General features: G+C 53.9%; 47 protein-coding genes and 1 pseudogene (1 of these 48 running past the window's edge). 25 read left to right on the forward strand and 23 right to left on the reverse strand.

Annotation, left to right across the window (positions count from 1 at the left end; all coding sequences use genetic code 11):
• Window positions 1-177: 177 nt before the first annotated feature.
• On the forward strand, window positions 178-642 hold the full coding sequence (locus H0248_RS19430) for a tRNA (cytidine(34)-2'-O)-methyltransferase (protein WP_010308737.1): 465 nt from the start codon (window positions 178-180) through the stop codon (window positions 640-642).
• Window positions 643-652: 10 nt separating this feature from the next.
• Here the strand turns inward: H0248_RS19430 and H0248_RS19435 are convergent, their stop codons facing one another.
• The 4 genes from H0248_RS19435 to cpxR all read right to left on the reverse strand — a co-directional run bounded on the left by H0248_RS19435 (window position 653) and on the right by cpxR (window position 5,856).
• Window positions 653-1,453: a DUF3142 domain-containing protein gene (locus H0248_RS19435; protein WP_180787149.1), complete on the reverse strand. Its 801-nt coding sequence runs from the start codon at window positions 1,451-1,453 to the stop codon at window positions 653-655.
• Complete coding sequence (locus H0248_RS19440) at window positions 1,423-3,597, reverse strand: hypothetical protein (protein WP_180787150.1); 2,175 nt, start codon at window positions 3,595-3,597, stop codon at window positions 1,423-1,425. Before H0248_RS19440 ends, H0248_RS19435 begins: the two co-directional genes overlap by 31 nt.
• Before the next feature lie 193 nt (window positions 3,598-3,790).
• Complete coding sequence (gene cpxA, locus H0248_RS19445) at window positions 3,791-5,161, reverse strand: envelope stress sensor histidine kinase CpxA (RefSeq protein ID WP_180787151.1); 1,371 nt, start codon at window positions 5,159-5,161, stop codon at window positions 3,791-3,793.
• The gene (gene cpxR, locus H0248_RS19450) at window positions 5,158-5,856 is read right to left on the reverse strand and encodes an envelope stress response regulator transcription factor CpxR (protein ID WP_010281574.1); all 699 of its coding nucleotides are present in this window, start codon (window positions 5,854-5,856) and stop codon (window positions 5,158-5,160) included. Before cpxR ends, cpxA begins: the two co-directional genes overlap by 4 nt.
• A 153-nt stretch (window positions 5,857-6,009) precedes the next feature.
• Between cpxR and cpxP the strand changes: the two genes are divergently transcribed.
• The 12 genes from cpxP (at window position 6,010) to H0248_RS19510 (ending at window position 23,661) form a co-directional block, all read left to right on the forward strand.
• Window positions 6,010-6,534, forward strand: coding sequence for a cell-envelope stress modulator CpxP (gene cpxP, locus H0248_RS19455; protein WP_180787152.1), 525 nt, complete (start codon window positions 6,010-6,012; stop codon window positions 6,532-6,534).
• A gap of 336 nt (window positions 6,535-6,870) precedes the next feature.
• Complete coding sequence (locus H0248_RS19460) at window positions 6,871-7,131, forward strand: type II toxin-antitoxin system RelE family toxin (RefSeq protein WP_180787153.1); 261 nt, start codon at window positions 6,871-6,873, stop codon at window positions 7,129-7,131.
• Between the two features lie 70 nt (window positions 7,132-7,201).
• Window positions 7,202-7,570 carry a helix-turn-helix domain-containing protein gene (locus H0248_RS19465; protein ID WP_180787154.1) on the forward strand — a complete coding sequence of 123 codons (369 nt, stop codon included), beginning with the start codon at window positions 7,202-7,204 and terminating at the stop codon, window positions 7,568-7,570.
• Window positions 7,571-7,837: 267 nt separating this feature from the next.
• A complete protein-coding gene (locus H0248_RS19470; protein ID WP_180787155.1) occupies window positions 7,838-11,581 on the forward strand; it encodes a DUF4132 domain-containing protein in 3,744 nt (1,247 codons plus the stop codon).
• A 69-nt stretch (window positions 11,582-11,650) separates the two neighbouring features.
• Window positions 11,651-12,760 carry an ATP-binding protein gene (locus tag H0248_RS19475; protein WP_180787156.1) on the forward strand — a complete coding sequence of 370 codons (1,110 nt, stop codon included), beginning with the start codon at window positions 11,651-11,653 and terminating at the stop codon, window positions 12,758-12,760.
• Between the two features lie 59 nt (window positions 12,761-12,819).
• Window positions 12,820-15,384, forward strand: coding sequence for a DUF5682 family protein (locus tag H0248_RS19480; RefSeq protein ID WP_180787157.1), 2,565 nt, complete (start codon window positions 12,820-12,822; stop codon window positions 15,382-15,384).
• Window positions 15,381-16,532 carry a VWA domain-containing protein gene (locus tag H0248_RS19485; RefSeq protein WP_180787158.1) on the forward strand — a complete coding sequence of 384 codons (1,152 nt, stop codon included), beginning with the start codon at window positions 15,381-15,383 and terminating at the stop codon, window positions 16,530-16,532. Before H0248_RS19480 ends, H0248_RS19485 begins: the two co-directional genes overlap by 4 nt.
• Window positions 16,529-18,601: an SWIM zinc finger family protein gene (locus H0248_RS19490; protein ID WP_180787159.1), complete on the forward strand. Its 2,073-nt coding sequence runs from the start codon at window positions 16,529-16,531 to the stop codon at window positions 18,599-18,601. The genes H0248_RS19485 and H0248_RS19490 overlap by 4 nt, the downstream gene beginning before the upstream one ends.
• A gap of 293 nt (window positions 18,602-18,894) precedes the next feature.
• Window positions 18,895-20,082: a sugar transporter gene (locus H0248_RS19495; RefSeq protein WP_180787160.1), complete on the forward strand. Its 1,188-nt coding sequence runs from the start codon at window positions 18,895-18,897 to the stop codon at window positions 20,080-20,082.
• A gap of 81 nt (window positions 20,083-20,163) precedes the next feature.
• The gene (fieF, locus tag H0248_RS19500) at window positions 20,164-21,066 is read left to right on the forward strand and encodes a CDF family cation-efflux transporter FieF (protein ID WP_180787193.1); all 903 of its coding nucleotides are present in this window, start codon (window positions 20,164-20,166) and stop codon (window positions 21,064-21,066) included.
• Between the two features lie 207 nt (window positions 21,067-21,273).
• A complete protein-coding gene (gene pfkA / locus H0248_RS19505) occupies window positions 21,274-22,236 on the forward strand; it encodes a 6-phosphofructokinase (RefSeq protein WP_180787161.1) in 963 nt (320 codons plus the stop codon).
• Window positions 22,237-22,731: 495 nt separating this feature from the next.
• Window positions 22,732-23,661, forward strand: coding sequence for a LysR family transcriptional regulator (locus H0248_RS19510; protein ID WP_180787162.1), 930 nt, complete (start codon window positions 22,732-22,734; stop codon window positions 23,659-23,661).
• Here the strand turns inward: H0248_RS19510 and H0248_RS19515 are convergent.
• From H0248_RS19515 to H0248_RS19530, 4 genes are all read right to left on the reverse strand, one after another.
• Window positions 23,648-24,376 carry a DUF6250 domain-containing protein gene (locus H0248_RS19515; RefSeq protein WP_180787163.1) on the reverse strand — a complete coding sequence of 243 codons (729 nt, stop codon included), beginning with the start codon at window positions 24,374-24,376 and terminating at the stop codon, window positions 23,648-23,650. The two genes, H0248_RS19510 and H0248_RS19515, sit on opposite strands and share 14 nt — an antisense overlap.
• Window positions 24,376-27,159 (reverse strand): exo-rhamnogalacturonan lyase family protein, encoded by a 2,784-nt coding sequence (locus tag H0248_RS19520; protein ID WP_180787164.1) that lies wholly within the window; start codon window positions 27,157-27,159, stop codon window positions 24,376-24,378. The genes H0248_RS19515 and H0248_RS19520 overlap by 1 nt, the downstream gene beginning before the upstream one ends.
• 4 nt (window positions 27,160-27,163) lie before the next feature.
• A complete protein-coding gene (locus H0248_RS19525) occupies window positions 27,164-29,383 on the reverse strand; it encodes a TonB-dependent receptor (RefSeq protein WP_240346006.1) in 2,220 nt (739 codons plus the stop codon).
• 130 nt (window positions 29,384-29,513) lie between these two features.
• On the reverse strand, window positions 29,514-30,521 hold the full coding sequence (locus tag H0248_RS19530) for an ABC transporter substrate-binding protein (RefSeq protein ID WP_180787166.1): 1,008 nt from the start codon (window positions 30,519-30,521) through the stop codon (window positions 29,514-29,516).
• A 456-nt stretch (window positions 30,522-30,977) separates the two neighbouring features.
• Here H0248_RS19530 and H0248_RS19535 point away from each other — a divergent pair, with 456 nt between their 5' ends.
• The 7 genes from H0248_RS19535 to aguA all read left to right on the forward strand — a co-directional run bounded on the left by H0248_RS19535 (window position 30,978) and on the right by aguA (window position 37,695).
• On the forward strand, window positions 30,978-31,856 hold the full coding sequence (locus H0248_RS19535; protein WP_180787167.1) for an energy transducer TonB: 879 nt from the start codon (window positions 30,978-30,980) through the stop codon (window positions 31,854-31,856).
• Window positions 31,857-31,866: 10 nt separating this feature from the next.
• Window positions 31,867-32,583 (forward strand): MotA/TolQ/ExbB proton channel family protein, encoded by a 717-nt coding sequence (locus H0248_RS19540; RefSeq protein WP_010281558.1) that lies wholly within the window; start codon window positions 31,867-31,869, stop codon window positions 32,581-32,583.
• A 1-nt stretch (window position 32,584) separates the two neighbouring features.
• Window positions 32,585-32,986: an ExbD/TolR family protein gene (locus H0248_RS19545; protein ID WP_010281556.1), complete on the forward strand. Its 402-nt coding sequence runs from the start codon at window positions 32,585-32,587 to the stop codon at window positions 32,984-32,986.
• Between the two features lie 21 nt (window positions 32,987-33,007).
• On the forward strand, window positions 33,008-34,603 hold the full coding sequence (locus H0248_RS19550) for an ABC transporter permease (protein ID WP_180787168.1): 1,596 nt from the start codon (window positions 33,008-33,010) through the stop codon (window positions 34,601-34,603).
• 17 nt (window positions 34,604-34,620) lie between these two features.
• Window positions 34,621-35,379 carry an ABC transporter ATP-binding protein gene (locus tag H0248_RS19555; protein WP_180787169.1) on the forward strand — a complete coding sequence of 253 codons (759 nt, stop codon included), beginning with the start codon at window positions 34,621-34,623 and terminating at the stop codon, window positions 35,377-35,379.
• Window positions 35,380-35,703: 324 nt separating this feature from the next.
• A complete protein-coding gene (gene aguB / locus H0248_RS19560; RefSeq protein WP_180787170.1) occupies window positions 35,704-36,588 on the forward strand; it encodes an N-carbamoylputrescine amidase in 885 nt (294 codons plus the stop codon).
• A gap of 3 nt (window positions 36,589-36,591) precedes the next feature.
• On the forward strand, window positions 36,592-37,695 hold the full coding sequence (gene aguA / locus H0248_RS19565; RefSeq protein WP_180787194.1) for an agmatine deiminase: 1,104 nt from the start codon (window positions 36,592-36,594) through the stop codon (window positions 37,693-37,695).
• A 209-nt stretch (window positions 37,696-37,904) separates the two neighbouring features.
• Here the strand turns inward: aguA and tpiA are convergent, their stop codons facing one another.
• Together tpiA and H0248_RS19575 are read right to left on the reverse strand one after the other, a co-directional pair.
• The gene (gene tpiA, locus H0248_RS19570) at window positions 37,905-38,672 is read right to left on the reverse strand and encodes a triose-phosphate isomerase (RefSeq protein ID WP_180787171.1); all 768 of its coding nucleotides are present in this window, start codon (window positions 38,670-38,672) and stop codon (window positions 37,905-37,907) included.
• Between the two features lie 165 nt (window positions 38,673-38,837).
• Window positions 38,838-39,437, reverse strand: coding sequence for a YiiQ family protein (locus tag H0248_RS19575; RefSeq protein WP_180787172.1), 600 nt, complete (start codon window positions 39,435-39,437; stop codon window positions 38,838-38,840).
• Between the two features lie 237 nt (window positions 39,438-39,674).
• Between H0248_RS19575 and H0248_RS19580 the strand changes: the two genes are divergently transcribed.
• The gene (locus tag H0248_RS19580; protein ID WP_010281540.1) at window positions 39,675-40,097 is read left to right on the forward strand and encodes a DUF805 domain-containing protein; all 423 of its coding nucleotides are present in this window, start codon (window positions 39,675-39,677) and stop codon (window positions 40,095-40,097) included.
• A gap of 18 nt (window positions 40,098-40,115) precedes the next feature.
• Here the strand turns inward: H0248_RS19580 and fpr are convergent, their stop codons facing one another.
• The 4 genes from fpr to H0248_RS19600 form a co-directional block, all read right to left on the reverse strand.
• Window positions 40,116-40,862: a ferredoxin--NADP(+) reductase gene (gene fpr / locus H0248_RS19585; protein WP_180787173.1), complete on the reverse strand. Its 747-nt coding sequence runs from the start codon at window positions 40,860-40,862 to the stop codon at window positions 40,116-40,118.
• Window positions 40,863-40,979: 117 nt separating this feature from the next.
• Window positions 40,980-41,990, reverse strand: coding sequence for a class II fructose-bisphosphatase (glpX, locus tag H0248_RS19590; protein ID WP_116166161.1), 1,011 nt, complete (start codon window positions 41,988-41,990; stop codon window positions 40,980-40,982).
• A 138-nt stretch (window positions 41,991-42,128) separates the two neighbouring features.
• Window positions 42,129-43,640, reverse strand: a complete 1,512-nt coding sequence (gene glpK / locus H0248_RS19595) for a glycerol kinase GlpK (protein WP_180787174.1) — start codon at window positions 43,638-43,640, stop codon at window positions 42,129-42,131.
• Window positions 43,641-43,693: 53 nt separating this feature from the next.
• Window positions 43,694-44,533: an MIP/aquaporin family protein gene (locus H0248_RS19600; RefSeq protein ID WP_180787175.1), complete on the reverse strand. Its 840-nt coding sequence runs from the start codon at window positions 44,531-44,533 to the stop codon at window positions 43,694-43,696.
• A gap of 590 nt (window positions 44,534-45,123) precedes the next feature.
• Between H0248_RS19600 and zapB the strand changes: the two genes are divergently transcribed.
• Window positions 45,124-45,363 carry a septal ring assembly protein ZapB gene (gene zapB / locus H0248_RS19605; RefSeq protein ID WP_010281529.1) on the forward strand — a complete coding sequence of 80 codons (240 nt, stop codon included), beginning with the start codon at window positions 45,124-45,126 and terminating at the stop codon, window positions 45,361-45,363.
• 183 nt (window positions 45,364-45,546) lie between these two features.
• On the opposite strand, the gene rraA is transcribed toward zapB, so the two are convergent.
• The 7 genes from rraA to priA form a co-directional block, all read right to left on the reverse strand.
• Window positions 45,547-46,032 (reverse strand): ribonuclease E activity regulator RraA, encoded by a 486-nt coding sequence (gene rraA / locus H0248_RS19610; protein WP_010281528.1) that lies wholly within the window; start codon window positions 46,030-46,032, stop codon window positions 45,547-45,549.
• 134 nt (window positions 46,033-46,166) lie between these two features.
• Window positions 46,167-47,084, reverse strand: a complete 918-nt coding sequence (locus H0248_RS19615; protein ID WP_180787176.1) for a 1,4-dihydroxy-2-naphthoate polyprenyltransferase — start codon at window positions 47,082-47,084, stop codon at window positions 46,167-46,169.
• A gap of 145 nt (window positions 47,085-47,229) precedes the next feature.
• Window positions 47,230-48,561, reverse strand: a complete 1,332-nt coding sequence (hslU, locus tag H0248_RS19620) for an HslU--HslV peptidase ATPase subunit (protein ID WP_180787177.1) — start codon at window positions 48,559-48,561, stop codon at window positions 47,230-47,232.
• A gap of 9 nt (window positions 48,562-48,570) precedes the next feature.
• On the reverse strand, window positions 48,571-49,101 hold the full coding sequence (gene hslV, locus H0248_RS19625) for an ATP-dependent protease subunit HslV (RefSeq protein ID WP_005973334.1): 531 nt from the start codon (window positions 49,099-49,101) through the stop codon (window positions 48,571-48,573).
• Window positions 49,102-49,184: 83 nt separating this feature from the next.
• The gene (gene ftsN / locus H0248_RS19630) at window positions 49,185-50,060 is read right to left on the reverse strand and encodes a cell division protein FtsN (RefSeq protein ID WP_180787178.1); all 876 of its coding nucleotides are present in this window, start codon (window positions 50,058-50,060) and stop codon (window positions 49,185-49,187) included.
• 88 nt (window positions 50,061-50,148) lie between these two features.
• Complete coding sequence (gene cytR / locus H0248_RS19635) at window positions 50,149-51,192, reverse strand: DNA-binding transcriptional regulator CytR (protein WP_180787179.1); 1,044 nt, start codon at window positions 51,190-51,192, stop codon at window positions 50,149-50,151.
• 308 nt (window positions 51,193-51,500) lie between these two features.
• Window positions 51,501-53,699 carry a primosomal protein N' gene (gene priA / locus H0248_RS19640; protein WP_180787180.1) on the reverse strand — a complete coding sequence of 733 codons (2,199 nt, stop codon included), beginning with the start codon at window positions 53,697-53,699 and terminating at the stop codon, window positions 51,501-51,503.
• Window positions 53,700-53,969: 270 nt separating this feature from the next.
• Between priA and rpmE the strand changes: the two genes are divergently transcribed.
• Entirely contained in the window at window positions 53,970-54,185 is a 216-nt protein-coding gene (gene rpmE, locus H0248_RS19645; protein ID WP_010281510.1) for a 50S ribosomal protein L31, read from the forward strand.
• Window positions 54,186-54,257: 72 nt separating this feature from the next.
• Here rpmE and H0248_RS22245 read toward each other — a convergent pair.
• Together H0248_RS22245 and metJ are read right to left on the reverse strand one after the other, a co-directional pair.
• A pseudogene (locus H0248_RS22245) lies at window positions 54,258-54,389 on the reverse strand (iron chelate uptake ABC transporter family permease subunit); the annotation flags it as partial.
• A 302-nt stretch (window positions 54,390-54,691) separates the two neighbouring features.
• Window positions 54,692-55,009 (reverse strand): met regulon transcriptional regulator MetJ, encoded by a 318-nt coding sequence (gene metJ, locus H0248_RS19655; RefSeq protein ID WP_005973355.1) that lies wholly within the window; start codon window positions 55,007-55,009, stop codon window positions 54,692-54,694.
• A gap of 187 nt (window positions 55,010-55,196) precedes the next feature.
• On the opposite strand from metJ, the gene metB reads away from it, so the two are divergent.
• Both metB and H0248_RS19665 read left to right on the forward strand, forming a co-directional pair.
• A complete protein-coding gene (metB, locus tag H0248_RS19660; protein ID WP_180787181.1) occupies window positions 55,197-56,357 on the forward strand; it encodes a cystathionine gamma-synthase in 1,161 nt (386 codons plus the stop codon).
• A gap of 2 nt (window positions 56,358-56,359) precedes the next feature.
• On the forward strand, window positions 56,360-57,671 hold the 5' portion of the coding sequence (locus tag H0248_RS19665; RefSeq protein WP_180787182.1) for a bifunctional aspartate kinase/homoserine dehydrogenase II. The gene runs 1,124 nt beyond the window's last position; 1,312 of the gene's 2,436 nt are visible here — the first part of the coding sequence; the start codon lies at window positions 56,360-56,362; its stop codon lies off the right edge, out of view.

The raw sequence follows: 57,671 nt of genomic DNA on the forward strand, positions 1-57,671 counted from the left end.
TTTACGATCTATCCATTATCGCCGCTCGAATGCCTTTATCTGTAAGATCAAGTGTAATCGCTGTGGATGAAAACGTCGTGCAGAGTAATCCGCAATCCTGCGTGCACAGGTTTTGGGTTGCCCTGTGGGAATGCGTTATACTGCGGCGGAATTTTTCTTCGTGGTTGACGCTATCTTATGTTCCATATCGCGCTCTATGAGCCTCAAATTGCACCGAACACCGGCAATATTATCCGACTGGCGGCCAACAACGGCTGTACGCTTCATTTGATTGAACCGCTGGGGTTTGATTTTGAAGAGAAAAAGCTGCGCCGCGCGGGGTTGGATTATCACGATCTGGCGAACGTCAGCCGTCATAAAAATTATCAGGACTTTCTGGCGGCGGTTCCCGGTAAACGCATCTTCGCGTGTACCACCAAAGGCAGCCGCCCCTACGATCAGCCGACCTACCAGCCAGATGATGTGCTGCTGTTTGGATCGGAAACATCCGGCCTGCCAGACGAGATTCGTAACGGCTTTGAGTCAGATTTCCGTATCCGCATCCCCATGCAGTCTAATAACCGCAGCCTGAATCTGTCGAATGCCGTGGCGATCATCAGCTATGAAGCCTGGCGGCAAAATGGTTTCGGCGGTTGCCTGTAGCTATGGCTTGCTACAGTCTGTTGTTGGCAGATTTTTTCAGTGGTGGATTCACCAGAAACACCACTTCCCCACGATAATACGGTGAAGTGGCAAGACGCTGCTGCCACTGCGGTTCCCACTTGCCGTGTTGTACCAGGCCGACCCGGAAAGGCAGGGTTAGTTTCATCAGTGTGGGCAGGTACTCTGCGTAGTTGGTAATGGTGCTGCGCGCCTGATAAGTCTGTACCACTACTTCATCCAACTTGCCCTGTAAGCGATTCAACGCCGGCACATCACCGGTTTTAGACCAGTCGAGCAGCCCCGTAATACTGAGCTGACAGTCTTCGGGTAAACGCGCGCGCAACTGCGTCAGAAACGCGACATAGCCTGCTAACTGATAGCTTTTCGCGTCAAAATCGATCTGAATTCCAACTACTTGATTGCCCTGACGTCGCCACTTTTCCCGTAACTTTAATATCCGGTTCAGGTGGCGATCGGAAAGTTCCAGCGTGGTCATGCGGAAAGCCAGCCAGATACGGTTAACGCGCAATTGGCTGGGTGGAATCCCCTGACGTAGGAACACGACTTTACCCTGACGGCGCGCCACTTCGCCCTGATGCAGGTATAGCGTCTGCGCCTGATGCAGAATCGGCTGGGGCCGCACCGCCGCCCATAGCCAGAAGTCCTGATAGCGTGTTGCGTCGACGATGGTGGAGGCCGTGTTGATGGCTGAAGGTGCAACGTTAACGGAAGCGGCCTGCGTACAGAGCGCGAGCAGGCCAGCCAACATGATTAACGGCGTTACCAGTAATAATCGAGCTTGTCTGCCCACACGCTGCCTTTGTACTTGGTTTTCAGTTGGGTAAACCAGGCTTTGCGGGTTGCCTTGCTGATGTCCTGTGGGCCGCAGTCGTTATAGCCACTCGGTGCATAGCAGTAGACCGCGCGATACAGGGCATAGGTTTTGTCTTCCGGTGGCGCTTTCGGATCGGCAATCACCCGCATATACCCATCCAGACGATTATATTCGGCGCCGACGAACTGCGTTGGCGCGTTGGTGAGTCCGCTCAACATGCTGCCTTCACCCCAATCGAAGCCCACGCTGTTATTGGTGCGCAGGAAAAATTCACCGAGGCAGTTAATCGAACGGGCATCATTAGGGCGTTGGTTCAGCGTCGTGACCACGTCATTCAGCGCCGGGCATTGATAGTCTTCTTCGGTATCGCTGCCATCCCAGTCAAATTCCGTCAAATCTTCCTGATTCCAGCTTTGATTTTCGCTGCTGACCAGCGGTGCGATATCTTTTCTCAACTGAACATCTTTGAGATAGCTGGCGTAATCACCGTGGGTCAGCGACTTGGTTAACAGCGTATGCAGCGCGATAGCCCGTTCTTCATGGGTTTGCTGTGGACCCGTTTGCTGGCGCAGCAGGTCGGCGTTGGCGCTAACTTTCAGCACGGCGGAACGGAAACGCAGGTTTTTCACCGGGCTGTCGGCGGCAAAGATCCGCTCTGGATGACCGGCTTTGACCAGCGTTTCCGCCAGCGCCAGTTGCAGGAACTGATTTTGCGTGTACCCCATATTGCGTGTTAACAGCTGACGCCAGTGCGCTTCTGCCTCATCCCAGCGCTCTAGGCGCACCAACGCCCGACCGCGTAAGACTTGCTGGCTGAAATGCACGGTATCGGTCAGATCGTTCTCCTGTGTCGCGGGAACGCTGTTAACCACGGCGGCGTAATCTTTTTGGCCATAAAACAGCTGCGCGGCCTGAAGGTAGCTAAACGCCTCCTGCATGTTGTCTTTCTCGAACAGCGGCTTCTGCGCGGCCAGTTCGTCAACGGATAAGGCAGGTAATGCCAGCCAGCCTTCATCTGAACGCAAGCGCTTGAGATCTTGCACCATCGTCAACGGTGGGCTGCCCGGTGCGCTGGTGAACTGCCGATTTTCCAGCAGTTTGTTGTCGATCTCGTCGCTCAATTCAAGGAGTGCTTCGACGTCAGTGGTGTTGTTCAACCCGTGTTGGTACGTTGTCGCTAAGGCATTCACATCGTCCATAATCCAGTAAGCGCGGCGGTACAGCCCGTTAGCGGACTCGATGTAGTGCCCGTCTGGATACTGTTTCAGGTAGTCGCCAATCTGCTGAACGGCCAGCTGTGCAGCCGCTTTATCGGCTTTACTGGCATCAAACATATTGTATTCATCCAGCGCGTTTTCCATCGCTTTATTGATCGCTACGCGAATCAACATATAGCGCGAGGTTTCCGCGACCCACGGCTGTGGTGAAGACGTTAACGCCTGAAAGCCGCTTTCCGCCTCATCAAAGTGACCTTGATAGAACGCCAGCGCCGCGAACAGATATTGCATGAGAGCGCCAGCATGTCCTTCGTCCGGCAGGCTTGCAAGACCCTCGTTCAGCGCCTCTTTGGTGTACAGCGGGTTGAGGAGATTTACCCGCTGATGTGCCAGCAGTGTGCGTTGTTCATGGGTGAGCTGTGTGTCTGCTAACAGGACGTCAAAAAACGCTTCCAGCGTGGAAAGCTCATTGGAGATATGGCGTCCTTCGTTATCGTCAGGCGAAAACGTGGAGATCGTACCCTGAACGGCTAAAGGGAGGTTAAGCTGTTTCGCTTTATTCAGCGTTGAAAGGTAGGGCGCATCTGCCGTGACATCCTCTTCTGAGTCAGAAGTCGGAGTCCCTTCTGTGGCGGCAATCCCCATGACCCGGTAGGCGGTAAAAGGGTCGATACGTGAACGTGTTTGATCGGGTAAAGGATGGGGTAACGGAAGCGACATGCTGTGGAGACGGCTTTGCAGCAACATCAGGTTAGCACGTGTGTCGTTGCCTGGCTGCAAATAGGGCAGGGCAGACATGCCACATTCCGAGTCGGAAAAGCCGCACACTCCATCGCTGGAACTGAATACCTGACTGCTCATTAACGCGGTCAGTACGCCAGCCAGCAGCGTTACTCCTTTCATGGTTGGTATCCTTCATTCAACACGGGTCTTGCCTGTTTTCGGCATGAGTAGCGATCACTCTACGCAATCGCCTAAAAAACTCAATGCAGTATAACCGTGAGAAGATAAACAGAAAGTGACAGGTGCCCATGTCGGGCACCTGAGAGCATGTGATAGAATGAAACGTCGGTGATGGGGAAAGTGTCTTCTTGATTTACCGTTGATGCAACGGCAGCCAGATGATCAGACGCAATCCGCCCAATGGACTGTCTTCCGCTTTTACCCAGCCTTTGTGCTGCGTAATAGCCGTTTCCACGATGGCAAGTCCTAAACCGCTGCCGCCGGATTCGCGGTCACGCGCTTCATCCGTACGGTAGAAGGGGCGGAAAATCTGTTCGCGATCTTCCTGGCTCACTCCGGGACCATCGTCATCCACTTTAATGGTGATGCCCTGATTGTCCACCGAGAAGGCCACTTCGATGTGGTTGTGAGAATAACGCAGCGCGTTGCGCACGATATTTTCTAGCGCACTGTCGAGTGAGGCAGGGTTGCCAAAGAGCGTCCATGGCCCCGGAGGATAGGGCACTTCCAGCGTTTTCCCCATTTGCTCGGCTTCAAAGGCGGCATCATCCAGCACATTGCCCCACAGTTCATCGGCACGCAGGAACTCACGGGTCAGTTCATTCTTGTGTTGATTACGTGAGAGCACCAGTAGATCGTTAATCATGCTGTCGAGCCGCTGCGTTTCCATTTCAATGCGGTTCAGCTCATTGCCTTCACCCTGACGCCTACGTAGCAGCGCCGTTGCCAACTGCAAGCGTGTCAGCGGCGTACGCAGTTCATGGGAGATATCCGACAGCAGGCGTTGCTGTGCGGTAACCATTCGTTCCAGCGCGCTGACCATCTGGTTAAAACTGACGCCCGTAGCCAGAAATTCCTGTGGGCCAGACTCTAATTCAGGATGTTGGCGTAAGTTGCCTTTGGCGACTTCGTCAGCCGCATGTTTAAGCTTACGCGCGGGTTTCGCCAGACTCCAGGCGAGCCAAAGCAACAGCGGTGAACTGATCAGCATGGTGAAGATTAGCAGCAGCAAAGGACGGTCAAATAGCAAACTAATGAAATCGGACTGCGGACTGTTTGCAGGGCGAATCAGATAAAGCTGGTAGTTGTCATCACCATCGCGGATCGCAAAAGGACCAAGAAGCTCAATGCGGCCGTAATTTTTCTTTTGCGGGTGATCGGCGTTATCCGACAGCCCGATAAAATTACGCACAATCGGGGTTTCATGCTTCTCTACGCCGAAGATCCGGCCTTCACTGGTGACCAGAAAAAGGCGCTGTCCCGGCGGAGCCCACTTCTCCAGCACCCAGAACAGCCGTAGCCACCAGCGCAGATCGTTGGCTGGCGTGTTGGCGAGGTCTGCTTCAATGTGCTGTTCCAGCATGATGCCCTGCCGCTGTTCGTTTTCCAGCAAGGCGGTAAGCTGGCGCGAGTCCAGCTTGGGCACCATCAGAACCAGCATGAGTACCAGCGCCAGCGTTAACCAAAAAATGGCAAAAATACGGGCGGTCAAACTATTGATCATGCAGCTGATACCATCAAATAGCCTCGTCCACGCAGCGTTTTAAACCAAGGCAGACCATCCTTGCGTTCTGGCAATTTACGTCGCAGGTTCGAGATATGCATATCGATCGCGCGGTCAAACGGCGTCAGCCGTTTCCCCAGCACTTCCTGACTTAAATGTTCGCGTGAAACCACCTGTCCCAGCCGCTGTGCCAGTAGATAGAGCAGCGTAAATTCGGTACCTGTCAGATCCAGCACGATATCGTCAAAGCTGGCTTCCTGCCGTCCGGGATTCAGACGCAAGCCGTCGACTTCCAGCGTCGGGGCGCTGTTATCACCCGCCTGCTGTTGATCGGTCCAGTTGGAACGGCGGAGAATTGCGCGAATTCGCGCCACCAGTTCTCGATCGTTAAAGGGCTTCGGCAGATAATCATCCGCACCCAGTTCCAAGCCAAGAACACGGTCTAATTCACTGCCGCGGGCGGTCAGCATAATGACCGGTGTTTGATGCTGCTGTCGTAGTTCTTTTAATGTATCGATACCGTTTTTCTTCGGCATCATCACATCGAGTAATAACAGGTCAATGGTGTTATCTAATACCTGTAACGCCTGCTCACCGTCGTAGGCGACAACGACGTTAAAACCTTCCATTTCGAGCAATTCTTTAAGTAAAGCGGTCAGCTCTCTATCGTCATCAACCAGCAGAATTTTATTCATGTTTTCTCTACCTCCAAGGGCAAAATACGACATAGATTAGCGCTATTCCATGACTTTACGTAGTTTTACATCCTCTGACGCATGTTTGCAGCAAGATGCGTAGACTCCTGTTCATTGATTCACAAAACGACGTACCGCTCTGGAGAGTTATTGATGCAACAGTTCGCAACCTTATCTCTTGCTTCACTGCTTATGTTAGGCACTTTTACCGCCGTTGCAGCAGAAAGTGGAGACGCCTCGGTGAGCGGCTGGCATATCGATGATTCCGTTACAAAAGGCACATCCGTCCAGCAAGGTATGTTCGATGGCGTGAGGCTGACTGAGCAACAGCGTCAGCAAATGCGTGATTTGATGCACCAGAGCCGTCAGGACAAGCCGACGTTTAATGCCGAAGATGTTAAAGCCATGCATAAGCTGGTGACGGCAGAGACGTTTGATGAGGCGGCGGTGCGAGCGCAGATAACCCGAATGATGAGTGTGCAGCTTGAGCGTCAGATTCAGATGACCCGAGTGCGCAACCAAATGTATAACCTGCTGACGCCAGCGCAGAAAGAGATATTAGAGCTGAAGCATAAGCAACGCATGAAAGAGATGCAGCAGCAGATGTCCCTGTTTAACCAGATGGCTGCGCCGGCACCAGGTACGACAAGCCATGCCGAGACAGAGAATCCCGAGTAGTAGTGCGAGTGTAGTAAGTCGCTTGTAGTAAGCGTAGTGCAGTCCGAGTAGTAATGTGTAGTAGGTACACACCCTGTTTTTCCTTGCCATAGACACCATCGCTGTCTTTTTGCCCTCCATGATGGAGGGCTTTTTTTTGGGATTTTTAAGACATATAGCGTGCTTTGACTTCATATAGATGATTTTCCGCTCCAGTGAAATGGCTGGCTGTGATGAGGATAGATATAAACGCTTGATGATTAGATTTTAATTAGATATTAATTGTCTTAATTAGCTAATTGTCTTATTGTTTATTCATTCGAAGCGGATATGCACTTTAATAAATCAAGGAAATTGATGGTAAAGGCCATCTGGACAAGGAAAGCGTTGAAGCAACGTTTAACGATAGACCGCAGATATCAGGACACCATAAGCGAGAAAGTTGCTGAACTACGCAGTTTTCCTGCCGTAAACCTGGACATTATGGCGCTGAAGGGTGAGGCGGGAAAATTCAGGTTACGGGTGGGAGGCTACAGAGTAATTTTCGAGATTGTTAAAGGTGAGCCCCTTATCTGTGAGGTTCAGGTGGTCAAACGCAGAACCTCAACGACTTACTAATTATCAGGTTGGGTAATCCGCCCGTTTCCTGATGACATACACCGCGACTCACTGACCCTCGGATGAAATTATGTCAAAACCACAATTTATCAATGATGTGAACGGCAAGCCTCAGTTTGTTGTTCTACCTATCAGCGAGTATGAAAAGCTGCTGTCTGATAGCGATTCAGGTTATGAGGATATTCCTTATATTGCCGATGAGTACGACAACGAAACCGTACCTAATGATGTGGTAGAAATTATGTTCCGTGATGATGTTAGCTTGCTTGCGGCATGGCGTATCCATCGCGGATTATCACAATATGATGTAGCTGAAAAGCTAGGGACAACGCAATCAGCGGTTTCGCAATGGGAAGCGAAAGACTCACGGCCTCAGAAAAAAACCCGAGAGAAATTGTCTGAGATTTATCACTGCCGCCCAGAACAATTGATCCTTTGATTGTATTACTACGACCCGCTTCAGCGGGTTTTTTTATCTGAAAATAACCACGTAATACCTGATGTTTTTATTAATGTTGTGATATTTTCAACCAATTCTATTTTTACCTAAAATTTTGGATAAGATTAAAATAAATTGGATTTATTCACTGTATAAATAACAATAAGCGAAATTAAAATTTGTAAAAAAAGATGAATTTTAAAATTGAGAATAATCAAAAATCATGTTAAAAAGTTACTGTTTATCTATACATAACCAGGTGCTGACATGATAAAAAAATTATTCGATCTGTTATCGATTTTTGGTGATAAGAAAGTAACGCCGACGGAAACGTTGCTGCAAGAATCTCTCTTGCCGCTTGCAGAACTTGATAAAACGTTGTCGAAGAAAATATTTAATTATGTCATGACGGGCACCGAATCTGAGGTTCTTTATACCTTAAATCAGTTAGATTTTGATAAAACAATCGTCCTTCTGGACAAGCCGGGTTCAGTTGATTGGTACTATGTTCAAAATAATAATTTTAATTCCAGTGAATATAATAAAATAATCAGGCAGGCAAGGAACGCGCGTTATAAGCTCTATTCCATGGTAGGTCAAGGATTAACAAGTGAACAAACGGTACGTTTTGCGAAAGTATTAGCTGCGGCATGTCAGAATAAAAATATAAAAATAATAACTGACGAAGTGCCAAACTGGGTGGTTTATTTGCTCTGTGATGCGTTGGCCACTACGTTGAAAAGCACATCTAATGAAAAGTTGAAATTACATCACCGTGCTGGTTGGAGCGTTCAATTTCTCGCTGAACTGGTTGCCAGTGAACAGCATGATAAAAAAGGCGAGAATATTTTATTTGCTATTTTTGATCGGAAGGAAATAGGTGAATACTATAGCTCGGAGTTAGCGATTTTCTTTGAACTCCCTGATTTGCAGACATATATCGAAAATCATGCACAGTTTGTCCGCACGACGCTAGTGGACAAACTTTCTGCACCCGGCCAGATTCAGTTCCTGAAGTATTTATCCGACCGTGAAGTGTTGCGTGTTTTTTTCTCAGATGTCATTGTTAAATTAGCAATGGATCAGAAAAAGATGGTGCGCAGCGAAGCTGAACCGCTGCTGAATACTCTTCCCACGAATGATGTCAAAGCTCATCTGAGTGATATTCTTTTTAACGGAACGCCAAAACAGCGCTCTCAGGCTGCCGATCTCTTTGCCCGTCAGGGAGAAAATAAAGATATTTTAGAACAGGCATTACAGTTAGAAAAAAGTAAGGCAGTGATAAAAAATATCGAAAGTGCCATTACACGTTTTGACGTTGTTGATACGGCACAGGATATAGCACTCCCTGAATTACCTGAACTCACGTTGCTGGCTGATACGCCGTTGCCTGAAAGCGCAAAAGAGATTCTTGTCGAAAACCTGATGGAAATGGTGGAAACGGCAAGAATAAATGCGGAAAAAGAAATAGAACAAAATAAAACGAATGCGTACAAATATAAATGGGCGCAAGAACATTATGCTAAATTAAAAAAATTAAGTGCTGAACATTGCCGTGCTTTAGTTGATAAGCTTAATCATGGTAATAATAAATTATCTAGTGAAGATATTAGCATCATTAAACATAAAAAACGTATTAGCAACCTTCCTGAATTTACGTTTTATCATGCCATGAGAGTTATTTTTGGCAATATGCATACGTACTTCAATCTAGTCACTGCTCGAATAGAAAATGAAACTCCCACTCATATTATTGCTGGATTGGAATTACGACAAATTGAAGGTGTTTTGCAGGCGTTGGCATGCCCAGAACCTGCACGGATCGCTGCCTCGTTATGTTTAGAATCTTATAACCATGGGTTGAGACTATTTCCTAAACCGGAACAGCTCTGGCCTTTTTTCTCTCAACATCCAGACTATATCGCCGAAGCGTTGGGGCTATTGCCGAATAAGAGCGACAATAGATATCGCCAATTTGAATTGGGTCAGGCTTTTGAGCTGCTTGATAAATTCCCTGCTATTCCCGCGCAGTTTATTCCGCGCATTATGGAACTGGCTTTAGGCGAGAATAAAACGTTCCGCGTGAGTGCGCAGAAGTTGCTCGAAAAATTGCCGAATGTGCATGTGAATGCGCAGGAAAGCCTACATTCCGCAAAACAAGAAATCCGTATTACCACGATCGAGTGGCTTGCGCGAATAAAACATAAAGACAGTATCGCGCCGCTTTATGCATTGTTAAAAAAAGAGAAGAGAGAAACCGTCCGAGCTGCATTGCTGGCGGCGCTAGAGCAATTTGGTGAGGATATCTCACCGTATTTATCCGAAAAGGTATTGCGTGACGAAGCGTTGAAGGGACTGAAAGCAAGCCCGCCTACGAGCATGAGCTGGTTTGACTATAACGCGATACCGCCATTGAAATGGGAAAACGGTAAGGCCGTCGATGCCGACATTATCAAATGGTGGATAATTCTGGCGGTGAAATTAAAAATGCCCGCAGGTAACACGTTATTGCAACGCTATGTCGGGTTATTAGCCAAAGAGAGCCAGCATAAGCTGGGCCACTTTATTCTACATGCGTTTATCACGCAGGATGTAAAAAATCCGTCGCTGGAAGACGCGATATCGGAAGCGCATAAGGATGCGCCCGCACGTTTAAAAACGTATCAGTATTATCTTGAGCGTTACCCTGAGTATTACCAAAAATATGAGCATTACACGCTGGAGCAGGCGGCTGAGGAAATAAAAAATGAAGTCCTGCGGCGCTATTTAGGTTCTGCCATCGCGGATAAAGGTATGTTGGCGTTGATTGGTCGTATCGAGGGCCATGTTGCCGTCTCCGCATTACGCAACTACATGCGTGACCATTATCAGCGTCGTTCACAGATTGAAGCGATGATCAGCGCGATGGCGATTAGCGACGATCCGCTCATTATCCAATTGTTGCTCTCTCTTTCACGCCGCTACCGCACTGCGGCGATTCAGGAAAAGGCGCGTGAGCTAGTCAAAGAGATTGCCGATCGCAATGGCTGGAGCGCGGATGAGCTGGCCGATCGCACGATCCCTACGGCGGGGTTGGATGAAACGGGTACGCTGGTGCTGGAATACGGCGAGCGGATCTTTACTGCGCGCATGGACAACAAACAGAAGTTGGTGCTCCTTAACCCGGAAGGGAAAGAGATTAAAGCTCTGCCTGCGGCGCGCAAAACGGATAACGAAGAGCAGATAAAAGAAGCGAAAAAGCTGTTCTCATCGAGCAAAAAAGAGCTGAAACAGGTGATCGACTTGCAAACTGCACGTTTGTATGAATCGATGTGTGCTCAGCGCCAATGGTCGAGTGAGGACTGGCAGACTTACATCATGGGTCACCCTGTGATGCGCCCGCTGATTGAGCGCTTGGTGTGGCAAGAGGTGAAGGATGAGAAGGTACTCAATACCTTCAGGCCAACGGATGACGGCTGCTTAATTAATCTTGAAGACGATGAAGTTGAACTATCGAACGGTACGCTGATTCAGTTTGCGCATGCCGCTATTGTCGATAACGAGACGCGTGAAGCCTGGCTCGCACATTTTAAGGATTATAAAGTGGCGTTCTTGTTCTCGCAGATGGTACACAAGCTGCCCGAACTCGATCGTAAACTGGTTGAAATTGAGGACAAAAAAGGGTGGTTGACCGATACGTTCACGCTGCGCGGCGTCTTAACCAAAATGGGATATCAGCGCGCGCCAGCGGAAGATGGTGGGTCATTTAGCCATTATTATAAGCATTTCAGTAGCTTGAATTTGTACGTCAATATTGGGTTTAGCGGTAGCTACGTGCCAGAAGAAAATATTCCGGCGGTCTTGTTTGATTTGAGCTTTGAGAAAAATCAGCAAAATTATTGGGATCGCAACAATCTGGCGTTACAGGATGTCCCCCCCATTTTACTGGCAGAAAGCTATGCCGATTACCTGAAAGCCGCAGATGCTTGCTCGGGATACGATGCCGACTGGGAAAGCAAAACGCCTTGGTAATCCGCTTATGGAGCCAGTACGCCTTGTGCTGGCTTCGTTCATTATTTTGTGGCGAACAGAGACACGAACATGGAAAAACACTCACCGATAGCCAACGATGTGCTGCGTCAACATGCCGAAATCCGCTTTGCTGATGAATTAGCCCGCCTGACCAACGCGGACGAAAATAACCCGAAGCCGCGGGGCTGGCTGCGCTCGCCTCGTGCGGTGCGCCAGTTTATTTTAGGTGACGATGCCTTAGGGATTTCCGCGAAATTTTTTGGCGATAACGCGCTGGTCGACCGAGCGATTGTGACGCTGCTGGGGAAACAAGGGTTGATGTTGGTTGGTGAACCCGGAACCGCGAAATCGATGCTGTCTGAGCTGTTTGCGGCGGCGATCTCGGGAGATTCCGGCTTGACCATTCAAGGCACGGCGGGAACGACGGAAGATCATATCAAGTACTCATGGAACTATGCGCTGCTGCTTGCTGAAGGCCCCACCGAGCGGGCGCTGATCGGTTCACCGCTCTATCAGGGAATGATGCAAGGCAGGATTGTCCGTTTTGAGGAAATCACCCGCTGCCCGCCAGAAATTCAAGATGTTCTGGTTTCTTTGATGTCTGAAAAACAGCTGATGATCCCTGAAATGGGCGAGCAAGGGCGGATCAGTGCCAAACCCGGCTTTAACCTGATTGGTACGGCTAACCTGCGCGATCGCGGCGTACATGAAATGTCAGCGGCATTAAAACGACGCTTTAACTTTGAAACGGTGAGGCCGATTCAAGATCCTGAATTCGAGATCGCGCTAATTCAAACGCAGCTTACGCGTGAATTGGGCGATTTGGCTGCGCTTGTCACCGTGCCACCGAGCGTCATCGAATTGCTGGTGACCACCTTCCAGGAACTGCGCTCGGGCAATACACGCGACGGCGGCAGCATCAAAACGCCGGATGCGGTGATGTCGAGTGCGGAAGCGGTCAACATTGCCTATGCCTCCGCGCTTGAGGCGCATTATCTGGGTGATAGCACGCTGAATGCGGGCGCTATCGCACGCCAGATTATCGGCGTGGTATTAAAAGATAATCCTGACGATGCAAAACGTATGCGCTACTACGTTGATAACGTGGCGCGAGAAAGGGCAAAAAGCAGCGATGACTGGAAAGCGTTTTATGATGCCTCACGACAGTTTTGGAAGTAAGGCCGTGGCCAATTGTTGTTGATAATTTCACGGACATTTTTTCATGAGGAAACGCGCTGGTGAGTCTCTCAAACATCGTATTGCCCGCACGAATGGAACAGGCGCTGGCAACATGGGATTTCTTGCAGTCGCAGCAGATCTATTTTGCGCCGGTTCGCCACCATAGCCCAGCGTGTGCCTATGGCCTGCTGTCATTGATTGACGATATCCAGCCCGATCACATTTTGATTGAGGCACCGGTCAGTTTTAATCACCTATTGCCCGATTTGCTTCATCCTGACGCCAAGCCTCCTATCGCGGTGATGGGGCAGGCTGACGTTCACGCCCGCGAGCCGCAAGAGGGTGAAACACCGCAAGCGACCACGCGCAGCGCTTTTTTCCCTTTTTGTGACTATTCGCCCGAATGGGTTGCGCTGCACGCGGGGCATTGTCACAACGCGACACTACGCTTTATTGATTTGCCGTGGGTTGAGCAAATCGCGATTGAGGAGCGTCAGAATGACGCCAGTCAGAGCCTGCAAGCGGAACGTTATCTCGCCCATAGCCAGTTCATTTCAGCACTCGCAAAAAAATGCTATTGCCGCGATCACGATGACTTGTGGGAGCATTTATTTGAACTACGTTCGATTGAGGCGCTGACCGACTGGCAAGCGCTTTTCCGCGATACGCTGGTCTGGTGCGCGTTGGCGCGACTGGATTATGAGCCTCAGGTTTTGGAAGCTGAGGGATCTGCACAGCGTGAGGCGCATATGCTCGCCGCTATCATGCAGATTCGTGCTGAAAATCCAACGGGGAAAATTCTGGTTGTCACCGGCGGTTTTCATTCGCTGGCGCTGCTCGAAGGGCTGTCTCACGACGGGAAATCGTTCAATGCCTTCACAGATACCGCGAAGAAGCAGTACCAAAAACAGCTTAAGCAGGCGGAAAACGACAGTGCGTGGCTCATCCGCTACAGCTTTGACAGATTAGATGCGCTCAACGGGTATGCCTCCGGCATGCCTGCGCCTGCGTACTACCAGCGAAGCTGGCAGATGCTTATGGCACAGCGGGATGATCGGGTGGGGGAAGCGGGGCCGCCACCGCTCACGACCGAGGAATACCGCAATAATATGGGGATGCGTTTTTTGTCTGAGGTTGCCAGCCTGCTCCGCACTAAATCTTTTGACGATCCGCCCAGCTATATCACGGTAAAGAATGCCGTCGAGCAGAGCGTACGGTTAGCGGCATTGCGCGGGCATGAAGGCCCCGGCCGTTACGACCTGCTGGATGGGCTACAAAGTAGTTTTATCAAAGGCAGTATCGATGATGCGCAGCGCGATCTGTGGCTTGAGATTAACAAGGTGTTCTCCGGCCATACGTTAGGACAGATCCCGGCAGGCAGCGCAACGCCTCCGCTGGTTGCTGAAACCTATCGGTTAGCGAAATACTATCGTTTTAAACTTGATGACACGCTCGTCAAACTGAGCCGTTTGGATATCTATCGCAACCCGCAGCATCGTGCCCGCAGCCGCTTTCTTCATCTGCTGAGCTTCCTTGAGGTGGGCTTTGCAACGCGCAGTCATGGCCCTGATTTTTTGAGCGGTCACAATCTCGATCTGCTATTTGAAGAATGGCACTATGCGTGGACTCCGTCGATCGAAGGGCGACTGATTACGCTCTCGGAGAAGGGAAGCCAGCTCGAAGCGATTGCCATCGATAAACTACTCTATCTGGAAAAGCAGTTAGCGGAACAGGGGCAGAATCGGTCGAGCAAGAATGCGGTACAGGTGCTGATTCAGGCGGCGCTATTGGGCCTACAGTCGCGTTTAGCTGGGCTATTCCGCTTATTGCATGACGATATACACAACGATTTTCGGTTAAGTTCGCTCGTGGAATGCGGGCATAGTCTGATTCATCTCTGGCGCGGGCGTGATTTTCTTGGTTTACGCACTCAGCCTGAGTTAACTCAACTGCTGTTTAAGCTGGTTCCACAGGCACTGTTTTGCTTACCGACCATCGCTGCGGGTGATGAATCACAGCAGGAAGAACATTTCACCGCATTGCTTGCCTTGCGTGAGCTGATTGAATTTATTCCTACGCTCGATCCCTCTAGTAACGCCAGTCGCGATTTTTACCACCAATTGCAGCAGATCGCCCCTGAATTAAAGGACGTGCCTTTGTTAAAAGGGACGGTTGATGCGCTGCGCTATCTCGGTGATGACATTGATGAACGCACGCTTGATGACAATTTATCGAACGTCTTTAGTCAGGGTAGCGATCCCGAGCAGGCGGTTCGCTATTTTGTGGGATTAATGCGCGTCGCCCCTGAGCTGATTATCAAAACGCCGCGTTTGGTTGATAAGTTAAATGCGCTCATGTCGCAGTGGGATGATGACCGTTTTCTGCATGTGTTGCCCGACCTACGCTTTGCTTTCAGCCAACTCACACCGAAGCAGAATGCGACGTTAGCGAGCTATATCGCCGAGCAATGCGGCTTCTCTGAGCCGGAAATGCATCTTTGGCAAATGGACTTCACGGAGCAGGAACTGCTACAGACGATGCAGTTAAACCAAAAGCTGCAACAGCAGTTGGCGGAAGACGATTTACTGTCATGGTATGAAAAAGAGAAGGGTGCAGTCCGATGAGTGCGCAAGATCCGCAGTCTGATGATAAAGAAAAAAACGGCAAACGCTGGCGATTGATTCTGGGCCACTACGCCGACGAGGCATTAGGTAACGCGGCGTTTGATGCGAATGACCTGAAAGTTGAGCGTACTCTGGATTATCTCTATCGCCGAGAATATCAGCGTCGTGGGCTTAAGCAGGAAGGAGGGCGGCACGGCTCTTTGGATCAGTCTCAACTGACGGCGGTTAACTGGCTCAATCAGGCGCGTAAATTGTTCCCCAGCAGCACGTTTGAGCGAATGCAATCGCAAGCAATTGAACGCTATGAAATCTCGCATTTATTCAACGATCCACAGGCTCTGCAAGCGATGGAACCCACGCCCGCGCTGGCTAAGGCGCTATTGAGCTTGCGTGGACGGATGAATGAACAAACGCGTGAAGCGGTGCGCGACATTATTCGCAAGGTGGTCGATGAGATATTACGCACGCTGAGGCCGACGTTTACGAATGCGCTTACCGGTCGCCGGAATCGATTCCGACGTTCACCTGTCGCCAGCAGTCAAAATTTTGACTGGCGTGCCACGATTGCGGCCAATCTTAAGCACTTTGATCGTGATAAGAACCGGCTGGTCATTGAAACACCGCATTTTAATTCACGCATGCAGCGGCATATGCCGTGGGATGTTATTTTGTGCGTCGACCAAAGTGCTTCGATGTCCAGTTCGGTGATGTATGCAGCGGTCTGCGCCAGCATTCTGGCGGCGCTGCCTGCGGTACGGGTTTCATTGATTGTATTTGATACACAGGTGGTTGATTTATCGCATCTTGCCCACGATCCGGTTGAGGTGCTGATGACGGTGCAACTGGGAGGCGGGACGAATATTGCGCAGGCCATGCAGTACTGCGAACAGCGAGTACAAAACCCGAAACGCACCATCGTGACGTTAATCAGCGACTTTGAAGAAGGCGGTGCGCTGAATCGCCTGCTCAGTTGCGTGCAGCGCATGCACAGTCAGCAGATCACGTTGTTAGGGCTTGCCGCGCTTGATGATGCCGCACAGCCGGTATACGACACCGCAATCGGGCAAAAGCTGGCCGATCGCGGCATGCATGTTGCGGCGCTGACGCCGGAGCACTTTGCGCAGTGGCTGGCGGAGGTGATGCGATGAGCTGGCAATCCCTCTACCTGAATTATGATGACGATGCGTTGGGCGTTTTTGCGAATGTCGGTTTATTGCGTCGGGCAAAAAAAGATCTGGCTGGCGATAAGGTGGCGTTGGTGACCGATGCCGGGCAAGAAGGGCATTTTGTCAGCGATGGTCAGCAGGTGGTGCTTAATGCGCAGGGAATACAAACCGCGCGGTGTGATTGCCCCGCTTCGGGCTGCTGTAAGCACATTTTGGCGGCAGTGCTGTGGTTACAAGACCATGCTGAATGCGGTGCGGAGCAGGCCTCGCCTCTCTCTGAGGAAACCACCGTACTACTGATAGACGTGCTTGCCGAGATCTTACAGCTTGATCCTGAGACGTTAATGAAGCAGGTCGGCAAAGGGCAAACGCGGCATGCCGCGCGATTTGTTCAGATGTGGGCGGAAGAATCGGTGAGGACGGAATCACTGCCCAACCAGCTTAAAATTCACCTGCCGATGCTGGAAAATCCCGTTATCTATCTGGCTGGGGCGGGGTTTGCTGGCATGCTATCGGATTTCTTACGGGATAAGCAGCCGGCCTTGCATCTTGCTGCCATTGCCTGCCTCTTTGAAGCCAACCAACGTGTCTGGCCGTGGCCCGAGGATTGCCTGGCTCAGGAAACGCAAGTGCGGGCGCTACATGCTGATGAGCGTGCGCTGATTGCTACGCTTCACATGTTTATTCAGGACATCCTGAACCAGGGGCTGTCGCATATTAGTAAAAGCAGTGCGCGGCAGCTTCATTTGCTGAATATGTCCGCTCGTGCGGAAGGGCTCCCTCGGCTGGCGGGCTATTTGCGTAATGTGAGCGGGCAGGTCAGCCTATTAGCGGACAGGCATTACAGTCTGGAAGAGCGTGATGTGCTGCTGTTCATTGCCCGTCTGTCGGCTTATTTATACCAGCTTGGGCAGGCGACGCCTGAGCGTTTGCTACATCTGCGTGGGCGGGTACGGCGGCAATATCAACAACAGCCTGAAGCCTTATCGCTTGTACCATTGGGCGCGCAGTGGTGGGTCACCGAAGGCGGTGCGCGTGGTGCCACCTTTTCGTTTTGGGATAGTGAGAATCAGCGATTACTGCACTGTACGCAAGCGCGGGCTGATTACCATGATGTGACGTTTAGCCAGCAGGGCGTGTGGCAGGGGCAGACTATGTGGAAACAACTGGGCGAGCACATCATGCGTGCTCCCTTTACGCTGCACCATCCGCGTTTTTCTGACGACGGGAAATTGGCCGCAGGTGGAGAAAGTTACGCGAACCTTGAAAGCACGCCGTGGCCTGCCGCCGCCTATGTGCAGTGTAAATCGACGTGCGGCATTGCTGACTGGTCGCAGCTGTTTCACTATTTTGAGCAAGAGAATCAGGATTACCCACAGCCTCTGCTGCTGCATGTGAACCGCTATGACTCCGTCGTCTGGAATGAGGTGGAGCAGCGTGTGGTCTGGCCGGTCTTTGATAATGCGGACAATGCGCTGTATCTGAGCCTAAACTGGGAAAAAACGCAGCATCAGCGCATAGACAGGCTCAAACAGGCGACTCAGCAAAAGTGGGCGATTGTGGCGGTGTTGGTTCAACCCCGTCGCCGTGGGAATGATATTGATCTCCATCCTTACTCTCTCTTGGTGAGTGATGGCAGCGCGGTGACCGCATTTTGTTTGGATTTTCAGACCATCAAGACCAAGAAAACAGTACCCAGTTTTATTAGCCATATCCAAACGATATTTGCAGAGAAAAAGCGGCGTAAAGTGGTGCAGCGTCCCTTGCCGACGCTGGCACAGCGGGTTTGTCGCCCGATTCTTGATGTGCTGGACGCGCAGGCTTGCACCGGACGGCGGTATTTAACCTCAACGCAAAGAGAGCAGTTGCAACACGGTATGAAAACGGCCAATGAACTGGGTTTAACGCTCGTTGAAAATGCGTTGTCGCACTATTTAGCGCAGCCCCAGCCGGATGTGTATAGCCTGCTGCGGATCGTCTTTCTTTGCGACAGGCTTCAGCGTTTTCAAAACGGGTTACCGATTGTGATACGCCAGTCGTCATCTGTGTAGCGCCTTTTCCTGACAGAGAACAGCATGAACGTTGAGTAAGAAAAGCACGAAAAAAGACAGCGTAAGGGAGCGGTAAAGCGTAGAATGTGAGCACCAAAAATGATGCTCATGAATGTTCCCTTACCTGTTTTCAGGCTTTTGGCTGACATCCTCATAAAAGCACGCTGAAATACCCTTGGCCGCTCGCCGATTACACGGCGATGTCATTCTTTCCCTGTACCATTGCTCCATCGCGTTAGCCTCTGCCACGACAGGGGGCGCATTCTTTTATTTTAACTTTTGATATCAATATCATGACCCGTTCTTCCCGTTCGACCGCCTGGTTACGCGTCGTCAGCCTTTCTCTGGCGGCCTTCATTTTTAACACCGCTGAATTTGCCCCCGTTGCGCTCCTGTCAGACATCGCCGCCAGCTTTTCCATGAGCGCTGCGCAGGTCGGGCTGATCATTACGATCTATGCCTGGGTGGTTGGGCTGATGTCGCTGCCCTGCATGCTGCTGTCCAGTGATATGGAGCGACGCAGCCTGCTGATCAAAATCTTTATCCTGTTCGCCGTCAGCAATGTGTTGTCCGGTTTGGCCTGGAACTATTGGGTGCTGGTGATTGCTCGTATTGGCGTGGCGCTGGCTCACGCGGTGTTCTGGTCGATTACGGCATCGCTGGTGGTGCGTCTGGCGCCTGCGGACAAAAAAGCACAGGCGTTAAGTTTGCTGGCGACCGGCACGGCGCTGGCGCTGGTGCTGGGGTTACCGCTGGGGCGTGTGGTCGGGCAGTATCTGGGCTGGCGTGTGACGTTTGTCCTTATTGGCCTGATTGCTGCGGGGATTATGGTGGGTCTGATGAAACTGCTGCCTGTGCTGCCAAGCAGCAATTCCGGTTCGTTGAAGAGTTTGCCCCTCCTGCTTAAACGTCCAGCATTGCTGTGCGTGTACGGCCTGACTGTGATGATCGTAACCGCGCACTTTACCGCCTACAGTTATATCGAGCCTTTTATCCAGAAAGTGGCGTTGTTGAGTGAAAACTTCACCACCCTCTTGCTGCTGATTTTTGGCGGTGCTGGCATCATTGGCAGTATGCTGTTCAGCCGCTACAGCAGCAAATATCCGGCAGGCTTCCTGATTGTCTCGTTCGCGTTTCTGGCGGTATGTTTACTACTCCTGCTGCCTTTGTCATTCAGCGGCTGGAGCCTGTCGACGCTGTGCATCATCTGGGGAATCGCCATTATGGCGCTGAGCCTGGGAATGCAGGTAAAAGTGTTGACGCTGGCATCGGATGCCACCGATGTGGCGATGGCACTCTACTCAGGAATTTATAACATTGGGATCGGCGGCGGTGCGCTGCTGGGCAATCAGGTTATTATCCATTTGGGCCTGCCCGACATCGGTTTCATGGGGGCAGCGATGGCGATACTGGCAACCGTGTGCTGTATTTTTACGTTTGTCCGCTATTCCCGTGTGTTAAAAACGTCATTGGCGAATTGAATACGGCAATGACTCAAGCGACCTTTTTTCAGCCAAGATCTCCGTTCTCTGTAAGGGCATCTGTTTTACGTTGAGGGTATGATGAATCGACACTATGCGCGTCTAGTGACGCTGGCAGCCGTGAGCGCAACCGCCGTGGCGCTGGCGCTGTTCATAATGAAAGTATTTGCCTGGTGGCATACTGGTTCGGTGAGCCTGCTGGCATCACTGGTTGATTCGTTGATGGATATCGCCGCGTCGCTCGTGAACCTGCTGGTAGTGCGCTACTCGTTGCAGCCGGCGGATAATGAGCACGCATTCGGCCACGGTAAAGCGGAGTCATTGGCTGCGCTGGCGCAAAGCATGTTTATCTCCGGCTCGGCGCTGTTCCTGATCCTGACGGGGCTGCAACATTCGCTGGAGCCACAGGCGCTGCACGCGCCGGAAGTAGGCGTATGGGTGACGCTCATTGCGTTAGTGGTCACGCTGCTGCTGGTGTCGTTCCAGCGCTGGGTCGTGAAGCGCACGCACAGTCAGGCGGTACGTGCGGACATGCTGCATTATCAGTCCGACCTGTTGATGAACGGCGCGATTCTGGTGGCGTTGGCGCTCAGTTGGAAAGGTATTACGCGCGCCGACTCCCTGTTTGCATTGGGTATTGGCGGCTATATTTTATATAGCGCGTTACGCATGGGGTATGACGCTGTGCAGTCGCTGTTGGATCGCGCGTTGCCGGAAGACGAGCATCGCGCTATTGCTGAGATGATTGTGAACTGGCCGGGCATTCGCGGCGCACATGCGTTGCGTACCCGACGTTCTGGTCCAACGCGCTTTATTCAACTACACCTAGAAATGGATGACACGTTGCCTCTGGTTCAGGCGCATCAAATTGCAGATGATCTGGAGCAGGCATTGCATGAACAGTTTCCAGGTGCCGATATTATTATCCATCAGGATCCGGTTTCTGCTGTGCCGGAAAATCAGCGTGGCAGATTGACAGCGTAGTCGGCTAGGTTTCAGCATTTTATGTTAAAAACGTGATACGTCATGAAAATTTATGCACAATTTAGCCTGACCTGAATCAATTCAGCTTCGGGTGTTTGTTATAATATGCTAATAAAAGAATAAGGCGTTGCTGCCGTGTTTCACGGCGGCGGTGAATTTACGATAGAAGAATCCTGCAAAATTACATCTACAAGTCCAGAGGTTGTCATGATTAGAAGAATCGGAGTGTTGACGAGCGGTGGCGATGCACCAGGTATGAATGCCGCAATTCGTGGTGTGGTTCGCGCTGCACTAACGGAAGGGTTGGAAATTTACGGCATTTATGATGGTTATCAGGGCTTGTACGAAGATCGCATGGAGCAGTTGGATCGCTACAGCGTATCGGATGTGATTAACCGTGGCGGTACATTTCTGGGTTCCGCGCGTTTCCCGCAGTTCCGTGATGAAGCGGTGCGCCAGGTCTGCGTAGAAAACATGAAGAAACGCGGTCTGGATGCGCTGGTCGTCATCGGTGGTGACGGTTCTTATATGGGTGCCAAGCGTCTGACCGAAATGGGGTTCCCTTGTATCGGCTTGCCCGGCACGATCGATAACGACGTCGCGGGTACGGACTACACTATCGGTTACTTTACTGCGTTGGAAACCGTGCTGGAAGCGATTGACCGCCTGCGTGATACCTCCTCTTCACACCAGCGTATTTCCATTGTTGAAGTCATGGGACGCCACTGCGGCGACCTGACGCTGGCGGCGGCGATTGCCGGCGGCTGTGAGTTCATCGTTCTGCCAGAAGTGCCGTTCAGCCCGGAAGATCTGGTCTGTGAAATCAAAGCGGGCATTGAGAAAGGCAAGAAACACGCGATTGTGGCGATCACCGAACTGGTGTGCGATGTCGATGAACTCGCGAAATACATTGAGAAAGAAACGGGACGCGAAACCCGTGCGACCGTACTGGGTCACATTCAACGCGGCGGCTCGCCGGTTGCCTACGACCGTATTCTGGCTTCACGCATGGGCGCCTACTCTATTGAGCTGCTACAGCAGGGCTACGGCGGCCGCTGTGTCGGTATCCAGAATGAAAAAATGGTGCACCACGACATCGTTGATGCCATTGAGAACATGAAGCGTCCTTTCAAAGGCGACTGGCTGGATACAGCGAAAAAACTGTTCTAATCCACGAAAGCTGATGTTTTCGCTAATTGACGGCTACACCAACCTTGCCGTTATTCGGCGTAAAAAATTATGCTGAGGAGATAGCAGGCTTCGGATGAGCCGCAGGACGCGGCGAAAGCTTGCGCCACGTCGGGAACGTGTCGCAAGCGGTCCGATTAAGCCTGATACTGACGAAGGCACCGCGGCAGCGGCATAATTTCCCGCCGAAAGCCTGGGGTCACGGGGCGAGCGGCGTTTGAGCCGTCCCGTGTCGGGCGCGTGCTACAAGGTAGCATGAAAATAACGTCATTATCGCGCACGAAACTATCTCCTGGATTACATAAAACCTATGATCAGGGACAGCATTCAGTGGATATGGGTTTCTCCCTTATCACATCAGCCGTTGCAGATATATAACCGACGAGAATATAAACATCGGTTTTATTATTTTTTCTGCACCAACAGACCTGCTAGCCTGCCTATTCCTTCCGTCTTGATGACACGCCGATTGCCGCTATGAATATCGATCTCCGCCAACTGCGTCACTTTATTGCCCTGATTGAGCATCGCAATTTTACGTCGGCGGCACAGGCGATGAAGCTTTCCCAATCCGCTTTTAGCCGCAGCATCCAGTCGCTGGAGCAGACCATTGGCACCCGTCTGATTGATCGCATGAACCAGTTGGAGCCGACGCCGAAAGGATTGGTGGTGCTGGAACACGCGCGTCGCCTGATTAATCAGACGCACGATCTGTTTAACGACATTCAACAGTTCAATGAGAAAGAAGCGGGCGAAGTGAATTTTGGCTGCGGTCCGGCTCCCGCCGCCTGGCTTATGCCTCAGGTGATCGGGGCTTTCTCGCGACACTACCCAAAGGTAAGGATGGTCTTTCGCGTCGATAACTGGCAGGCGCTGGGCCATCGGCTGATGGCCGAAGAGCTGGATTTCATCGTGGCGGATATGCGCAACTTTGAATTTGATACTCGCTATCGCGTACAGCCGCTGAGCCAGCACCGCTGGGGCTTCTGCTGCCGCAGCGGACACCCGCTGGCGACGCAGGAAGAGATTACCGTCGAGCAGTTCTTTTCCTACCCGCTGGCGGCAACGATTCGCCCGCCCAACCTGCACCGCGCGCTGGTACAGCTGAGCGGTAAGCTGGATATTCGCACCAGCATTGAGTGTGAGAATGGCTACAGTCTTCTGGACGTAGTACGTCATTCGGATGCCATTGGGACGACCAATCATTTCAACGAGCCCGATCGGCATGGTATTCACATGTTGAAGATTGCCGGTCTGGACGACAACACCGATGAATTTTATACCCACTACGGCATTATTTATCTGGCTGACGCCCGCCTATCGCTGCTGGTGCGCAAGCTGATTGAAACCTTCGTGCAGGTCGATAGCGACCTGCACGGTACGCCCGTAGCGCTTACAGCGGAGTGATGCTGAATTCGCTGATTTCCTGACGCGAAAATACCGTCCGAAAGCCGAAATAGCCCGGAGCCGGCTTATTCGGATAACTGGCGTGGAAATAGAGCACATCGTCGACCCAAAAACGGGTTTCCCGCCGATCCACTTCAATCACGATGCGATAGCGATGATGAGGACGCAGCAGATGCGCGGCATCGGTGTACTCGCCGAGCAGCAGGCGCTCGCCGTGACCGTCGTAATAGCGAAAGCGCGTGGTGCTGTTCCAGTTACCGCCTATCCCGACATAGTACAGATTCAGGCTGTCATACTCGTTGAGCTTGCCGTACCGGGTAAACAGGTTCGGGTGGTGCAGGTCGCGCGCGGCCCAGAACTGGTTCAGGTCGGATACGCGGTCGTAAGGGCGATCCGCGACCAGAACTTCCCGCGTAAAGGCGATGCGATAGGTGCCCGAGAGCGGGGCATCCAGCCAGATCGTCAGCCCAGCGGCGCTTTCCAACGTCAGATGCTCTGGCGTTGTCTGGATCGCTGTGCGGTCAGGGTCTTCCTGCTCCACCTGCCAACGTAGCGGCTGGCCAGCGGAATCCGTGGACCAGAGAAACGTTGAACGGTGTGGTGAATCGATAATTTCACGCGTGCTGTCTGCCTGCGGCGACAGGAGGAGCGCGTTTTCAGTACAGCCTGGGTCAGTCATGGTGATGTCCTGTAGCGTGCCGCCGGGTGGCGGCATTAAGAAGAGGGAATGTCATCCAGCAAAGCCAGCAGGGCGATGGCCGTTAATCCCCACTGGGCGACGGCGTTGGTCGCCAGATTGGCGGCCGCGGTGCTGCCAGAATGTTTATCAATGGTGGAGTCAATTAGCGGCTCATTGATCGGATAGAGCACGATAGGAGGTGTTAAGCGCCGCTGTTCGAGAGTTGGATGGGCGATGCCGCCGCTACCAGCGGTAAACTCTGCCCAAGCGCGTTGCGCCAGCGCGCGATCGTTCAATTGTCGGGCGGCAAAGGCGGTCAGTCGGGCATGTCCCTGAGCCAGATTGAGCTTTTTCACCGTCTTGCCCACGGCCACACTTAACGCTACGGGGTCGTTATACAGTCGGCAGTAGTCGAGCCACGCGCGCGTAAAGGCGGGGTCGGGCAACGCCTCAACCAGTTCGCTACAGATTTCCGTCAGACCGAAAACCGCGCTGAGGTGTGAAATTTCTACCTGATCCGCAGGCGCGGGAAGAAAGCGGCCGGTATCGGGGTCAATGGCCGATCCACCGGTGAAAAAGCCGTGCGGCTGGGCGGCAATGGTTTGCATACTGGTGAGCAGGCGTGCGCGCATTGCCGGATCGCCGTGCCGCTCCCAGGCGGTTAGCCACGCGGCCGCGACAGCGCCCCAATCGGTGCCGAAACCCAGGCTGATATGATTGGGGTTATCGGGATGTGTCTGCCCGATTTTGCGGCCGGGCAGCACGGTGCCAAGCGTGCGCAGCGCCTCGACCTGTTCGTCCATCAGTTCACCGATGCGCTCATCGGCGGTGAGATAGTAGAGAAAGCGGCGGTTGGCGACGGTAGAAATGCGCAGCTGTTTGGCGCTGTCTCCCCAGTGGCGGACATTGTGCCGCGACCCCAGCGGACTAAAGCGTCCCAGATGGTGTACGTCAACTTCGCCCGTGTGGCGCGTCATGGCTTCCGCCATGCGAAACGCCTCGGCGCGCCCGCTGTGCAGGAAGTAATACCAGAGCCACAGATCGGTGCTGAGTTCCGAGTTATCCCATGCGTAGCCACCCACATCGTAGCGCCAGACGTGACGGTCGCTGTCATAGGTGTGCATCACGTCGCCGAAATCCCAAAAGCCGTACCATTTACGCTGTTCGACTTCCTGCTGATAGACGTCGAAATACGCATCCAGCTGTTTCTCCAGCCTGATGCGGCCGGGCGTAGTGGCAGAGGAAGAAGGGGCGGAAGCGGGTGCCCACAGTGTTCCAAATGCCTGCGCGCGATGCAGATCCTGTGCGCCCGCCACCAGCAGCGGTGGTTGCTGCATGCGCCGCGCCCGATTCACCAGATTTTCCGCGTCTGGCGTTGCGGGCAGCACATCGATAAACAGTTCGCTGGTGCGCGCCACGCCGACCGCCGAACCGAAGCCCGGTTCGTAATCTTCGTAGGTAATTGCCAGCCCCTCGCGTTGTTTGTCATGGGTATCTTGACCCAGCCCGTCGTGATAAAAGCGCATATCCATCGGTTCTGCCCACGGTGACCACAGCCAGAGTGTGACGGTCGCCGTGTCAGTGTGGGCATTGTCGATTTCCAGACAGGCCGGGTAGCTCTGCCAGAAATGACGCAGGCCGAACGCCACGCCACCTTTCGACGTACCCAGATAACCGACGCCCGCTGCCCGTTCGCCCGTAGCAGAAAGGAGCCAGCCCTGTCCGGCAGCCGTGCGTTTGTGTATCTGGAAGCCGTCAGGGTGGTGCTGGGTCAGGCGATAGCTGCCAAACGCGGGGATGTAATCCAGCCGTTTCCCGACCTCCGGTGAAAAATCCGCTATCGGCGGCGTGGCTTTCCCCGCCAGCTGTGCCGCGATAACGGTTGCGCCGGGATCGCGACGTAGTCCACTCAGGCCGCGTACCGCCTCACGAAAGAGCCCGCCCTGATCTGAAACGAAACGTACGTGGCGATCGTGCAGTTCTCCCTGTAGCGGAACGTCGAACGCCAGACCCAGCCCTTTCAGGCTGAAGTGGTCGTCGTCGTTGTCATAGATCAACGTGTGTAGGACACGCAGTGAATCGGTGTTCGCATAGCTATAAAGCCGGATAATAAAGGGGATGCGCGTCACCCCCTGCGGTTGAGCGTGGTGTGTACCGCGTAGTGCAATCACCGTCCGCTGCGGCCCGTTTTGCTCCACCGTGACCGTCTCGATCACGCCCTGATAGGCATCCTGCGTCAGTGTGCTATCTGTCTCTGTCCCTCTCTGCATGCGCAGCACCAGCCTGCCGTTGGTTAACGCCAGACGATTATCCCGCCAGATTTCTTCGATCAAATGGGTGCCCGAACGAGGAATCACGCAGCGAATGTGTCCGGTATCCACCGTCCAGCCGTGGGCATGTTCGCTGACCATCCCGGAACCCGATTGCTCCTCTGCTTGGGCTGTCGGCCGCAGCGTTAGCCCGTCTTCCGGCGGCGCGTCGCCACCGATGGCATGTGCTGACCATTTAATCGATCCGTCCGGCCAGCGAGCCAGCGGCCAGCTTTGCAGGTCATAAGCTCGCTGCTGTGCATCATGCAGTTGGAAACCGCTGTCGTTGCGCACCGCCCCCTGCGGCCAGGGGACGCCCCAGGTCACGCCGGTGAACGCGCGGGGCGGCTGTCCGTCCAGCCAGCGTAGGCCGACCTGCGGCACCACTTCACCAGCGTAGGCAGAGGCAAGCGGCGCGGCGGCGTGTGCAGATCTCCAGAACGGGGCCGACAACGCCAGCAGCGTGCTGTCGCGCAGGAAGCGTCGGCGTGAGTAAGCCATCTTGTCCATGACGTTAGCCCTTGAAATCGTAGCCGACGGAGATCCCGACCATGCGCGGTTCACCAATCACGCCCGTTGTGGCGCTGGAGCCTCTGACGGAGCGGTAGTAGTTTTTATCCAGCGCGTTTTTCACCCACAGCGACACGTTCCAGCGGTTGTCACCTTGCTTGCCGCTCAGCCCGCTAGACAGGTTCAGGACGCCATACGCTGGAATGCGGTTGTATTCGGAATCGTCGAGCGTACCGTAGGCCCAGCTCCGCCATGACCATTGACCGGAAACTGAGGCTTGCAGATTATTTGGCGTATCCCATTGGTAACGCACACGCGTGTTGTAGCTCAGCGTCGGGGACTTGAAGACGCGCTTCCCAGACATATCGCACGAGACGGCGGAGATTTCTGCCGGGCAGCGGGCGTTAGAGAAGTTCAGGTAGCGGGCATCCAGAACGGTACCGGCCAGGCTGATGCTCAGCCCGTCAATCGGGCGTACCGTCAGTTGCGTTTCGCCGCCGCGCGAGCGGAATTTCCCGGCGTTAATCAGATAGCTGGTATCCGTTTCCTCGTCATAGGCATTGTTCTGGAAATCTTCGACGACGCTCCAGAACAGCGCGGTATTCCATTCCACTTTGCGCTGTAGCCAGTGAGTTTTAACCCCCAGCTCCGCGGAACGGGTTTTCTCTGGATCGACGTACAGCGAATCGATCCCCAACTGTCGTGCCGCTCCAGATGATACGTTCAGGCCACCGGATTTTTCCCCGTAGCCCAGCGTGACGTAAGGCGTGACATTCGGTGCCGCGAACCAGTTCAGGCTGATGGAGCCAGAAGGCAGATGGTTGGTTTGCGAGAGCGGGCCGGAGTCAAAGGTGGCGCGATTTTTACGCTGGAATGTTCCCTCTTTCTTTTCATAGGTTTGACGCAGACCGACAATGACATCGAGTTTATCGGCGGCATGCCAGGTCCTGCGGCCATAGACGGAATAGACGGTGTCATCCAGCGTGCCAAAGCGCTGAACGTTAATGCCCTGATAGCCATTTCCGACCCACGTCCGCACGCGGTTGTCGTTGTAGTAGCGACTGTTTGCCTCGGTATCGAGGTTTTCTCCCCAGTAATCGACGCCCACTGAATAATCGAAGGTATTGCCTTTGGGCGAGTCGAGCCAAAAACTTTGCGACCAGACGCGATCGCGTACGTCAGCGCCGCTGTCGCGATAGAGCGGGATATTCCAGTTATCCGCCGTGCTGGGCAGCACGCGGAAATAGCGCAGTGATGACAGAGAGTTGAGGCTATAGCCGCTCTTCAGCTTCCAGTTGGCCTCTACCGAGCCACCGCCTTGCGCAACACGAATAATATTCTCGTCATCCATCGCGACCTGACGACCGCCGACGACCTTGAGGCCAGTTTGTTGCGCGCGGGCGCGGAAATCGTCAGTTGCACTGACCAGTACCGAGACCGGACGCTGGGTGGAATCGCTGTAGTCACCGGTGATTCTGAGGCTAAAGCTGTCATTCGGCTGATACAGCAACTGACCGCGCACGCCGTTATTGGTGCTGCCTCCCAGCTTATGGCCGTTTTCGATATTCGTGACGTTTCCGCCACGCTCCGTGCGTGACAGGTTGATACGTCCCGCCCAGTGGTCGCTGAGTGGCCCGGATGCCATCAGTTTGGATTGCAGATAGCCGCGCTGCCCGAACGATTGTTCCAGTGAATATTCAGGCGTGAAGGTCGGTTTGCGGGTGCGAATATCAATTGCGCCGCCAGTGGTATTGAAGCCGTAGGCCGTGCCCTGCGGGCCTTTCAATACGCGGGTGCTGTCGATATCCAGCAAGTCATTAGAGATGACGCCGGGGCGTGACAAGTAAACACCATCGACAAACAGTCCCACGCTGCCCGGCATACCGATGTTGGTGCCGCTCTCGCCGCCGTCGCCAATCCCACGAATAGTCACGGTAGTATCCATTACATCGACGGTATCGACATCCAGCCCTGTTACCAGTTGCGACAGTTCTTCAAAGCGGTAGATCCGCTCTTCTTCGAGCGTTTTGCCATCGATCACCGATGCCAGCGTGGTCGGTGGTTGAACAGGTGTACGCTGAGCATTCACTTTCACACGCTTTAGTTGAACGGGGGCGGCGGTTGCTGCCTCGGTGCTGGGTGTGATCTGTTGTGATGGGTGATCCGTTGTGATTTGCGGATCGGCTGCTCGCGCTATCGCGGGCAGCGTTAAGACGCAGCTCATTAAAATTCCCGATGTTATTTTTCGCTGGTGTTTTTTTAAATACATAGCTTCGTCCGAATATCGTCAATAGGCTGCCGATTGCCGTGAATGTCACGGCAATACGTGGGTTATAATTTTTTGGGGGAATAAATTACTGAGTTGCTTTTAGATAAGAATCATCCAGCCATTTATCGACATCAAAAGGCTGCCGAATAAGGCGTGATTCATAGGCCAATGTGACGGCGCGTTTTAATTTTTCAACAAAGGCCGGATCCAATTCGGGTGAAAGACGCTCGGTTAATGGCGGCAATGTATCCCATTCGACGCGTAATATATTTTCCGGATAACCTGACTGGGTGGCCAAGAGCTGAATAAATTCATCTTTATTTTTAGCATCGCTGGCCCAGTTTGCTGCTTCGCGCTGAACTTTAACTAAGCGCCGCAGAATATCTTCGTTGCCTTTGGCAAATTTCTCATCTACCAGCAGGAAGCCGCTGAGCTGGCCTGCGCCGTCGAGGTCACGGCTCGACAGCGGAATGTCCGCCAGCCCTTTATCCCGCAGCGAAAGCGTATTGCTGCCGCCCCAGGTAGCGTCAATCTGCCCAGCGGCTAACGCCGCGCTGGCTGCTGCGAAATCGAGATTGATCAGCTTCACATCAGAAGGCTTCAGGCCCTGTGAATCGAGCGCGCTAACGAAGGACAGCTCGCCCGCTGTTCCGCGAAAGATACCAATACGTTTGCCTTTCAAGTCGGGGATTTTCTCAATACCGGAGCCTTTCGCTACCGCCAGATAATGGTTGATGCCGCGTGATGCTACGGCGATCACGCGCGTATCCAGCCCGCGCGCACGGCCGATAATGCTGGCTAAATCCCCCAGATAGGCCACGTCAACCTGATGGTTGCCGAACGCTTCATTGATAACGGGGCCTGCGCCTTTAATAAACGTCCAGCGGACGCTGATCCCGTCTTTGCCAAACTCGCGCTCCAGCAGCTTCTGGCTGTGGATGACGTCAAGCAGGCCGCCGCCGCTGGGTTTTGTGCCTGCGCCGATGTCTGGCGCGGCAATACGAATTTCAGTAATCGCCGATGCAATGCCTGACCAAGCTATTCCCATTGCCAATAAGCTGGTCACTAACCATTTTCGTCCTGATGTTTTCATTTTTCGCCCGCCAGTGATGAAGTGTTTGAATGTGAGTGTGCGAATATCTCTGTTGTTATTGCGCCGGTTTAGCGCGGCGTCATCTTGTTGCAGAAACACATTTAAAGGCTTGGCAATAAACTGACTAATACAAAAAAAGCATTATTATTTTTAGTAAATAGCTAAATCAGCATTCATCGCTTATTTCATCGTTATGCAGCGAACGAAAAAAAACTATTCCAACTATGCATTAGCCTGTTTGGGTTTATTGCCTTTAGTTTGTCGGTAGGTAGGGGCGTCATTATCTTTCCGATGAAATAAATAATTAAATGAATATCGATATGCAGATACATACGTTGACTTTATTAAGCACTCGAGAAGAATCGATTATTCCAACGCTATTTCAGGTCATCTATCCATGACGCCTGCAATGTGAAGTATGACGGGTATAAATAAACACGGTCAGGAGCACATACCATGACGGAATTACTCTATGCGGGAGCGGCGTCAGGATCCCGGTCTTATTCACCGGAGCCGACTCCGCACGCCAGCCGGGTGAGCGGCGTCGTGCAGCCGCGCTTGCCGGCGTTGAATACGACGGTTTCGTCCCGACCGGAACGCTGGCTGGCGGTGGTCGCGACGTTGCTATTGCACGCGGCGGTACTGGCGTTATTCAACAGCGCATCGACACCGCCCGTTACGGTACCTGCCCGGCCACAGCCTGTCAGCGTCGAGCTGGTTGCTGCGGTTGCCGAACCAGTGCCACAGCCCCAACCTGTCGAACCTGAACCTATTGAACCTGACGTCGTAACGCCACCGCCGGAACTCGCTCCGCCGCCCGTGGACAAGCCGGTGGATGACAACGCGCTGTTGCCGCCAGTGCCCGAGAAAAAAGAACCTGAGAGAAAAGCGCCCGAGAAAAAGCCGGAACCTGCGCCGAAAAAGGTCGCGGTGAAAAAGAATCCGCCCGCACCGACGCCGAAATCTCAGGCGGAAGTCGCATCGGCAGCAGCCCCGATAACGCCTGCTCCGGTGGCGCAACAGGCGGTCGCACAGCCCGTTGACGCGCCGTTGACGCCGCCGCTCGCGAATGCTGATTACCTGCACAATCCCGCACCGTCTTATCCCGACGTGGCGATTAGCCGTGGTTATGAAGGCACCGTGCTGTTGAACGTACAGGTGCGTGCCGACGGCAAGGTGCAAACCATTCGTATCCATCAATCAAGCGGCTATCCCTCGCTGGATGACGCCGCCAGAGATACGGTGCGGCGCTGGTCTTTCGTTCCGGCGCGCCGTGGCAGTCAACCGGTTAGCGGCTGGGTGGTTGTTCCCGTCGATTTTTCGCTAAATTCATGAGGTATTGGTTATGACGCTCGGACACATTGAACTCTTTTCTGCGGAAGGCGCAGTGATTCTGTTGCTGCTGTTATTTTCTCTCGTCACCTGGGGACTGGGGCTACTGAAATTCGTCCAATATGGGCGGGCGCAGCGGCGCGATCGACGCTTTCGTGCTGCCTTCTGGCAGCAGGATGACGTCAGCCAGACGCCAGAAACCAGCGCAAAACAGCCCGGTTCACTCGCCAATCTGGCGCTGGCCGCGGTCAAAGCGCCGGAGCGGATCAGCGGGCAGCTTGCTCTGAATATTCATCTGCCCGATCGGGTTGAGCGTGCGCTGCAACAGCAGATTCAGCGTGAACGCCGTTCGCTGGAAAGTGGGCTGGCGGTTCTGGCCAGTATCGGCAGCACGTCACCGTTTATCGGCCTGTTTGGTACCGTTTGGGGCATTATGGCGGCGTTGCAGGAGATTGGGCTTTCTGGTTCTGCCAGCCTCGACACCGTTGCGGGGCCGATTGGCAACGCGCTGATTGCGACCGGAATCGGGATTGCCGTCGCGGTTCCTGCGGTACTGATCTACAACTACTTTTTACGTCGCCTCAAGCTGGCTGTCGCAGACATGGATGACTTCGCCCATGATGTTTACAGCGTGATGCAGGCGCATGATTTTCATGTCAGCACGTTTCATACCAGCGCTGAACCATCGGCCGCTGCTTTCTCCGTGAAGAACCTGAGAGAGGTGGTCTGATATGGCGTTTACCTCGCGTAATGATGAAGACGTCATGAGTGAAATGAATATCACGCCGCTCGTGGACGTCATGCTGGTGCTGTTGGTGGTGTTTATTGTTACCGCGCCGATGTTGACGAATGCCATTCCGATTCAGCTGCCGAAAACGTCGGCGGTGGCACCGGCCGATCGCGCCGATCCGGTGGTGATTAGCATTGATGGCGAGCAGCGCGTCTTCATCAATAAAGAAAGTCTGGCACGCGAACAGCTGGTGCCGCGTCTGCAACAGGCTAAAGCGGGTAATGCGGACTTGGTGGTGCAGGTGCAGGCGGACAAAGAGGCGAATTACGGTGCTGTCGCCGCGCTGCTGGCCGATGTCGAGCAGGCGGGGATTACACGTCTATCCCTGCTAACGCAGAAATAACGTAGCCGGATACCGACGATCATGATGCCCAAATACCCGTCGCGGATACGCTCCGCCCCTGACGTTTCGCTGACCGCCACGCTGTCGGCGGGATATTCCGCGTTGGTCATTTCATTAGTCGTTCCACTGCTGGTCCTTGCTGGCTGGTGGCTTGCCAGCCGTCACGGGTGGATGTCTGAACAGATCCTGCCTTCGCCGCTGGCGGTCATCGATAGCGCCCGGGCTTTTATCCCCGAAGAGTTGATTCATCAGTTGCCTATCAGCCTGATACGGCTGGTGATTGGCTTTAGCGGCGGGATCGCGCTGGGTCTGGTGCTCGGCAGCCTGTTTGGCCTGAATCGCCGGTTGAATGCGCTGTTTATGCCGCTCTTCACCGTCATCGCGCAGGTCCCGACGCTGGCCTGGATTCCGCTTTTGATGCTGTCACTGGGCATCGGTGAGGCGCTGAAACTGGTAGTGCTGGTGAAATCGGTAACGGTGCCGGTGACGCTTTATACCTGCGCGGGTATCCAACAGACGCCACAAAAACTGCATGAAATGGCGCGTAGCCTGCGTTTACCGCCCGCCGCCTTCCTGCGTTACCTGATTCTGCCTGCGATGCTGCCGTATGTGATGACGGGCATTCGGCTGGCGTTTTCTACCGGATGGGTCGCCTTGATCGCGGTCGAGCTACTCGCATCCAGCGAAGGGCTGGGCTATCTGCTGGTACAAAGCCGCCAGCTATTTATGCTCGATCTGGTGTTTGTCTGCATTCTGATTATTGGCGTACTGGGGTTTGCCGGGGAACGCGTGCTGCTGAAGCTGGAGCGTCGCTGGATTCACTGGCCCGCGCCAGTGCTGGGGCGAGATAGCCTGAGCACTGCGTTGCCGAGCCTGTCGCTGATGCCTTGGTTAGCGCCATTAGTACTGGTTGCGCTGTGGCAGGTGAGCAGTGTGCACGAGTGGGTGAATGTGGCCTTTCTTCCTGCACCGAGCAGCGTGATCGACGCGCTGTGGACGGGGCTGGTTCAGGGCGGGCTGTCGGCCGATCTCCATGCCAGCCTGCTGCGTGCGCTACAGGGCTTTGTGCTGGGCAGTGCGATCGGCGTGCTGGTCGGTGCGTTACTTGGCGGTTGGCGTATCGCCGACAGGCTGTTTAATCCGGCGCTGTCCGCGCTGCGCTGCGTGGCGCTATTTGCCTGGCTGCCGCTGATCACCGCCTGGTTTGGTTTAGGGGAGAGCGCCAAAATCGTGTTTATCGCCGTCGCGGCGTTCTTTCCTGTGATGCTGGCAACCCGCCAGGGGATCGCCCAGCTTCCGCCTGCGCTATTGGAAGTGGCGCAGGTTCTGCGCCTGACGCCAGTGCAGACGCTTCGCACGTTGATATTGCCCAGCGTATTGCCGCCGCTGTTTTCCGGTCTACGGCTGGCGCTGATGCATGCGTGGACGGGCGCGATTGGCGCAGAGTATTTCATGCCGTCGGGAGAGGGGTTGGGCGGCATGATGATTCGCGCGCAGCAGTTGCTTGAATCCGATCGCATCATGGCGGGCGTGGTGCTGATTGCCGCGGTGGCCGCGCTGTTTTCCCGATTGATTACCTTGTCTGAACGGCGGCTGACCCGCTGGCGCTTTGCGTGACCGTTAACGGAGAATCTATGTCCCTGCATTTTCAGCACATTACTAAACATTTTACCGTCAACGGCGCGCCGCTCACGGTGTTACAGGACATCGATCTGTCGCTGCAGGCTGGTGAACTGGTTGCGGTCATCGGTGCCAGCGGCTGTGGTAAATCGACGCTACTGCGTTTGGCGGCCGGGATTGATACCACAGAACGTGGGCGCATTCTGATTGGCGAACGGCCTGTGCAGGGTATTCCCGATGATGTCAGTCTGGTGTTTCAGGAGCCGCGCCTGTTTCCGTGGCTCACCGTGACGGACAATATTCGCCTCGGTATGCTCAATCTCGATCTTTCTCCTGCTGAAGTAGAGCGCCGCATTGCGCACTATCTCCAGATGATGGGGCTGGAAGGCTTTGCCGACGCATGGCCGCACCAGCTGTCGGGCGGAATGGCGCAGCGCGTGGCGATCGCTCGTGGGCTGGTGTCGACGCCGCGTATTCTCTTGCTGGATGAACCCTTTGGGGCGCTGGATGCGCTGACTAAACAGCAGTTGCAGGAGCGTCTGGCGGAGATTCGCCAGCAAACAGATTTGACGATCCTGCTGGTGACACACGATGTGGAAGAGGCGGTTTTTCTGGCGGACAGCGTGGTGGTGATGTCGCCCCGGCCTGGCCGGATTAGCAGGATTCTGCCGATAAATCTCACTTATCCCCGCGACCGAACCAGCACTGCATTGTTGGAGCAACGACAAGCGGTCAGTCAGGCGCTACATAAGGCGGATACTGTTGAAGCCTGATGCTGTTGCCTACTGCTTTCTCTCAATCTTAATCATCGATAGAAACCGCCGTGGAAAAGGCGGTTTTTCTTTTCTGCTCGTCACGCGAGATCATTCATTTTCAGCATAGTGAAGTCTCGTCATTAACTGGCATAATGCGCATGTCATTTTCGGTCAATACCTTAACAGGATATTCCTATTGGGCATGCGTAGGCGTGTTGGCCTACACTCGTTAAGGCCGCGCCGGTTAGTGCCGATGCATAATCGTGACCGAGAGAAACACTTATTGCCAATACTTGCCGGTAAGAAAGGGCGGGTATATATCGTTATTATTGAGGTTTTCGCATGAAAAAAGTTACCGTTGCCGCAACACAAATGGCGTGTTCCTGGGATCTGCCCAAGAATATCGAAAACGCTGAAAAACTGGTGCGACAAGCGCATGCAAAAGGCGCGCAGGTTATCCTGATTCAGGAACTGTTTGCCGCACCGTATTTCTGTATCGATCAAAGCCCGGAGCACTATGCGCTGGCGCAGGAGCTGGAAACCAGCCCGCTGATTAAGCATTTTTCCGCACTGGCGGCGGAGCTGAACGTGGTGTTGCCGTTGAGCTTCTTCGAGCGTGCCAATAACGCCTATTACAACTCGCTGGTGATGATTGACGCGGACGGCGCCGTGCTGGACGTTTACCGCAAAACGCATATTCCGAATGGTCCGGCGTATCAGGAGAAGCAATTCTTCATTCCGGGCGATACCGGTTTTAAAGTCTGGCAGACGCGCTACGCAAAAATCGGCGTGGGCATTTGCTGGGATCAGTGGTTCCCGGAAACCGCCCGCAGTCTGGCGTTGCAGGGCGCAGAGCTGATTTTCTATCCGACCGCGATTGGTTCCGAACCGGCTTACCCGGATATCGACAGCCAGCCGCACTGGACTCGCGTTCAGCAAGGTCACGCCGCCGCGAATTTGGTGCCGGTGATCGCCTCCAACCGTATCGGTACCGAAGCTAGCAAATACATCGACGGTCTGGAAATGACGTTCTACGGTTCGTCCTTTATTGCCGACCAAACGGGTGCGCTGCTGGCTCAGGCCAACAAGACAGATGAAGCGATTCTGGTGCATGAGTTTGATTTAGAAGCCATTGCTGCACAGCGTGCGTCATGGGGGCTGTTCCGCGACCGTCGCCCGGACATGTACGGCACGATTGCCACTTCTGACGGCAAGACCCGGAGATAAATGATGTCACAGCGAGCTACTCCTCATCTCACCACGCCGCATCAGGATGGTTTTGCGATGCCCGCCGAATGGGCACCGCATGATGCCGTGTGGATGATTTGGCCGTATCGTACCGACAACTGGCGCGAACAGGGCGTTCCGGCGCAGAAAACGTTCGCGCGCGTGGCGGAAGCTATCGCTCAGAACACGCCGGTGATCATGGGTGTGCCCGCACGCTACATGGCGGATGCGCAACAAGTGATGCCGGTGAACGTCACGCTGGTGGAAATGGAAAGCGACGATGCCTGGATGCGTGACACCGGTCCAACCATCGTGCTGAATCAGGCTGGTGAGCGTCGGGGTATCGACTGGCAGTTCAATGCCTGGGGCGGTGAGCTGGGCGGTCTGTACGAAGACTGGCGTCAGGATGAGAAAGTTGCGGCACAGGTGCTGGACTATCATCAGGCTGCGCGTTATGCCGCGCCGCTGATTCTGGAAGGCGGCTCGATCCATGTCGATGGTGAAGGTACGCTGCTGACCACGGCGGAATGCTTGCTCAACCCGAACCGCAACCCGCACCTGAGTAAGGCAGAAATCGAACAGCTGATGCGTGATTACCTCAGCATCTCGACGATTATCTGGCTGGAAGAGGGCGTGTACAACGACGAAACCGACGGGCATATCGATAACATGTGCTGCTTCGTGCGTCCCGGTGAAGTGGCACTGCACTGGACGGATGATGAAAACGATCCGCAGTATGCACGCTCCGTCGCGGCCTATGAGGTGCTGTCGGCCGCGCGGGATGCACAAGGGCGTGAGCTGAAAATTTGGAAGCTGCCTGCACCTGGCCCGCTCTATGCGACCAAAGAGGAAGCGCAGGGCGTGGACAGCGGCGATGCGGTTGAACGCCTTGCCGGCTCGCGTCTGGCGGGGTCTTACGTGAATTTCCTGATTAGCAATCAGCAGATCATTTTCCCGCTGCTGGATGAGAAGACGGATGACGTTGCACGCGATCTGCTGCAACAGATGTTCCCTGGCTACCTGATTAGCGGCGTGCCTGCGCGGGAAATCCTGCTGGGCGGGGGAAATATTCACTGCATTACGCAGCAAATCCCTGCGGCGAGGTAACGGTCGAGCCGTTAACTGACGGTTTAAAAGAAGGGGGCAGACAGGGATATCCGTTATAAAAAAACGCCGGGAACGTTTTTCAACGTTGCGCAAGCAACGGCCCGAAGGGTGACGGATAGGGATATCCGTCATAAAAAAGCCGGTTGGCGCGATAGCGTGAACCGGCTTTTTGATCGGACGAACCTTTGTCCGCCCGTTTTCGATAAAGCTTAGCCGCGTTTAGCGTCGGCTGCCGCTTTCACGATGACAGCAAAGGCGTCAGATTTCAGTGATGCACCGCCAACCAGCGCGCCGTCGATGTCCGGCTGGGTGAACAGCTCAGCAGCATTCGCCGCATTCACCGAACCGCCGTACTGGATGATTACTTGTTCAGCAACGGCAGCATCTTGCTTAGCGATGTGGTCACGGATGAATTTGTGAACAGCCTGAGCCTGCGCAGGAGTCGCAGATTTGCCGGTACCGATAGCCCATACAGGTTCGTAGGCGATAACGGTGTTTTCAAATGCTTGCGCGCCCAGCGTATTCAGCACGGCGTCCAGTTGACGTGCACAGACGGCTTCCGTCTGACCCGCTTCGTTTTCTGCTTCAGTTTCGCCAATGCACAGTACCGGAATCAGACCGGCATCTTTCAGCACGCCAAATTTCTTCGCAATGAATTCATCGCTTTCTTTGTGGTAGGTGCGGCGCTCAGAGTGGCCGATGATGATGTACTTCGCGCCGATATCTTTCAGCATCTCGGCAGACGTTTCGCCGGTGAAAGCGCCAGAAAGGTTCACGTCAACGTTCTGCGCGCCCAGCGCAATGCGGCTGCCGGCCAGTTGGTGATTAGCTTGATCGAGGTAGATAGCCGGTGGTGCAATCGCTACGCCACAGCCGTCAACGGTGCTGAGCTCTTTACGCAGGCCCGCGATCAGTTCGTTGACCATGCTCGTGCTGCCGTTCAGCTTCCAGTTACCCATAACTAATGGATGTCGCATCTTTTTTCCTCCAGCCGGAATCGCGAATGAATCAATATGTTAATAAATCAAGGTGTTAATGAACCGATGTATAAATTTTACTGCCTACAGGCAATATTACCTGCCCACAGTATAGAGACGAAATGTGACCGTGGCTCTGTTTTTCGTCATGAATTACCGTGTTGATCACGGTTCAGATAGCGTTAGCTTAATCGGTTCAACAGCAAAAGTTAGCCCTTTTTCACCATCATCTGCAACAACATAACGCAAGGCGCCTTCCGTTTGCGGATAAAAGCGCTTTCCTTTGCCCTTTTCCAGCAGTTCGGTGACTTTTTTCACGCTCTGTTCTTCCGTCAGCGATGGGGCGAACGTGCGTGCCAGCGCTGCCATATAGTCGATAGCCTGCTTACGACGCACCGTGGTTTCTTGTTCGCTCTGCGGCTGCGGCAGCCAGGTGATTTGCAGCGTTTTGATTTTCCCAGTGCCTTTCTCCAGCGCGGTTGAGGCATAGAGGTGGTCGTTGATCCGGCTGGCGGCGCGAGTCAACATGCTGGTGATGTTACCGGTGTCGACAACCCGAAATTCGCCAATCGGTAGCGTTGGATTGCTCAGGTTGTAGCGGGAACGGAACTGCGTGATGGTTTGATCGAAGGTAGGGGCACCAGCCAACAGATACGGCGCATTGGCTGAGGGTTTAGGCGGGAACGTCGGATCGGCACCCGCGTGAGTCTGGTACAGCACCAGCGATGATAAAACCAAAAGTGAAGCGATGCGTTTTCGTGTCATAAGGATTCGGGTCAGCCACTTCAAAAGATGTCCAGGCCAATAACGGCGGAATACGTTTGATTAAAGCGGCATTGGTACGTCGTTGTCAAAAATAGTACGTCGTTGTGAGAAATCGCACGTGGCTGACAAAAATCGCGTAAAGATGGCGGGCAACTGTCTCGGTTGAGGTAAAATCAGCCTGCGTAAAATACAGATTAATTCGGCCAGACAGGCCGACAATTCAGGGCGTTATCGTTAATGACATTACAGCAATGGTGCTTCTCGTTTAAAGGCCGAGTCGGTCGTCGTGATTTTTGGCTTTGGATGGCGATTTGGGTCGCGCTGATGGCGGTGCTGTTTACGCTATCCGGCCAAAGCTGGCTGGATACGCAATCGACGGCGTTTGGTTTGGTGGTATTGCTGTGGCCGACGGCGGCGATTATGGTGAAACGGCTGCACGACCGTAATAAGAGCGGCTGGTGGGCGCTGCTGCTCGTGGTGGCGTGGATGTTGGCTTCGGGGAATTGGACGATGTTCTCGTCCATCTGGCAGTGGGGCATTGGCCGCTTCTTGCCGATCCTGATTGTCGTGATGACGCTGCTCGACTGTGGCGTTTTTCTGGGGACAAAAGGGGAAAACCGCTTTGGAGCAGCGGCGGAACCGTTTCGCTTCCGCCGCTGATTAACAACGACCTGCAGTTTACCAATAGTTTTCGGCAGTCATATGACCGGGCCTGCGGCGCAGGTGCTTGGTCATTTGGCGCTCTTCTTTCAGCAACAGCTGAGTGTCGCGTACCATCTGCGGGTTGCCGCATAGCATGACGTGGCTTGTCGCTGCATCCATCGGCAGGCCTACGGCGGCTTCCAGCGTACCGCTGCTGATAAGCTGGGGAATGCGGCCCGTCAGCGAGCCTGTTTCTTCTTCCCGACTGACGACCGTTTGAATACGCAGTTGACTGTGGTAGCGCTGCTGTAATTGCTGCATTAGCGGCAGATAACTCAGATCGCGTGAGAAGCGGGCGGCGTGAACCAGTACGATATTCTTAAAACGCTCCAAGCCCTTGCCTTCCTGAAGAATCGACAGATAAGGGCCAATGCCTGTCCCTGTTGCCAGCATCCACAGCGTTTCACAATCAGGCACTTCTTCCAGCACGAAAAAGCCGGCAGCCTCTTTGACGATCAGGACGTCTGAACCGGGCTGCAACGCATGCAGATGCGGGCTGAGCTTACCTTCTGGCACCGTCACCAGATAAAATTCAAGCGTGGGATCGCTGGGTGCATTCACGTAGGAATAAGCGCGCTGCACTTTCTCGCCATCAATCTCCAGCGCCAGTTTGCCATACTGCCCGGCAGTGAATGCATCGGTGGGCGCGTGAACCCGAATGCTAAACAGACTTTCTGTCCAGTTTTCTACCTGAACTACCTTGCCTGTCACCCACTCAGCCATATTTTTTTGCTCCTGTTGCTTGCATTAGACGCTGCTATTTTTGCATGTAAGTCGTGCATCTACGATACGCTATTTATTAACAACTGTGAAACAATCAGTCTGCCGATCGGTGGTCAGCTACAGCAGGAACTCGTGCAGCATACGATCCTTACGATCCAGATAGTGCGTCGATTTAATCCGGCGGATCGTGCGGGATTTGCCGCGGATCAGCAGCGTTTCGGTCGTTGCCATATTGCCTTTACGCGCGATCCCGTCCAGCAAATCACCTTTGGTGATGCCAGTTGCAGAGAAAATCACGTTATCGTTGCGCGCCATGTCATCAAGCTTGAGGACGCCACCGGCTTCGATGCCCATTTGGCGGCAGCGTGCCAGCTCATCTTCACCGATACGGCGGTTTTCAGCACTATCGCCTTTGACCTGATGACGGGCGAGCAAACGCCCCTGCATGTCGCCATCAAGCGCGCGGATAACGGCTGCTGAAATTACGCCTTCTGGCGCGCCGCCGATGCCGTATAGCACGTCAACTTCGCTGTCTGGCATGCAGGTGAGGATGGACGCCGCAACGTCGCCGTCTGGGATCGCGAACACTTTCACACCCAACTGCTGCATGTCCGCGATACAGGCATCGTGGCGCGGTTTAGCGAGTATAGTCACCGTTAACTGGCTCAGCGGTTTACCCAACTTCAGTGCGACATTACGCAGGTTGTCCGCCAGCGGCAGGTTGAGGTCAATCGCGCCTTTTGCCTCGGGGCCGACAATCAACTTTTCCATGTACATGTCTGGCGCGTGCAGAAACGTGCCTTTTTCGCCAACGGCCAGCACGGCCAGCGCATTTGCCTGACCCATTGCCGTCATCCGCGTGCCTTCAATCGGATCGACAGCGATGTCTACGGCATCGCCCTGACCGGTACCGACCTGCTCGCCGATGAACAACATAGGCGCTTCGTCGATTTCCCCTTCGCCGATGACAATCTGACCGTTGATATTGACCTGATTCAGCATGATGCGCATTGCCTGTACGGCAGCATTGTCGGCGGCATTCTTGTCGCCACGGCCTAACCACTTATAGCCTGCCAGCGCGGCTGCTTCGGTGACGCGTGAGAACTCAATGGCTAATTCACGTTTCATAAATACCTGTCTATTGTCGATCGGGAAAGGAAGGGATGTGGGCGGGGATTTTATCACAACGGGGGAGAGTGGCGGTTGAACGGTAAGGAAAAAACGGGCGCGACAGGCGCGCCCGATGTGGACAGGTGCATTGGCGGATTACGCGTCGTGATCTTCCCAGTTACGGGCACGAGCCACGGCTTTCTGCCAGCCGCTGTAGCGAATGTTACGCTCTACGGTTTCGATGCTAGGACGGAATTCACGCTCAATCGTCGCTTTGCTCTTCACTTCATCCAGATCGTTCCAGAAGCCCGTCGCTAAGCCCGCCAGGAAAGCTGCACCCAGCGCGGTGGATTCACGTACTTCCGGACGTTCCACACGCGTGCCGAGAATATCGGACTGGAACTGCATCAGGAAGTTGTTGGCGACTGCACCGCCGTCGACACGCAGCGCTTTCAGGCGGGTATCAGCGTCTGCCTGCATGGCATCCAGTACGTCGCGGGTCTGGAAGGCAATCGATTCCAGCGTCGCACGGATGATGTGGTTAGCATTCACACCACGGGTCAGACCGAAGATCGCGCCACGGGCATACGGGTCCCAGTAAGGAGCACCCAAACCGGTGAAGGCAGGGACGACATAAACGCCGTTAGAATCCTTCACTTTCGTCGCGAAATATTCGGAGTCCATTGAGTCGCCGATCAGCTTCAGCTCGTCACGCAGCCATTGGATGGAGGCACCGCCAACGAACACGGAGCCTTCCAGCGCGTAGTTCACTTCGCCGCGTGGGCCGCAGGCGATGGTGGTCAGCAGACCGTGTTTAGACAGCACCGCTTCTTTACCGGTATTCATCAGCAGGAAGCAGCCCGTGCCGTAGGTGTTTTTCGCCATGCCAGGGTTGACGCAAAGCTGGCCGTACAGCGCCGCCTGCTGGTCACCCGCGATACCGGCGATAGGAATACGCGTGCCGCCTTTACCGCCAATGTTGGTCTGGCCGTAAATTTCTGAAGATGCGCGCACTTCTGGCAGCATTTCGCGCGGGATATCCAGCGCTTCCAGCATGCGGGTATCCCATTCCAGCGTATGAATGTTAAACAGCATGGTGCGGGAGGCGTTGGTGTAATCCGTTACGTGAACACGCCCTTGCGTCATTTTCCAAATCAGCCAGGTGTCGATGGTACCAAACAGCAGTTCACCGCGTTTGGCGCGCTCGCGAGAGCCTTCAACGTGATCCAGAATCCATTTCACTTTGGTGCCGGAGAAGTAGGGGTCGACCACCAGACCGGTGGTGTTGCGCACGTACTCTTCCAGACCGTCTTTCTTCAGCTTTTCGCAAATTTCAGCGGTACGGCGACACTGCCAGACGATGGCGTTATAAATCGGCTTGCCGCTCTCTTTTTCCCATACGACGGTGGTTTCACGCTGGTTGGTGATACCAATGCCTGCGACTTCATCTGCGCTGATGTCGGCTTTAGCCAACACTTCGTTCAGCGTTGAGCTTTGTGATGCCCAAATCTCCATCGGATCATGCTCTACCCAGCCTGCTTTTGGATAGATCTGAGTGAATTCACGCTGTGAAACGCTAACGATATTCGCATCGTGATCCAGTACGATGGCGCGGGAGCTGGTTGTGCCCTGATCGAGCGCGACAATGTATTTTTTTTCCGGGTTCATAAATCCAATCCTGTAATGATTAACCGTGAAATAGGATGGTCGTGGCGTTAAGTTTAACGGCCTTCACGACGCGGGGTACTTTCTGCCTCGGGTTCGCACACATCACATGGCAGATTGTGGCCAATCAGTGCGCGATAACCGAAGGCACCCAGGCAGGCACCGATAATCGGGCCAAAGATGGGAACCAGGAAGTAAGGAATGTCGCGTGCGCCAGTGAAGGCCACGTTGCCCCAGCCCGCCAGAAACGCGAACAGTTTAGGACCAAAGTCACGCGCGGGGTTAAGAGCGAAGCCGGTCAGTGGCCCCATGGACGCACCGATAACGGCAATCAAAATACCGATCAGCAGCGGAGCGAGTGGCCCGCGTGGGATACCGTTACCATCATCGGTCAGCGCCAGAATCAGGCACATCAGGATAGCGGTGATGACGGTTTCAACCAGCAGCGCCTGCATAACGGAAATGTGTGGGTTCGGATAGGTTGAGAAAATGCCCGCTAAACTCAGGCTTTCCGTACTGCCGCGCACCATATTGTTGGCTTGTTCAAAGTCCACGAACAGATTGTGATACAGACCGTAGACCAGTGCGGCGGCACAAAATGCCCCAGCAATCTGCGCCAGAATGTAAGGCACCACCTTGCGCCCATCGAAACAGGCAAACAGCCACAGGGCGATAGTAACGGCCGGGTTGAGGTGAGCACCAGAAATCGCGGCGGTCAGGTAGATTGCCATCGCAACCCCCAGACCCCAAATGATGCTGATCTCCCACTGCCCGAAGCTGGCTCCCGCCAGTTTCAAGGCGGCGACGCAGCCGACACCGAAGAAAATCAGCAGGCCAGTGCCGAGAAACTCGGCGATGCACTGGCCTTTTAGCGTTGAACGTTCTGCTTGGCTCATGTTTTTTTCCTGCTGGGTAACGTACAGAGTGGTAGGTCTAAGGATACCGTGGGGCATCCTCTGTTTTAAATGTATTTATGGTGTGAATTTATCGTTAATGCTCGAAAACGAGAAATATCGAAATTAAAATGTGTGTTGCACGTCAAAAAAATGAGCGTATTCGCTTATGAAATGACTCGCAGTGGTTTTTCGCCCACGGTTGATAGTAACGCTCAGGTTAAATTTATTAACACAATAGGGGTAATGGAGAAGTGAACAGGCGTCGTTTTCAGTTTACACCGCCCATTTTTCCGTTTCGGCTGTCCGTTTTTTCAGTTTGTACTGTTTGTTTTTCAGTTTGTACTGCCTGTTTTTCAGTTTGTACTGATAGTGTTACGTAAGAAAAGCTGCCACACTCGCGTAGTGGGGGATGCGCGCTAGACAGGTGGCGGTTGGCTACATACAATTTCGCTATGGTCTGTCTTGCCAGCCGTCCCGCGGTCAGGATTATATTTACGGGCGGATGGCGACACCGTTGGGTGTTGGTTACAGAGTCCGAAAGCCAGCGTTAACCGATCTTTGCCTTGTTGCGATTAAAAGGGGTTTGAAGAATGTCATTTGAAGTGTTTGAAAAGCTGGAAGCGAAAGTTCAGCAGGCGATTGATACCATCACGCTCTTGCAAATGGAAATTGAAGAGTTGAAAGAGCAGAACAACGCGTTGTCGCAGGATGTGCAGGCGGCTGCGGGTTCACGTGAAGCGCTGGTGCGCGAGAACGAGCAGTTGAAAGAAGAGCAAGTGGTATGGCAAGAGCGCCTGCGCGCGCTGTTAGGCAAAATGGAAGAAGTCTAATAAGACTTTTGACAGCCTGAGAAGCCTGTTTCACTGAAGTAGAACGGTGATAATGGGATAGAAGAGTAAAGCGTCCGCGCCAGGGATGGCGCGGCTCGAGCGTACAGGGATGTATTTACCGCGTCTTTACGATCTACCCATTATCATCGCTCGACGCCATCAATCCCTGACAATTCAACGATATTATTCAATATCCAGCGGGTCTTCCGCCAAAATAATACCGGTATTATCGGCATACAGATGGTCACCGGAGAAGAAAGTGACGCCACCGAAGTTGACGCGAATATCACTCTCGCCGATGCCTTCGCTACCCGCGCCGACCGGAATCGCGGCCATCGCCTGAATACCGATATCCAGCTCAGCCAAATCGTCAACCTGACGCACCGCGCCATAAACGACAATGCCTTCCCACTCGTTTTGCGTCGCCAGCCTGGCGATTTCCGCATTGATCAACGCGCGACGCACGGAGCCGCCGCCATCGACCAGAAGCACGCGCCCGAGGCCGTTCTCTTCAAGGAGATCGAACAGCAGGCCGTTATCCTCAAAACATTTCACCGTGGTGATCTTGCCACCAAATGAAGTACGCCCGCCAAAATTAGAGAACAGAGGCTCAACAACATTCACCTCTTCGTGGTAGATATCGCACAGTTCGGAAGTATCGTATTTCATAGGATTAACGTCTGTTTGCCGCCGGAATCATGAGTATATCCCTTTCTGACGGCTGTTGGCAAAATCATCAAATGTTAACTTGATGCGTATCAGTAAATACGCGCCCCTTTTCGCCCGCGCTCACTTCAACCGCACTAACTCAATATCACGCCAACGGCGAACAGAATGTTGGTCAGCAGCGCGCCTTTTACCGTTTTTTCCAGCATCGGACGCATACTGAATGCGCTGGTTTCACGCAGCACATAGCGCGCCTGCTGAATCAGCAACGGGAGTGTCAGAATAAAGAGCCAGCCCGCTAGACTGTGCAGATAAAACGTGGCAAACAGACCGAGACAAACCGGAGCCAGCAACAGCAGTATCGTGTGATAGAAGCGCGCTTTTTCCGCACCAAGACGTACTGCCAGCGTGTTCTTTCCGCTGATGCGATCGTTGTCGATATCGCGCAGGTTGTTGATGTTCAGCACCGCCGTTGCCAACAGACCGCAGGCCGTAGCAGGCAGCATCACGATGCTGTCGAAATGGCCGGTTTGCAGATAATACGACCCCGCGACGCTGAGCCAGCCGAAAAAGATCAGCACTGAGATATCGCCGAGTCCGATATAGCCGTAGGGCTTGTTACCGACGGTATAGGTGATGGCGGCGAAAATCGCCAGCAGCCCCAGAATCAGGAAACCAAAGATATCTGCGGGCTTTTCACACGCCAGAATCACCAGGCTCACGCCGGAAATGATGGTGAGCGCCACCGTCACGATTAGCGCATTGCGCAGCTGTGCCAGTGTAATTGCCCCGGTCTGAATACCGCGCAACGGCCCGATGCGTTCCTCGGTATCGCTGCCTTTTATCGCATCCCCATAGTCGTTCGCCAGATTGGAAAGGATTTGCAGCAGTCCGGCGGTTAACAACGCCAGTAATGCTACGCCCGGTTTAAAGCTGCTATGCCAGCTCGCGATCGCCGAGCCGGTGACGATGGACGCAAAAGCTAATGGCAACGTCTTTGGACGCAGGCTATCCAGCCAGGCTTTGGTTTTGCTGCTATGGGTTGATAAGGTCATGGTGTGCTTCAATTTTTATTGACGATTCAATGGCGTGAATCATCTGTTTATAAACAAGAAAAGTTAGTGATGGCGACGTCAGAAACAAAAGTGGGAGGCCAACGCCTCCCACTTTATCGTTAATCGTGCGATCCGCGAAAACGGATTATAAGATAAATCGACTCAGATCTTCATCTGCTACTAATTCATCCAGATGATTACGTACGTAATCTGCGTCAATGGTAACACTTTGACCGTTCATTTCGCTGGCATCGTAAGACACATCTTCGATCAAACGCTCCATCACGGTATGCAGACGGCGCGCGCCGATATTCTCGGTGCTTTCGTTGACCTGCCAGGCGGCTTCGGCAATACGGCGGATACCATCGGCGGTGAACGCAATATCCACGCCTTCTGTCGCCATCAGCGCTTTGTACTGCTCGGTCAGCGAGGCGCTCGGTTCGGTCAGAATACGCTCGAAATCTTCCGTGGTCAGCGCCTGCAACTCTACGCGAATTGGCAGACGCCCCTGCAATTCTGGAATCAGATCGGACGGGCTGGCAACCTGGAACGCACCGGACGCGATAAACAGGATGTGGTCGGTTTTGACCATGCCGTGCTTGGTGGACACGGTGCAGCCTTCAACCAGCGGCAGCAGGTCACGCTGAACGCCTTCACGGGACACATCCGGGCCGGAGCTTTCGCCACGCTTACAGATTTTGTCGATCTCATCGATGAACACGATACCGTGCTGCTCGACGGCTTCAATCGCCTGCTGTTTCAGCTCTTCCGGGTTCACCAGCTTGGCGGCTTCTTCTTCTATCAGCAGCTTGAAGGCGTCTTTGATTTTGACCTTACGGGCTTTCTGCTTCTGGCCTGCCAGATTCTGGAACATGGACTGGAGCTGGTTGGTCATTTCTTCCATGCCCGGAGGAGCCATGATCTCTACGCCAACGGGAGCGGCTGCCAGGTCGATCTCGATCTCTTTGTCGTCCAACTGGCCTTCACGCAATTTCTTGCGGAATGCCTGGCGTGCAGCGGAAGGCTCCTGCGTGCTTTCCGCCTGTCCCCAGTTGTTTTTCGCTGGTGGAATCAGCACGTCCAGAATGCGATCTTCTGCCATCTCTTCCGCACGGAAGCGGTTTTTTTCGATGGACTGAAGGCGCACCATTTTGATCGCAGAATCTGTCAGATCGCGGATGATGGAGTCAACTTCTTTACCTACGTAGCCTACTTCGGTGAATTTGGTGGCTTCCACTTTGATGAACGGCGCATTGGCGAGCTTCGCCAGACGACGAGCGATTTCAGTTTTACCGACACCAGTCGGACCGATCATGAGAATATTTTTAGGCGTTACTTCATGACGAAGTGCTTCGTCCAACTGCATGCGGCGCCAGCGGTTACGCAGCGCGATGGAAACGGCACGTTTCGCTTTATGCTGGCCGATGATATAGCTGTCGAGTTCGCTGACTATCTCGCGCGGGGTCATTTCAGACATAGTTGATCCTTACGCCTTGGAGGCTAATTCTTCTATCGTGTGGAACTGGTTGGTGTAGATACAGATGTCGCCCGCAATCCCCAGAGATTTCTCGACGATATCACGCGCACCCAGCTCGGTGTTTTCCAGTAAAGCACGCGCGGCAGCCTGTGCATAAGGACCGCCGGAACCAATCGCGATCAGATCATTTTCAGGCTGCACGACATCACCATTACCGGTAATGATCAGCGAGGCATTTTCGTCCGCGACGGCTAACAAGGCTTCCAGCTTGCGTAGCATACGGTCAGTACGCCAGTCTTTCGCCAGCTCGACGGCTGCTTTCACCAGATGACCCTGATGTAATTCCAGCTTGCGCTCAAAAAGCTCAAAAAGGGTGAAGGCATCCGCCGTGCCGCCTGCGAAACCGGCGATGACGCGGTCATGGTAGAGGCGACGCACTTTACGCACGTTGCCTTTCATCACGGTGTTGCCCAGAGTGGCTTGTCCATCACCGCCAATGACCACCTGGCCGTTGCGGCGTACGCTTACAATTGTTGTCACGAGTCAGTCCCCGTTTGAAGAAAAAGATCCCCGCATCATCCGGGGTACATTGAATTTATAGATGGGGGAAGGCGTGGGGTTTTTCAACCCCCGCTGGCAAGAGGAATACAGTTTGATGCGCCCGCGTCCTTAAGACGTTGGATCATGCTATCTGCGGCAGCACGGTTGTTATAAGGCCCAAGCATAATACGGTTCCAGCCGCCGTTAGAGGTGATGCGGCTTTCGATACCGGCAAACGCCAACTGCGCTCTGACCGATTCGGCAGGATCCATAGTTTTGAAGGATCCACACTGAATCGCCCAGCGCTGGGTTTTCTCGGCTTTTGGCGCTTCAGGCTGTTTGACCGGCTGTTGCTTCGGCGCTTCCTGTTTTGGGGCTTCTTGTCTTGGAATGTCTTGTCTTGGTACGACAGGTGCCGCTTGCGTGATCACAGGTGCCCGTGTGGTTGGCTGCGTCGTTACGACAGGTGGCGGCTGCATCGATTGGGTCGGCGGCTTGATCGTTACCTGAGAGCGCGGAACCTGCGTCTGATCGTTATACGGCACTTCGGAAAGCTGCGTTGGCTGGCGACGCATATCAGACTGCATCTGTTCCAGCAACTGGCGCTGTTCATCCGTCAACTGCACTGGCGACTGAATCTCGCCACCCGCAGAAGGCTCCGTTGGCGTTGTGACGCCCAACTGACGATTTTCCAGCTCTTTGATGTAGCGCCAGCGTTCTTCCGGCTTGGGGGGCAGTCCGTTACCTTTGCCTGCATTCTGGTGTGGTAGGACGGGTGAATCATCGGGTTTATTATGGGCGATAAAGTACAGACCGCCCGCGAAGGTGACTAAAACAGCAACAGCGAGTGCGATCATCGTTTTGGACGCACCTGAAGCCTTGCCTTTTTTTCGGCTATTTGTCGTTTTCCGACGCGTCCCTGATGAACGTCCCCGGCTCACGTAGTCTCTTTGTGCCACTGTTGTTTCGCTGTGAATTGATAGGTAAATAACATAATTAGGGGGTCATGTTACTGAACCCTCAAATATTTGACCAGTTCCTGAAGTCTTAAAGCCTGTTACGGGCGTAATTCGGCGCGGCGACGCTGTCGCGTATGACCAGCTCACTGGACAACAGACGGGAACCGCTTTGTACCGTGTTACCTTGCAACTGCTCTAAGAGTAGCAGCATTGCCTCGCGTCCGATCTGATAACGAGGCTGGGCGACAGAAGTCAGAGGCGGCCAACTGTACTGCGCCTGTTCGATATCATCGAAACCGATAATAGAGAGGTCGCGTGGGATATCCAGCCCCATCTTTCTGGCCTGCGCCAGCACACCCAGCGCCATGAGGTCACTATGACAGAAGACCGCGCTGGGCGGCTGAGGATGCTGCATCAGCGCAATCAGGCCGTTTATCCCAGTTTCGTAGGTGAAATCGCCACGAAAGATGTACTGATTATCGATAAGAATCCCGTTGCGACGCAGGGCCTGAATATATCCCTGGAGACGATATTGGCTCAGGTGCATGTGCTCTGGGCCGGCAATACAGGCGATACGTTGATGGCCCGCCTGATGCAAATAGTGTACGGCTTCAAAGGCGGCGGTCAGGTTATCGATATGCACGGTGGGCAGCGCCAGATCCGGTGAGAACTCATTCGCCATCACCATCGGTGGCAGATTACGTTGCTCTTCCTGACCAGCGTCAAACGGCAGATTAGAGCCGAGTAACAGCATGCCGTCGATCTGCTTGGTAATAATCAGGTCTACAAAGGTTTTTTCTTTCTGATGCTGGTGAGCGCAATCGCCAATCAACACCAGATAGCCGTGTTCGGCTGCCGTTTCCTCGATCCCGCGAAATATTTCGGAGAAATAGGGATCGCAGATATCTGGGACGATCGTCAGGATCGTGCGTGATTCGTTACGCTTGAGATTCCTGTTGAGTGCGTGAGGCGAATAGCCAACGGCGATGACAGCCTGTTCGACCTTCCTACGGGTGGTCGAAGAGACTTTCTCTGGGTTCATTAACGTTCGGGACACGGTCGCGGTGGAAACGCCCGCTTCATCCGCCACGTCTTTCATCGTCGCCGTGGTGACGCCTTTCTTCTGCTTCAACGCTTTTCTCCTTGCGTCAGCGTTAACTGGCGCTGACTGTCAGCAGAACGCCTCTGTCCACTGACTTTCTATGATGACGGGTAACGCTTTTTGGGGACGGTATGCCGATGAAACGGCGCTATACCTGAGTGCACGATCTGACCTCAGTAAACAGTCTGGCCTCAGCATACGGCCTGCGCAGACAGTCATAACAGATTGAACGCAGGTTTTGTTGCTTAATTTGCACAAAAAGTGTGATGAATATCGTGTTCTCGACGCCGATCGCAAAAAATGCGTGGCAAGAAACCGAAATGATCTAACAGGAAGCGCTAACCGTCCGTGGGGTCGACATCCAGCATCCATTTCACTTTACGCGCCTGCGGCAGCGTGCCGATTAGCGTCAGCGATGTTCTGACCAGTTTCTGCAATAGCGCTCTGGAGGGGTGCTGTAGCAAGAGCTGCCAGCGGAAGCGTCCCGCACGTTTGGGTTGCAAAGCAGGGACTGGGCCCAGCAGCCAGAGTGATTCATCCCGCAGCGGACTCGCCTCCAGCAAATTACGCAACTGCTGGAGGAATAATGCGGCCTGCTGATTATCGTGGTCGTCAGCGCGGAAGAGAATATGGCTGGTAAACGGCGGCAGAAAAACGCTTTTCCGTTCAGTCAGCGCCTGACTGGCAAAGGCATCGTAGCCCTGTTGCAGTAGCGTTTGTAATAGCGGATGTTCCGGGTGGTGAGTTTGCAGCGCCACTTCGCCCGCCTTGCCCGCACGTCCTGCACGACCCGCCACCTGAGTATAGAGCTGCGCAAAACGTTCGGCTGCGCGGAAGTCGGCAGAGAACAGCGAACCGTCTACATCCAGCAAGGCCACCAGCGTCACGTCAGGGAAATGATGCCCCTTCGCCAACATTTGTGTGCCGATGAGAAGACGTGCACCGCCCTGCCTGACCTGCGAGAGCTGCTGCTCAAGTGCCCCTTTACGGCTGGTGGTATCACGATCGATGCGGGTGATCGGGACATCTGGAAAGAGCGGCGCAAGGCTTTGTTCCAACTGCTCGGTACCCAGACCGACCGGCACCATATTGGTTGAGCCGCAGCCGGGGCACTGTTGTGGAACCGGACGCTGGCTGTCGCAGTGGTGGCAGCGCAACATCCTCTGATGCTGGTGGTAGGTATAGTAGTGATCGCAGCGCTGACACTCGGCAATCCAGCCACACTCGTGGCACATCACCACGGGGGCGAACCCGCGCCGATTGAGGAACAAGATAACCTGATTATCGTTCGTCAGATGGTGGCGGATGCGGGTAATCAGCGGCTGGGATAACCCGGCTGTCAGCGGCAGACCTTTCAGATCGATGACGTGCTGTTTGGCGAGCGCGGCATTGCCCGCTCGTTTGGTCAGGTTCAAGCGTCGATATTTGCCGATTTGGACGTTATATAGCGTTTCCAACGCGGGCGTTGCCGTCCCCATGACGATGGGAATGTCTTCTTCTCTGGCGCGGAACACCGCCAAATCACGGGCGTGATAGCGCCAGCCTTCCTGCTGTTTGTAGGAACTGTCGTGTTCTTCATCGATCACAATCAGCCCCAAACGGGCAAAGGGCGTAAATAACGCCGACCGCGTTCCGATGACAATGGCGGCTTCACCGCTGCGGGCACGTAGCCAGACGGCAAGGCGTTCGCTGTCGTTGAGTGCCGAGTGCAGCACATCCACCGGGGCGTTAAACCGTTCGCGGAAGCGGGCGATAGTTTGCGGCGTCAGGCCAATTTCCGGCACTAACACCAGCGCCTGTTTGCCCTGTGCCAGCACATTTTCCAGCACGCTGAGATAGACTTCCGTTTTGCCCGAGCCGGTGATACCCGCGAGCAGCCAGGCGGCAAAATGGTTATCTTCGCTGCGGATCGCGCCGACGGCAGTGGCCTGTTCGGTATTCAAACGCAGTCGGTCGGTTGCCAAACTAAAACTTTGACGCCAGTCGTGAAGCGTTTGCTCTGTGGCCTGTAATTCGCATAGCCCTTTGCTACGCAGCGCCTGCAATGCTATCTCCGTCAGCCCAATTTCGCTCACCTGATGGCGGTAAAGCGGCGACTGAAGTAGGGCCGCCAGCGCCTGCTGCTGTTTTGCGGCACGTTTGAGTGTACTGAGCGGGGTCGCCCGACCCTGTTCGGTGGCAAACCACTGCCAGAGCGGAGCGCGGTGTGCGGGTTTCCCCTGACGCAGTAGGATCGGCAGCGCGTGGAACAGCACTTCGCCAATCGGATAGTGATAATACTCAACGGCCCACAGCAAAATGCGCCACAGGCTGGGTGGGAACAGCGGTTGCTCGTCCAGCACGTCATGCACGGGTTTTAATTGCTCAAGCGGAAGTTCACTGGTGTCGCTCAGCGCGGTAATAATGCCGATCGCTTTACGGTTACCAAAGGAGACGCTGACGCGTGCGCCGACCTGCGGAGTCACGCCTCCTGCGGGTAGCAAATAATCGAATGTACGTGCCAGCGGCACGGGCAATGCGACCTGAGCGACAGACATAACCTCTCCGTGATAGTCGACGTGATTTGCGTGGCGATCAATGACATAACCGAGCGGTTTGTATCATGTGCGACGCGGGGTGAAAATAAGGCAAGGCGCTAGTGTACATGCTGCGAGGGATAATGTGTGGATGCGATTGCATCAGGGTAGCGGATTCTGTATGATCCGCCGCCATTGTGCCATTTGCATAATGAACTTACTCATACAACTTTCGTGTGGTGTCTGGCGGAACAGGGCTGGATAGCGACACGGCCTTAACAGAGGTTTCCCATGAAAAAAGGTATTCACCCGAATTATTCTGCAGTTACTGTAACTTGCTCTTGCGGTAACGTGATCAAAACCCATTCTACTGTGGGTCGTGACCTGAACCTGGACGTTTGTGGCGAATGCCACCCGTTCTACACTGGCAAACAACGTGATGTTGCAACTGGTGGCCGTGTTGACCGCTTCAACAAGCGTTTCTCCGTTCCAGGCGCTAAAAAATAAGTTTTACTGGCCTCATTGGCACAGTAACTTTCTGCAAAGGCACCGACAGGTGCCTTTGTTGTTTCTGGTGGCTCAGTGTCCCTGCTGACGTTTTACCAGCATCCCCAGCACGAAGATGCCGCCTAATCCCGCGGTAATAATCCCGATGGGCAATTCCTGTGGTGCCAGTAACTGTCGGCTGAGCCAATCGCAGTTGCACGGCAGTCAGCGTGACTAACAGCGACGTGGCGAACGCGCAGCAGCACGGGTTTACTGGAGAGAAGCTCTGTCATGATGCACGCATATCACCGTTATAGATTAAAAATGTTATGATATAACATATCAAATAAAAGGCAATCCCGATTCACAACATGAGTGGAAGACGAAGCATGCGGAAGACGTGCGAGCGGTAGAGGGGAGAGGCTTTAGAGGTTAATGAAGAGTGATGTGTTGAGCGGGATGCTCTGCATAGCAAAACCCCGCCGGAGAAGGCGGGGTTAGCCAGAAAGCCGACAGCGCAAACGCAATCAGTATTCCCACGTATCCGGGTCGATACCCATTTCACGCATGATGATTTTCGCGGCTTCAGGAATTTCATCGCTGCGTTCTTTACGCAGATCTTCGTCATTCGGTAACGGTTGGCCTGTGAAGGCGTGCAGAAACGCCTCGCACAGCAGCTCGCTGTTGGTGGCATGGCGCAGGTTGTTCACCTGACGACGCGTGCGTTCGTCAGTCAGTATCTTTAGTACTTTCAATGGGATAGATACTGTTATCTTCTTGACTTGCTCGCTTTTTTTACCGTGTTCAGCGTAAGGGCTGACATACTCGCCGTTCCACTCAGCCATGGGATACCTTAAAAATTAATCTAATGAAGACAGCATCTGTCATGAAATGCCACAATTCTAGCGGTTATTATGCTTACGCTCAATCTATACGCAAAGAAGTTTAGATGTCTAGATGTGTTGACGTCTATTAAAACTGCGTTTACTCTTTAGTTCCTATCTTTTCAGCCTCCAGCCAGGAAATGAGCCGATGACGCGTAAACAGGCAACGATCGCAGTCCGCAGCGGGTTAAATAATGATGAGCAGTATGGCTGCGTCGTCCCACCCATTCACCTTTCCAGCACGTATAACTTTACCGGATTCAACCAGCCACGGGCACACGACTATTCGCGTCGCGGTAACCCCACGCGTGATGTTGTGCAGCGCGCGCTTGCCGAACTGGAAGGCGGTGCGGGTGCGGTAATGACGAGCAGCGGAATGTCGGCGATTATGCTGGTTTGCACGGTGTTTCTGCGTCCCGGCGATCTGCTGGTGGCGCCGCATGATTGCTATGGCGGCAGCTATCGTCTGTTTGACAGCCTGAGCAAGCGCGGCGCATTTCGCGTCAAATTTGTCGATCAAAGTGATACCGATGCGCTCAACGCGGCGTTGGCAGAAAAGCCGAAGCTGGTGCTGGTGGAAAGTCCAAGCAATCCACTGCTGCGCGTCGTGGATATTGCCGCGATTTGTCAGGCCGCGCGCGAAGCGGGTGCGGTTAGCGTAGTGGATAACACCTTCCTGAGCCCAGCGTTGCAGAAGCCGCTGGAACTGGGTGCCGATCTGGTGGTGCATTCCTGTACCAAGTACCTGAATGGTCACTCTGACGTAGTGGCGGGCGCAGTGATCGCCAAAGATGCCGATACCATTACTGAACTGGCCTGGTGGGCGAACAACATCGGCGTCACAGGTGCGGCGTTTGACAGTTATCTGCTGCTACGCGGCCTGCGTACCTTATCGCCACGTATGGCGGCCGCGCAGCGTAATGCGCAACAAGTGGTTGAATTCTTACAGACGCAGCCGTTGGTGAAGGCGCTGTACCATCCTTCACTGCCGAACAATCCCGGTCATGATATTGCCCGCCGTCAACAATCCGGCTTTGGCGCTATGCTAAGTTTTGAGCTGGATGGAGATGAAGACACACTGCGCCGTTTTCTGGCATCGCTGGAGCTCTTCACACTGGCGGAATCGCTGGGCGGAGTTGAAAGTCTCATCTCTCATGCGGCAACAATGACGCATGCCGGCATGGCGCCAGAAGCGCGTGCGGCGGCGGGTATCTCTGAAACATTACTGCGTATTTCCACCGGCATTGAAGACGGCGATGATCTGGTTGCCGATCTGGATCGTGCGTTTCAAGCCGCTGCCAAGAGGTAAGAATGAGTGCATTAGGAGTAGCGCCATCGGTAACGGGCCGACAGCTGCATAAGTTTGGCGGTAGCAGTCTGGCTGATGTGAAGTGTTACCTACGCGTAGCCGGTATTATGGCGGAGTATAGCCACCCCGGTGATTTGATGGTGGTATCTGCCGCAGGCAGTACCACAAACCAGCTGATTAGCTGGTTGAAACTGAGCCAGAGCGACCGTCTGTCGGCGCATCAGGTTCAGCAGGCATTACGCCGCTACCATAGTGAACTGATTGCCGGGCTTCTGCCTGCGCAAGAGGCAGAGACGCTGACCGCTCAGTTTATTCGCGATCTGGAGCGTTTGGCTGCGCTGCTGGATGGCAAGCTGACGGATGCCGTCTACGCCGAAGTGGTTGGGCACGGTGAAATCTGGTCAGCTCGCCTGATGTCTGCCGTGTTAAATCATCGGGATATGAATGCCGCATGGCTGGATGCGCGTGATTTTCTCTGTGCAGAACGTGCCGCGCAGCCACAGGTGGATGAAGGCCGTTCCTGGCCGCTGTTGCAGCAATATCTGACGCAGCACGCAGGTCAGCGTTTAGTGGTAACGGGTTTTATCTGCCGTAATGATGCAGGCGAAACGGTGCTGCTGGGGCGCAACGGCAGTGACTATTCCGCCACACAAATTGGTGCGTTGGCGGGCGTTGAACGCGTGACCATCTGGAGCGACGTCGCTGGGGTGTATAGCGCCGACCCGCGTAAAGTCAAAGATGCCTGCCTGTTGCCACTGCTGCGGCTAGATGAAGCCAGTGAACTGGCACGTCTGGCGGCACCGGTATTACATACGCGTACCTTACAGCCCGTTTCCGGCAGCGATATCGACCTGCAACTGCGTTGCAGCTATCAGCCTGAACAAGGGTCGACGCGCATCGAACGCGTACTGGCCTCGGGGACGGGTGCCAAAATTGTCACCAGCCATGATGACGTGTGCCTGATTGAAGTTCAGGTTCCTTCTGAACACGATTTCGTGCTGCTGCAAAAAGAAGTCGAACAGCTTCTGAATCGTGCGCAACTGAAACCGCTGGCGATCGGCGTTCATCAGGATCGTAACCTGCTGCAACTGTGCTACACCTCCGAAGTGGTGGATAGCGCGCTGCAACTGCTGGCACAGGCCGCGTTACCTGTTGAACTCAATCAGCGTGATGGGCTGGCGATGGTCGCGATGGTCGGTGCAGGCGTGGGTAAAAATCCGCTGCACAGCCACCGCTTCTATCAGCAGTTGAAAGATCAGCCGATTGAATTTGTCCGCCAAGCCGATGATGGCATCAGCCTGGTGGCGGTGCTGC

The sequence above is a fragment of the Pectobacterium brasiliense genome, assembly GCF_013449685.1.
GTDB classification, from domain to species: Bacteria; Pseudomonadota; Gammaproteobacteria; order Enterobacterales; family Enterobacteriaceae; genus Pectobacterium; species Pectobacterium brasiliense_A.

Excerpts from the sequence above, each read along its gene's own strand:
- H0248_RS19495 (WP_180787160.1), top strand. The coding sequence starts at position 18,895 with ATGACCCGTTCTTCCCGTTCGACCGCCTGGTTACGCGTCGTCAGCCTT.
- rpmE (WP_010281510.1), top strand. The coding sequence starts at position 53,970 with ATGAAAAAAGGTATTCACCCGAATTATTCTGCAGTTACTGTAACTTGC.
- metB (WP_180787181.1), top strand. The coding sequence starts at position 55,197 with ATGACGCGTAAACAGGCAACGATCGCAGTCCGCAGCGGGTTAAATAAT.
- H0248_RS19490 (WP_180787159.1), top strand. The coding sequence starts at position 16,529 with ATGAGCTGGCAATCCCTCTACCTGAATTATGATGACGATGCGTTGGGC.
- H0248_RS19475 (WP_180787156.1), top strand. The coding sequence starts at position 11,651 with ATGGAAAAACACTCACCGATAGCCAACGATGTGCTGCGTCAACATGCC.
- H0248_RS19600 (WP_180787175.1), bottom strand. The coding sequence starts at position 44,533 with ATGAGCCAAGCAGAACGTTCAACGCTAAAAGGCCAGTGCATCGCCGAG.
- H0248_RS19615 (WP_180787176.1), bottom strand. The coding sequence starts at position 47,084 with ATGACCTTATCAACCCATAGCAGCAAAACCAAAGCCTGGCTGGATAGC.
- H0248_RS19440 (WP_180787150.1), bottom strand. The coding sequence starts at position 3,597 with ATGAAAGGAGTAACGCTGCTGGCTGGCGTACTGACCGCGTTAATGAGC.
- pfkA (WP_180787161.1), top strand. The coding sequence starts at position 21,274 with ATGATTAGAAGAATCGGAGTGTTGACGAGCGGTGGCGATGCACCAGGT.
- H0248_RS19430 (WP_010308737.1), top strand. The coding sequence starts at position 178 with ATGTTCCATATCGCGCTCTATGAGCCTCAAATTGCACCGAACACCGGC.
- H0248_RS19535 (WP_180787167.1), top strand. The coding sequence starts at position 30,978 with ATGACGGAATTACTCTATGCGGGAGCGGCGTCAGGATCCCGGTCTTAT.
- cpxA (WP_180787151.1), bottom strand. The coding sequence starts at position 5,161 with ATGATCAATAGTTTGACCGCCCGTATTTTTGCCATTTTTTGGTTAACG.
- rraA (WP_010281528.1), bottom strand. The coding sequence starts at position 46,032 with ATGAAATACGATACTTCCGAACTGTGCGATATCTACCACGAAGAGGTG.
- aguB (WP_180787170.1), top strand. The coding sequence starts at position 35,704 with ATGAAAAAAGTTACCGTTGCCGCAACACAAATGGCGTGTTCCTGGGAT.
- H0248_RS19460 (WP_180787153.1), top strand. The coding sequence starts at position 6,871 with ATGGTAAAGGCCATCTGGACAAGGAAAGCGTTGAAGCAACGTTTAACG.
- H0248_RS19575 (WP_180787172.1), bottom strand. The coding sequence starts at position 39,437 with ATGACACGAAAACGCATCGCTTCACTTTTGGTTTTATCATCGCTGGTG.
- H0248_RS19580 (WP_010281540.1), top strand. The coding sequence starts at position 39,675 with ATGACATTACAGCAATGGTGCTTCTCGTTTAAAGGCCGAGTCGGTCGT.
- H0248_RS19550 (WP_180787168.1), top strand. The coding sequence starts at position 33,008 with ATGATGCCCAAATACCCGTCGCGGATACGCTCCGCCCCTGACGTTTCG.
- H0248_RS19485 (WP_180787158.1), top strand. The coding sequence starts at position 15,381 with ATGAGTGCGCAAGATCCGCAGTCTGATGATAAAGAAAAAAACGGCAAA.
- glpX (WP_116166161.1), bottom strand. The coding sequence starts at position 41,990 with ATGAAACGTGAATTAGCCATTGAGTTCTCACGCGTCACCGAAGCAGCC.
- fpr (WP_180787173.1), bottom strand. The coding sequence starts at position 40,862 with ATGGCTGAGTGGGTGACAGGCAAGGTAGTTCAGGTAGAAAACTGGACA.
- aguA (WP_180787194.1), top strand. The coding sequence starts at position 36,592 with ATGTCACAGCGAGCTACTCCTCATCTCACCACGCCGCATCAGGATGGT.
- hslU (WP_180787177.1), bottom strand. The coding sequence starts at position 48,561 with ATGTCTGAAATGACCCCGCGCGAGATAGTCAGCGAACTCGACAGCTAT.
- H0248_RS19525 (WP_240346006.1), bottom strand. The coding sequence starts at position 29,383 with ATGAGCTGCGTCTTAACGCTGCCCGCGATAGCGCGAGCAGCCGATCCG.
- H0248_RS19465 (WP_180787154.1), top strand. The coding sequence starts at position 7,202 with ATGTCAAAACCACAATTTATCAATGATGTGAACGGCAAGCCTCAGTTT.
- priA (WP_180787180.1), bottom strand. The coding sequence starts at position 53,699 with ATGTCTGTCGCTCAGGTCGCATTGCCCGTGCCGCTGGCACGTACATTC.
- H0248_RS19555 (WP_180787169.1), top strand. The coding sequence starts at position 34,621 with ATGTCCCTGCATTTTCAGCACATTACTAAACATTTTACCGTCAACGGC.
- H0248_RS19540 (WP_010281558.1), top strand. The coding sequence starts at position 31,867 with ATGACGCTCGGACACATTGAACTCTTTTCTGCGGAAGGCGCAGTGATT.
- cpxP (WP_180787152.1), top strand. The coding sequence starts at position 6,010 with ATGCAACAGTTCGCAACCTTATCTCTTGCTTCACTGCTTATGTTAGGC.
- H0248_RS19520 (WP_180787164.1), bottom strand. The coding sequence starts at position 27,159 with ATGGACAAGATGGCTTACTCACGCCGACGCTTCCTGCGCGACAGCACG.
- metJ (WP_005973355.1), bottom strand. The coding sequence starts at position 55,009 with ATGGCTGAGTGGAACGGCGAGTATGTCAGCCCTTACGCTGAACACGGT.
- glpK (WP_180787174.1), bottom strand. The coding sequence starts at position 43,640 with ATGAACCCGGAAAAAAAATACATTGTCGCGCTCGATCAGGGCACAACC.
- zapB (WP_010281529.1), top strand. The coding sequence starts at position 45,124 with ATGTCATTTGAAGTGTTTGAAAAGCTGGAAGCGAAAGTTCAGCAGGCG.
- H0248_RS19470 (WP_180787155.1), top strand. The coding sequence starts at position 7,838 with ATGATAAAAAAATTATTCGATCTGTTATCGATTTTTGGTGATAAGAAA.
- H0248_RS19515 (WP_180787163.1), bottom strand. The coding sequence starts at position 24,376 with ATGCCGCCACCCGGCGGCACGCTACAGGACATCACCATGACTGACCCA.
- H0248_RS19510 (WP_180787162.1), top strand. The coding sequence starts at position 22,732 with ATGAATATCGATCTCCGCCAACTGCGTCACTTTATTGCCCTGATTGAG.
- fieF (WP_180787193.1), top strand. The coding sequence starts at position 20,164 with ATGAATCGACACTATGCGCGTCTAGTGACGCTGGCAGCCGTGAGCGCA.
- tpiA (WP_180787171.1), bottom strand. The coding sequence starts at position 38,672 with ATGCGACATCCATTAGTTATGGGTAACTGGAAGCTGAACGGCAGCACG.
- H0248_RS19545 (WP_010281556.1), top strand. The coding sequence starts at position 32,585 with ATGGCGTTTACCTCGCGTAATGATGAAGACGTCATGAGTGAAATGAAT.
- cpxR (WP_010281574.1), bottom strand. The coding sequence starts at position 5,856 with ATGAATAAAATTCTGCTGGTTGATGACGATAGAGAGCTGACCGCTTTA.
- H0248_RS19530 (WP_180787166.1), bottom strand. The coding sequence starts at position 30,521 with ATGAAAACATCAGGACGAAAATGGTTAGTGACCAGCTTATTGGCAATG.